Origin of the sequence: Prevotella vespertina, assembly GCF_009728485.1 — a bacterium.
Taxonomy (GTDB): domain Bacteria; phylum Bacteroidota; class Bacteroidia; order Bacteroidales; family Bacteroidaceae; genus Prevotella; species Prevotella vespertina.
On record NZ_VVIQ01000009.1, the window covers coordinates 57,530 to 115,200 of the forward strand.

At 42.2% G+C, this 57,671-nt stretch carries 52 protein-coding genes and 2 tRNA genes (1 of these 54 cut by a window edge); 30 read left to right on the forward strand and 24 right to left on the reverse strand.

What is annotated here, in order from left to right; genetic code table 11:
- Positions 1-154: 154 nt before the first annotated feature.
- Both F0475_RS08795 and F0475_RS11945 read right to left on the reverse strand, forming a co-directional pair.
- Positions 155-228, reverse strand: a tRNA-Met gene (locus F0475_RS08795).
- 109 nt (positions 229-337) lie between these two features.
- Positions 338-469, reverse strand: a complete 132-nt coding sequence (locus F0475_RS11945) for a hypothetical protein (RefSeq protein ID WP_262885091.1) — start codon at positions 467-469, stop codon at positions 338-340.
- 253 nt (positions 470-722) lie between these two features.
- Here F0475_RS11945 and F0475_RS08800 point away from each other — a divergent pair, with 253 nt between their 5' ends.
- On the forward strand, positions 723-2,657 hold the full coding sequence (locus tag F0475_RS08800; protein WP_155716328.1) for an LptF/LptG family permease: 1,935 nt from the start codon (positions 723-725) through the stop codon (positions 2,655-2,657).
- A 6-nt stretch (positions 2,658-2,663) separates the two neighbouring features.
- A complete protein-coding gene (locus F0475_RS08805; protein WP_155716329.1) occupies positions 2,664-3,869 on the forward strand; it encodes a bifunctional 3,4-dihydroxy-2-butanone-4-phosphate synthase/GTP cyclohydrolase II in 1,206 nt (401 codons plus the stop codon).
- An 84-nt stretch (positions 3,870-3,953) separates the two neighbouring features.
- On the opposite strand, the gene F0475_RS08810 is transcribed toward F0475_RS08805, so the two are convergent.
- The 4 genes from F0475_RS08810 to F0475_RS08825 are packed head-to-tail and all read right to left on the reverse strand — an operon-like array spanning position 3,954 to position 6,201.
- On the reverse strand, positions 3,954-4,820 hold the full coding sequence (locus tag F0475_RS08810; protein WP_234422982.1) for a hypothetical protein: 867 nt from the start codon (positions 4,818-4,820) through the stop codon (positions 3,954-3,956).
- Between the two features lie 11 nt (positions 4,821-4,831).
- On the reverse strand, positions 4,832-5,269 hold the full coding sequence (locus tag F0475_RS08815; protein ID WP_234422983.1) for a DUF6108 family protein: 438 nt from the start codon (positions 5,267-5,269) through the stop codon (positions 4,832-4,834).
- Between the two features lie 24 nt (positions 5,270-5,293).
- Complete coding sequence (locus F0475_RS08820) at positions 5,294-5,734, reverse strand: hypothetical protein (protein ID WP_155716330.1); 441 nt, start codon at positions 5,732-5,734, stop codon at positions 5,294-5,296.
- Positions 5,731-6,201, reverse strand: coding sequence for an RNA polymerase sigma factor (locus F0475_RS08825; RefSeq protein ID WP_155716331.1), 471 nt, complete (start codon positions 6,199-6,201; stop codon positions 5,731-5,733). The genes F0475_RS08820 and F0475_RS08825 overlap by 4 nt, the downstream gene beginning before the upstream one ends.
- 485 nt (positions 6,202-6,686) lie before the next feature.
- On the opposite strand from F0475_RS08825, the gene F0475_RS08830 reads away from it, so the two are divergent.
- From F0475_RS08830 to F0475_RS08865, 8 genes are all read left to right on the forward strand, one after another.
- Positions 6,687-7,880 (forward strand): pyridoxal phosphate-dependent aminotransferase, encoded by a 1,194-nt coding sequence (locus F0475_RS08830; protein ID WP_155716332.1) that lies wholly within the window; start codon positions 6,687-6,689, stop codon positions 7,878-7,880.
- A 222-nt stretch (positions 7,881-8,102) separates the two neighbouring features.
- A complete protein-coding gene (locus F0475_RS08835) occupies positions 8,103-8,942 on the forward strand; it encodes a MotA/TolQ/ExbB proton channel family protein (protein ID WP_009435177.1) in 840 nt (279 codons plus the stop codon).
- A gap of 30 nt (positions 8,943-8,972) precedes the next feature.
- Positions 8,973-9,623, forward strand: coding sequence for an ExbD/TolR family protein (locus F0475_RS08840; protein WP_009435212.1), 651 nt, complete (start codon positions 8,973-8,975; stop codon positions 9,621-9,623).
- 15 nt (positions 9,624-9,638) lie between these two features.
- Positions 9,639-10,328, forward strand: a complete 690-nt coding sequence (locus tag F0475_RS08845; protein ID WP_155716333.1) for an ExbD/TolR family protein — start codon at positions 9,639-9,641, stop codon at positions 10,326-10,328.
- 35 nt (positions 10,329-10,363) lie between these two features.
- Positions 10,364-11,248, forward strand: coding sequence for an energy transducer TonB (locus tag F0475_RS08850; RefSeq protein WP_155716334.1), 885 nt, complete (start codon positions 10,364-10,366; stop codon positions 11,246-11,248).
- 11 nt (positions 11,249-11,259) lie between these two features.
- On the forward strand, positions 11,260-12,225 hold the full coding sequence (locus F0475_RS08855; RefSeq protein ID WP_009435173.1) for a PstS family phosphate ABC transporter substrate-binding protein: 966 nt from the start codon (positions 11,260-11,262) through the stop codon (positions 12,223-12,225).
- Between the two features lie 239 nt (positions 12,226-12,464).
- Entirely contained in the window at positions 12,465-13,880 is a 1,416-nt protein-coding gene (locus tag F0475_RS08860) for a tetratricopeptide repeat protein (RefSeq protein ID WP_155716335.1), read from the forward strand.
- 814 nt (positions 13,881-14,694) lie between these two features.
- Positions 14,695-15,966 carry an MFS transporter gene (locus tag F0475_RS08865; protein ID WP_155716336.1) on the forward strand — a complete coding sequence of 424 codons (1,272 nt, stop codon included), beginning with the start codon at positions 14,695-14,697 and terminating at the stop codon, positions 15,964-15,966.
- Positions 15,967-16,504: 538 nt separating this feature from the next.
- On the opposite strand, the gene mutY is transcribed toward F0475_RS08865, so the two are convergent.
- Positions 16,505-17,536, reverse strand: a complete 1,032-nt coding sequence (gene mutY / locus F0475_RS08870) for an A/G-specific adenine glycosylase (protein WP_155716337.1) — start codon at positions 17,534-17,536, stop codon at positions 16,505-16,507.
- A 120-nt stretch (positions 17,537-17,656) separates the two neighbouring features.
- Here mutY and F0475_RS08875 point away from each other — a divergent pair, with 120 nt between their 5' ends.
- The 7 genes from F0475_RS08875 to rodA all read left to right on the forward strand — a co-directional run bounded on the left by F0475_RS08875 (position 17,657) and on the right by rodA (position 25,126).
- The gene (locus tag F0475_RS08875) at positions 17,657-18,022 is read left to right on the forward strand and encodes a hypothetical protein (protein ID WP_036895459.1); all 366 of its coding nucleotides are present in this window, start codon (positions 17,657-17,659) and stop codon (positions 18,020-18,022) included.
- Positions 18,023-18,163: 141 nt separating this feature from the next.
- On the forward strand, positions 18,164-18,760 hold the full coding sequence (locus F0475_RS08880; RefSeq protein ID WP_009435196.1) for an MGS-like domain protein: 597 nt from the start codon (positions 18,164-18,166) through the stop codon (positions 18,758-18,760).
- A gap of 87 nt (positions 18,761-18,847) precedes the next feature.
- Complete coding sequence (locus F0475_RS08885; protein WP_155716338.1) at positions 18,848-19,870, forward strand: rod shape-determining protein; 1,023 nt, start codon at positions 18,848-18,850, stop codon at positions 19,868-19,870.
- Positions 19,871-19,882: 12 nt separating this feature from the next.
- A complete protein-coding gene (gene mreC / locus F0475_RS08890; protein ID WP_155716339.1) occupies positions 19,883-20,764 on the forward strand; it encodes a rod shape-determining protein MreC in 882 nt (293 codons plus the stop codon).
- Between the two features lie 94 nt (positions 20,765-20,858).
- Positions 20,859-21,359 (forward strand): rod shape-determining protein MreD, encoded by a 501-nt coding sequence (gene mreD, locus F0475_RS08895; protein WP_009435178.1) that lies wholly within the window; start codon positions 20,859-20,861, stop codon positions 21,357-21,359.
- A 4-nt stretch (positions 21,360-21,363) separates the two neighbouring features.
- Complete coding sequence (gene mrdA / locus F0475_RS08900) at positions 21,364-23,661, forward strand: penicillin-binding protein 2 (protein ID WP_155716340.1); 2,298 nt, start codon at positions 21,364-21,366, stop codon at positions 23,659-23,661.
- Entirely contained in the window at positions 23,651-25,126 is a 1,476-nt protein-coding gene (rodA, locus tag F0475_RS08905) for a rod shape-determining protein RodA (protein ID WP_273539459.1), read from the forward strand. The genes mrdA and rodA overlap by 11 nt, the downstream gene beginning before the upstream one ends.
- A 276-nt stretch (positions 25,127-25,402) precedes the next feature.
- Here the strand turns inward: rodA and F0475_RS08910 are convergent, their stop codons facing one another.
- From F0475_RS08910 to metF, 4 genes are all read right to left on the reverse strand, one after another.
- Positions 25,403-25,897, reverse strand: coding sequence for a gliding motility lipoprotein GldH (locus F0475_RS08910; protein ID WP_155716341.1), 495 nt, complete (start codon positions 25,895-25,897; stop codon positions 25,403-25,405).
- Positions 25,894-27,228, reverse strand: a complete 1,335-nt coding sequence (gene ricT, locus F0475_RS08915) for a PSP1 domain-containing protein (protein WP_155716342.1) — start codon at positions 27,226-27,228, stop codon at positions 25,894-25,896. The genes F0475_RS08910 and ricT overlap by 4 nt, the downstream gene beginning before the upstream one ends.
- Positions 27,229-27,309: 81 nt before the next feature.
- A complete protein-coding gene (locus tag F0475_RS08920) occupies positions 27,310-28,449 on the reverse strand; it encodes a DNA polymerase III subunit (RefSeq protein WP_155716343.1) in 1,140 nt (379 codons plus the stop codon).
- A 47-nt stretch (positions 28,450-28,496) separates the two neighbouring features.
- Positions 28,497-29,471 (reverse strand): methylenetetrahydrofolate reductase [NAD(P)H], encoded by a 975-nt coding sequence (gene metF / locus F0475_RS08925; protein WP_155716344.1) that lies wholly within the window; start codon positions 29,469-29,471, stop codon positions 28,497-28,499.
- 293 nt (positions 29,472-29,764) lie between these two features.
- Between metF and F0475_RS08930 the strand changes: the two genes are divergently transcribed.
- The gene (locus F0475_RS08930) at positions 29,765-30,727 is read left to right on the forward strand and encodes a type I phosphomannose isomerase catalytic subunit (RefSeq protein ID WP_155716345.1); all 963 of its coding nucleotides are present in this window, start codon (positions 29,765-29,767) and stop codon (positions 30,725-30,727) included.
- 372 nt (positions 30,728-31,099) lie between these two features.
- The gene (locus F0475_RS08935) at positions 31,100-31,237 is read left to right on the forward strand and encodes a hypothetical protein (protein WP_155716346.1); all 138 of its coding nucleotides are present in this window, start codon (positions 31,100-31,102) and stop codon (positions 31,235-31,237) included.
- 224 nt (positions 31,238-31,461) lie between these two features.
- Here the strand turns inward: F0475_RS08935 and F0475_RS08940 are convergent, their stop codons facing one another.
- On the reverse strand, positions 31,462-32,589 hold the full coding sequence (locus F0475_RS08940) for an AI-2E family transporter (protein ID WP_009435668.1): 1,128 nt from the start codon (positions 32,587-32,589) through the stop codon (positions 31,462-31,464).
- Between the two features lies 1 nt (position 32,590).
- Complete coding sequence (locus F0475_RS08945) at positions 32,591-33,193, reverse strand: thymidine kinase (protein ID WP_155716347.1); 603 nt, start codon at positions 33,191-33,193, stop codon at positions 32,591-32,593.
- A 265-nt stretch (positions 33,194-33,458) separates the two neighbouring features.
- Here F0475_RS08945 and rsmI point away from each other — a divergent pair, with 265 nt between their 5' ends.
- Positions 33,459-34,175 (forward strand): 16S rRNA (cytidine(1402)-2'-O)-methyltransferase, encoded by a 717-nt coding sequence (rsmI, locus tag F0475_RS08950; RefSeq protein WP_155716348.1) that lies wholly within the window; start codon positions 33,459-33,461, stop codon positions 34,173-34,175.
- A 4-nt stretch (positions 34,176-34,179) separates the two neighbouring features.
- Positions 34,180-35,094, forward strand: coding sequence for a Cbp1 family collagen-binding glycoprotein adhesin (locus F0475_RS08955; RefSeq protein ID WP_155716349.1), 915 nt, complete (start codon positions 34,180-34,182; stop codon positions 35,092-35,094).
- Positions 35,095-35,171: 77 nt separating this feature from the next.
- On the opposite strand, the gene F0475_RS08960 is transcribed toward F0475_RS08955, so the two are convergent.
- The 4 genes from F0475_RS08960 to F0475_RS08975 all read right to left on the reverse strand — a co-directional run bounded on the left by F0475_RS08960 (position 35,172) and on the right by F0475_RS08975 (position 37,050).
- On the reverse strand, positions 35,172-35,546 hold the full coding sequence (locus tag F0475_RS08960; protein WP_155716350.1) for a PTS cellobiose transporter subunit IIC: 375 nt from the start codon (positions 35,544-35,546) through the stop codon (positions 35,172-35,174).
- Positions 35,533-36,024: an RNA polymerase sigma factor gene (locus F0475_RS08965; RefSeq protein WP_155716351.1), complete on the reverse strand. Its 492-nt coding sequence runs from the start codon at positions 36,022-36,024 to the stop codon at positions 35,533-35,535. The genes F0475_RS08960 and F0475_RS08965 overlap by 14 nt, the downstream gene beginning before the upstream one ends.
- A gap of 6 nt (positions 36,025-36,030) precedes the next feature.
- Positions 36,031-36,480, reverse strand: a complete 450-nt coding sequence (locus F0475_RS08970) for a DUF6249 domain-containing protein (RefSeq protein ID WP_155716352.1) — start codon at positions 36,478-36,480, stop codon at positions 36,031-36,033.
- A 117-nt stretch (positions 36,481-36,597) separates the two neighbouring features.
- Entirely contained in the window at positions 36,598-37,050 is a 453-nt protein-coding gene (locus F0475_RS08975) for a nucleoside deaminase (protein WP_155716353.1), read from the reverse strand.
- Between the two features lie 82 nt (positions 37,051-37,132).
- On the opposite strand from F0475_RS08975, the gene F0475_RS08980 reads away from it, so the two are divergent.
- The 4 genes from F0475_RS08980 to F0475_RS08995 all read left to right on the forward strand — a co-directional run bounded on the left by F0475_RS08980 (position 37,133) and on the right by F0475_RS08995 (position 41,316).
- Positions 37,133-37,498 (forward strand): YraN family protein, encoded by a 366-nt coding sequence (locus F0475_RS08980; protein ID WP_155716354.1) that lies wholly within the window; start codon positions 37,133-37,135, stop codon positions 37,496-37,498.
- Between the two features lie 16 nt (positions 37,499-37,514).
- The gene (locus tag F0475_RS08985; RefSeq protein WP_155716355.1) at positions 37,515-38,306 is read left to right on the forward strand and encodes a biotin--[acetyl-CoA-carboxylase] ligase; all 792 of its coding nucleotides are present in this window, start codon (positions 37,515-37,517) and stop codon (positions 38,304-38,306) included.
- Positions 38,307-38,318: 12 nt separating this feature from the next.
- On the forward strand, positions 38,319-39,029 hold the full coding sequence (gene pyrH / locus F0475_RS08990; RefSeq protein ID WP_004383793.1) for a UMP kinase: 711 nt from the start codon (positions 38,319-38,321) through the stop codon (positions 39,027-39,029).
- Positions 39,030-39,219: 190 nt separating this feature from the next.
- Entirely contained in the window at positions 39,220-41,316 is a 2,097-nt protein-coding gene (locus F0475_RS08995; protein ID WP_155716356.1) for a protein-disulfide reductase DsbD family protein, read from the forward strand.
- Positions 41,317-41,783: 467 nt separating this feature from the next.
- Here F0475_RS08995 and trxA read toward each other — a convergent pair whose 3' ends face one another.
- Together trxA and dnaE are read right to left on the reverse strand one after the other, a co-directional pair.
- A complete protein-coding gene (gene trxA / locus F0475_RS09000) occupies positions 41,784-42,098 on the reverse strand; it encodes a thioredoxin (protein ID WP_009435672.1) in 315 nt (104 codons plus the stop codon).
- 91 nt (positions 42,099-42,189) lie between these two features.
- Entirely contained in the window at positions 42,190-45,909 is a 3,720-nt protein-coding gene (gene dnaE, locus F0475_RS09005; RefSeq protein WP_155716357.1) for a DNA polymerase III subunit alpha, read from the reverse strand.
- Positions 45,910-46,040: 131 nt separating this feature from the next.
- On the opposite strand from dnaE, the gene F0475_RS09010 reads away from it, so the two are divergent.
- From F0475_RS09010 to F0475_RS09020, 3 genes are read left to right on the forward strand one after another with little or no spacing between them, the layout of a single operon-like run.
- On the forward strand, positions 46,041-46,742 hold the full coding sequence (locus tag F0475_RS09010; protein ID WP_009435658.1) for a phosphatidylserine decarboxylase family protein: 702 nt from the start codon (positions 46,041-46,043) through the stop codon (positions 46,740-46,742).
- Between the two features lie 10 nt (positions 46,743-46,752).
- On the forward strand, positions 46,753-47,457 hold the full coding sequence (gene pssA, locus F0475_RS09015) for a CDP-diacylglycerol--serine O-phosphatidyltransferase (protein WP_155716358.1): 705 nt from the start codon (positions 46,753-46,755) through the stop codon (positions 47,455-47,457).
- Positions 47,458-47,472: 15 nt separating this feature from the next.
- Positions 47,473-47,733 (forward strand): DUF4834 domain-containing protein, encoded by a 261-nt coding sequence (locus tag F0475_RS09020; protein WP_155716359.1) that lies wholly within the window; start codon positions 47,473-47,475, stop codon positions 47,731-47,733.
- Between the two features lie 237 nt (positions 47,734-47,970).
- On the opposite strand, the gene tsaE is transcribed toward F0475_RS09020, so the two are convergent.
- The 5 genes from tsaE to F0475_RS09045 are packed head-to-tail and all read right to left on the reverse strand — an operon-like array spanning position 47,971 to position 55,136.
- Positions 47,971-48,381: a tRNA (adenosine(37)-N6)-threonylcarbamoyltransferase complex ATPase subunit type 1 TsaE gene (gene tsaE / locus F0475_RS09025; RefSeq protein ID WP_155716360.1), complete on the reverse strand. Its 411-nt coding sequence runs from the start codon at positions 48,379-48,381 to the stop codon at positions 47,971-47,973.
- Positions 48,382-48,406: 25 nt separating this feature from the next.
- Positions 48,407-50,029: a T9SS response regulator signal transducer PorX gene (gene porX, locus F0475_RS09030; RefSeq protein WP_155716361.1), complete on the reverse strand. Its 1,623-nt coding sequence runs from the start codon at positions 50,027-50,029 to the stop codon at positions 48,407-48,409.
- A gap of 18 nt (positions 50,030-50,047) precedes the next feature.
- Entirely contained in the window at positions 50,048-53,386 is a 3,339-nt protein-coding gene (gene porW / locus F0475_RS09035; RefSeq protein ID WP_234422985.1) for a type IX secretion system periplasmic lipoprotein PorW/SprE, read from the reverse strand.
- 52 nt (positions 53,387-53,438) lie between these two features.
- Positions 53,439-53,837, reverse strand: coding sequence for a FeoB-associated Cys-rich membrane protein (locus F0475_RS09040; RefSeq protein WP_004383806.1), 399 nt, complete (start codon positions 53,835-53,837; stop codon positions 53,439-53,441).
- A 45-nt stretch (positions 53,838-53,882) separates the two neighbouring features.
- Complete coding sequence (locus tag F0475_RS09045; protein WP_155716363.1) at positions 53,883-55,136, reverse strand: 3-phosphoshikimate 1-carboxyvinyltransferase; 1,254 nt, start codon at positions 55,134-55,136, stop codon at positions 53,883-53,885.
- A 124-nt stretch (positions 55,137-55,260) separates the two neighbouring features.
- On the opposite strand from F0475_RS09045, the gene F0475_RS09050 reads away from it, so the two are divergent.
- A tRNA-Pro gene (locus F0475_RS09050) sits at positions 55,261-55,335 on the forward strand.
- A 341-nt stretch (positions 55,336-55,676) separates the two neighbouring features.
- Positions 55,677-57,671, forward strand: the 5' portion of a protein-coding gene (locus tag F0475_RS09055; RefSeq protein WP_155716364.1) for a family 20 glycosylhydrolase. The gene runs 234 nt beyond the window's last position; only the first 1,995 of its 2,229 coding nucleotides appear in the window; it begins with the start codon at positions 55,677-55,679; its stop codon lies beyond the right edge, outside the window.

Sequence of the window (57,671 nt, forward strand, 5' to 3'; positions counted from 1 at the left end):
CATAATTGTAGATGCTTCCTCGTGTACTTGTTGTTCGATAAGCTCTTCTATATAAAAAGGTGAATTTGATGCTCCCTAACCCGTAGCTACATTCGTACTCATCCTTACTTCAACAAAAAAAGAGTTACAGAACAATCTGTAACTCCCATCTTTGTAGCGGGGGTGGGACCCGAACCCACGACCTCCGGATTATGAATCCGACGCTCTAACCAGCTGAGCTATCCCGCCATCCAACGTGCCTTAGTGTTCTAAAGCGGTTGCAAAGGTATAGAAAAAAAATGATACTTACAAATGTTATTCAACTTTTTTATAATCCTGATAAGGTTTTTGTCTAATGCTAATGATCGATGAAGAAGAATGCTGATAGAGGTTGATAGAAGAAGTAAGTAGTAGCATTAGCAAGCCAAGGGAGCGTTCCCTTGATTTGAAGAGGGCGTTTCCTTGCATTGAAGAGAGCCTCTCTTGACATCGAAGGAAGCCTCTCTTTGAATTGAAGAAACGCCTAGTTCGATGTGAGAAGGGCATTTCCTTTCTGTAAGGAAAGGCTCTTTTAAATTGCGGTTAGTGACTGATAACAATGTTGATGGGTTATAACTCCGTTTTTAGAAGCCGTTATGATGGCTTTGAGAAAAGAATAAAAATACTAAAAAAGACCTTTACTCTGATATTTTTATGTACTTTTGCAAGGAAAATAAAAGCAGTAAACAATCCTAAGACAGTACATGTTTCGTATCAAGAAATTAGATATCTTCATCGCCAAACAGTTTGGTATGCTCTTCGCAGGAACGTTCTTTATCAGTTTGTTCGTGCTGATGATGCAGTTCTTATGGCGTTATGTGGATGACTTGATAGGTAAGGGACTGTCGATGGAGGTGCTCGGACAGTTCTTCTGGTATATGAGTTTGATGATGGTTCCACAGGCTCTTCCACTTGCAATCCTCCTCTCTTCACTGATAGCATACGGTAACCTTGGTGAGAGTTCGGAGCTTACTGCGATCAAATCGGCAGGTATTTCTCTGATTCAATCATTCCGTGGTCTGATCGTGATAAGCGTTATCATCGCCGGAGCTTCATTCTATTTCCAAAACAATATAGGTCCTATGGCACAGAAGAATATGGCTCAACTGCTTATTTCTATGCGGCATAAAAGTCCTGAATTAGAGATCCCTGAGGGTGTTTTCTACGATGGTATCCCACAGACGAATCTATATGTTGAGCGAAAAGACATGAAGAGTGGACACCTTTATAATATAATGGTGTATCGCATGACAGATAGTTATGAGGATCAAGCAATCATCCTTGCAGACTCTGGGATGTTGCAGTCTACGGCTGAAAAGAAGCATCTTGTCTTGAACTTATGGAGTGGTGAATGGTTTGAGAACATGCGTTCGCAAGAGATGGGAAATAGTGCGAGTGTACCTTACCGAAGGGAAACTTTCGCCCATAAACATATAGTCTTAGATTTCGACGGAGACTTTAATTTGACTGATGCTACAGGTATTTCGAGTGATGCGCGAACGAAGAGTCTGGAGAAGATAAGCCATGACAAGGACTCGTTAGTGCATGTATATGACAGTGTAGGAAAGGCTTATTACAAAGATGCACAATCGCTTTATTACCCTGTTCCCAAACTATCTTCTGCGGATAAGAAGCAGGCTATTAAGATAGCAGATAACAAGAAGTTCGATATCGATTCATTATATAAGAGGCTTCCAGCTGATCAACGACGACTGATCGTAGATCAGGCTTTGTCGACCGTTCAACAGGAGGTTAGCGACCTCGACTTCAAGTCTATGATCACCAGCGATGGCGATAAGATGATACGACAACATGAGATAGAATTTATCAACAAGTTTACTATTTCGCTTATTTGTATCGTCTTCTTCTTCATCGGCGCACCATTGGGTGCTATCATCCGAAAGGGTGGTTTGGGAATACCAATTATAGTGAGTGTGTTGGTATTCATCGTTTATTACATCCTTGATAACACTGGTTACCGCATGTCCCGACAGGGAGATTGGGCTATATGGTTCGGTCGCGGGCTATCAATGGCAGTGTTAGTTCCGATGGCAGCATTCTTTACTTATAAAGCAAATAATGATTCGGCAGTATTCAATGCTGACGCTTATAGGAATGTTTTGAGGCGTATGCTTGGCTTGCGTATCAAGCGTAGTATAGCAAGCAAAGAGGTTATTATCAATGATCCAGACTATATAAAGATAGCCGAGCAATTGAGGAGTATGAATGGAAAGATAGCCCGTTACTCTCAGTCGCGCAACCTTAAAGCATTGCCAAATGTGGTTAAAGTGTTCTTCCGTTACCATGCCGATCATACTATTGAGAATATTAATGCAGAGTTGGAGAGCATTATTGAGGAATTAGGAAATACTCGAAACAGAGTAATCCTCACCTCTTTAAATAAGTATCCGATCCTTGCAGTTAAAGCACATACACGTCCGTTTGATCGCAGATGGATGAACATAACTTCGGCAATCATCGTCCCCGCAGGTATATTCTTCTATATAAGAATGTGGCGTTTCAGGCTCCGTCTCTATAATGATTTACGTACAATTACGACCTGTAATAACGAGATTATAGCAGAGATTGAAGCGCATGGAGGATGGGTGTTGAGAATAGAAAACAATAATAATCAGTAACAAGATATGGAAGAGTTTAAACTTAATAGCATCGAAGATGCACTAAAGGATTTCCGTGAAGGAAAGTTTGTTATAGTCGTAGATGATGAAGATCGCGAGAATGAAGGTGATCTTATCATGGCGGCAGAGATGATAACACCAGAGAAAGTAAACTTTATGTTGAAGAATGCTCGTGGTGTCTTATGTGTGCCAGTAACTCTTTCTCGGGCTGATGAGTTGGACTTGCCACATCAAGTATCTGATAATACATCTATGTTAGGAACGCCTTTCACGGTGACAGTGGATAAGTTGGAAGGATGCTCAACTGGCGTTTCTGCACATGATCGTGCTGCAACCATTAAGGCGTTGGCAGACCCTAATTCAACTCCTCAAACCTTTGGTCGTCCAGGTCATATAAACCCTCTTTATGCTCAAGACAATGGTGTCTTACGCCGTTCTGGACATACCGAAGCAGCTGTAGATCTCTGTAAACTCGCAGGTTGTTTCCCTGCTGGTGTGTTGATGGAGATTATGAATGAAGATGGAACTATGGCTCGTATGCCTGATCTTCAGAAGCGTGCTAAGGAGTGGGGAATGAAGATTATCAGTATAAAAGATATCATTGCTTACCGATTGAAGAAGGAGTCTAGCATTGAAGTAGGCGATGAGGTGGCACTTCCGACACAGTATGGTACGTTCCGATTGATACCTTTCCGTCAGGCTAATGGGCTGGAAAACATGGCGCTGATAAAGGGCTCTTGGAAGGATGATGAGCCTATTCTTGTTCGTGTTCATTCGTCATGTGCGACAGGAGATATTCTTGGCAGTAAGCGTTGTGATTGTGGGGAACAACTCCATAAAGCAATGGAAATGATAGAAAAAGAGGGCAAGGGGGTTATCATCTATATGCAACAAGAGGGGCGCGGTATCGGTCTGATGAATAAGATAGCAGCGTATAAGTTGCAGGATGAAGGACTTGATACTGTTGAAGCTAATTTACATCTTGGCTTCCGACCAGATGAGCGTGATTATGGTTGTGGGGCTCAGATGCTACGCCATCTAGGTGTTCATAAGATGCGATTGATGACGAATAACCCCACAAAGCGTGTCGGTCTTGAGGCTTACGGACTTGAGATTACGGAGAACGTGCCCATCGAGATAGCTCCTAATAAGTTCGATTATCGTTATTTAAAGACAAAGCGTGATCGTATGGGGCATGACTTGCACCTATAAACCTTTATAATCGCTAAGAGATAAAAAAGCTTCGGAAGCCTATAGCTTTCGAAGCTTTTTGTTTGTCTGAGATTGTTCGTGGTGTTAACGAAGTAAGATACCGAATGAGAGAGTTTTGAACTTTGGTCCATATCCGTTACGCATTAAGTCGCATGGACTATACTTCACATAGAAGTCAGGACCGCCATTAATGTTGACAGAACACATAAAGTCAATGGTCACAGGCTTCACGCGAATACCACTGTTTTCGTCTTCTATCTTATGTTCATTGAGGTTATAACGAGTCTTCAAACTGCTATATGTGTTGAGATTTATAACTGGTCCAAGAGTGAAACCAAAGTATTTCCCATCATACTGATAGGTAATTGGGAAGTTAACACTAAAGACCTTAATGCGTGAGAACTTAGGACTACTATTTGTGGGATAGCTGGTAAGTGACACTGCGTTGTTATCTTTTACAAATCGTTGATTGCCCGTAATGCGATAGTTGCGCCAGTCAACACCTACTCCTACAGAAAATTTATGATTGCTACGCCATGGCTTATATACCCAATCAGCAATAATCCACCATATCTCCCATGACTTGAAAGGTTGTATATCTGCAGCATGAGGAATCCCAGGCGCACTGTTGAAACCGAAAGCTAATCGAGTAGCAAACTCTAGTGTGCGGCTGCTATCCTTAGGTTTATTAAACCCTGCAATAGAGAAATCCCATGATTTCTCATTGATTGACGAAGTGCTCACGTAGTTGCTATCCACCAATTGAATGGTGTTCACGTATCGGTAAGTGGGATTATTCTTACTCCCCAGCACCTCGATATGTTGTAGAGAATCGTTTGTGATAATCTTTACTTGTCGTGCTTCTTCAATCGTTAGTGTGTCATTGATACTTACGGATGCGAGAGCTGATGAGCTGTATGCTAGCAACATGCTAAGTAAGATAGTTTTCATAAGCTTTGATATTATTGTATTAATTTTTTAAGTTCTGTTATACTTGAAACCTTTCCTTCCATATAAACTAATGTGATGGTAAGTGTGCGCCCTCTTTGTTGTGTTAAATAACAGAGGTATTTGTGTAATGCTCCTTGCGCAGGTAAGGCGAGAATGAGAGTGAAGGTTCCCTTCTTCATAGTTTGTTCTGCTCCAATAGCATTCTTATGGTCTCGTTCAACCAGTTCGAATACTGTTGCACGTTGCTGTTCAGAAGCTTTGAAGCGAATGCTATGATAGTAATCAAGTTTATACTTACTGATAGCTCTTCCTTTTGCTCTCACATCAATTAAATCACCATGAGGCACTATCTTCCCTTGAAAGAGAGGAGTAACATTCAGACCTTGCTGTGCATGAATGCAAAGTGAGGTAAACATCAGTAGTAATATCAAGTATAATCGTTGTTTCATAACGTTTACTTTATTAGTTTCTATTTATTGATGAAAGATGTCGTGCAACTGATCATCTATGTCGGTAGCATCTTCTTGTTGCAAGTCTTGTAGCGTTCCAATAATCTCTTTTGTTACCTGTTGTGGATCAGTGATGTGTTTGCCATAGATGTATGCTTCGCAGTAATCTTGCCGTTGAGCATACCATACCATACTTCCAACTGCCAATAAAATGATTATTGAAGCAGCTATACCTATCAGTTTCCTATGAAGGAGGATAAACGTTGCTTGTTTCTTCTGATGCACTTCCTTCTGTTTGGATTCCATGAGTGTACTTATCGAACAAAACATTTCTTTCAGAGGAAGTAGATCTGCTGTCACTTTCTCGTATCTAAAATAATCGTAGAGTCGTCTTTCCTCGTCAAGTGAAGTCTCCCCTTCCATGAAGCGACTTACCAGTTGTTTTATATCTTCGTATTTGTTCATTCCCATTCAGTTTTTAGAAATTGATCCTTAATAGCATGGCGAGCGCGGCTTAGAGCTTTCCTTACCGCAGTTTCCTTACTGCCCGTGAGTTTGGCAATATCGTTAATCTCCATTCCCTCCATGTGCCGCAGTCGCATGATAGTTTGCTGCATTGTAGGTAATGTGTCAATGAGAGCAATTACCTTTTCGTATCGTTCGTCGGCTTTTTCCTCCTCATTAGGAATGGTTTCATTCACTTCAGTTGTGTAGTGATGTCGGCGAAGAATGTCAATGCAATGGTTCTTCAACAGTACCGAAGCGAGAGGAGACATCGGGAGATGTAGCGTGTCAATTAGTTGCCAAAGCTTCAGTAGTACGTCTTGCACAGCATCTTCTGCCTCATCATTGTCCTTTAGATAGTTACGGGCAATGGCGAGCATCTGTGGTCGTACCAGCTTCACCTCTTCTTTGTACTCGTTGATGGTCATGACTTCTTTTCGTCTTTGCTTATAATACGTAATAAGTAGGTTTTTGTGACATCAAAGGTTCAACTTTTTTCTCATTCTTACAAGTAAAGCATAAAGAAATTATTTGAGCTATATATATGATAAGGTGTGTTTCCTCTTTACGTCTATCTTTACAGTATGGCTTTCAACTTGTGTCTAGCTTTCAAGTAGACTTACAAAAAAGACAGTCTGCTTATTCTGCTAATATAACAAAAAGTTGTCTAGTTAAATTGGAAGAGTTCATCAGAAAGTTAATGTGTCATATTATACAGGTGTGTATAAAGAGTTCTACACGTTTGTATAACAAATTATACAAACGTGTATAATCATTGTCCCCAAGTATCTGATGATAATTATCAAAACGATAGTGAAAACGATAATTATATGAAATAAAGATGGAAAAATTACGTTATAAGAACAATAATGCGTAATTTTGTATTCGATATTCATTAGGCAAGATTATATATATGGCACAACTATCAGATCGTCTGAATCGACTAGCACCATCAGCAACGTTGGCAATGTCACAGCGTAGTAATGAGATGATGGCACAGGGTATTAACGTTATTAATATGAGTGTTGGTGAACCCGATTTTATGACTCCAGATCATGTGAAAGAGGCTGGTAAGAAAGCTATAGATGATAATTTTTCAAAGTATTCACCTATTCCTGGTTATCTCTCTTTGCGTAAGGCGATAGCAAATAAGCTCAAACGTGAAAATAACCTCAACTATTCTGCATCTGAAGTAATTGTTGGTACGGGTGGAAAACAAGGCGTTTGTAATACAATCTTAGCTCTTGTTAATCCTGGTGATGAAGTTATTATTCCTGCTCCTTATTGGGTAAGTTATCCACAGATGGTAAAGTTGGCGGGTGGAGAACCTGTCATTGTTCCTGCAGGGATAGAGCAAGATTTCAAGGTAACAGCTGATCAGTTGAAAGCTGCTATTACATCGAAAACGAAACTCATCATACTATGTTCCCCAAGTAACCCCACTGGTAGTGTTTATACAAAGGAAGAATTGGAGGCGTTGGCAAAGATAGTTTTAGAACATAATGACCTCTTTGTTCTCTCGGATGAGATATATGAACACATTAATTATATAGGTTGTCATGCAAGTATTGCCGCCTGTGAAGGGATGAAGGAACGCACGATTATTTGTAATGGTGTTAGCAAAGCGTATGCCATGACGGGCTGGAGGCTCGGGTGGGTAGCTGCTCCTGAGTGGATAATCAAAGGTTTGAATAAATTGCAAGGTCAGTATACTTCTGGTACAAGCAGTGTTAGTCAGATGGCAGCTCTAGCAGCTTATGAAGGTGATCAAGGATGTGTAGAAGATTTCCGCGAGGCTTTTCAGCGTCGTCGTGATTTAATAGTTTCTCTGGCAAAGGAGGTTTCAGGATTAGAGGTAAACGTTCCAGAAGGGGCTTTCTATTTATTTCCTAAGTGCTCAAGTTACTTTGGTAAGACTGACGGAAAGCATGTAATTAATAATTCAACGGATTTTGCTTTGTATCTTCTCGAAGAAGGTCATGTCGCAACAGTAGCTGGTGATGCATTTGGTTCGCCTGATTACTTTCGAATGAGTTATGCGACCAGTGACGACAATATCATTGAAGCTCTTTCACGCATAAAGGAGGTCTTGTTGAAACTGAAATAGTAATTGATTAAATCGTAAGAAAGCAAGGTTAGAAACTATATAACTATAATTGTTAAATGTTATTAATCGTAGTTTTAGTTCCTCATTAATTGTTATCTTTGCGGAAATAAGATGATGCTGTGACACGTATCTAATGGCATTGTCTCACACAAACAATTAAAAATCAGAAAGATATTAACAATTTAATTCATTAATAACTAAAAATTAAAATTTCATCAAATTATGGCAACTACACAACAAAAAGCAGCCCCAAAGAAGAAATCTGAGGGCTTCACAGGAGTTAGAGGTGCATTCTGGGTTATCGTCGTTTGCGCTATCGTTGCATTCACATTGTTCTTTACTTGGTTCGGTAATGATATGCACTTCCAAGATGGAGCAGCACGTGAAAACCCAGCAGACGTTTGGGGTACTATCTTTAAGGGTGGTGTCGTCGTTCCTGTAATCCACACTCTCTTACTCTCAGTACTTGCTATGTCTATTGAGCGTTGGATGGCTTTGAAGACAGCATTTGGTAAGGGTTCTCTTCCAAAGTTCGTAGCAAACATTAAGGCTGCTCTTAATGCTAATGATCTTGCAAAGGCTAATCAGCTTTGCGATCAGCAGAAGGGTTCTGTTGCAAACGTCGTTAAGGCATCTTTGAATGCTTATAAGGACATGGAAACAGGTGCTAATGCTAATCTTAAGAAGGCACAGAAGGTTGCAAAGATTCAGCAGGCTCATGAGGAAGCAACTCAGCTTGAGATGCCAGTTCTTACAATGAACCTCCCAATCCTCGCAACGATGGTTACACTTGGTACTCTTACTGGTCTTCTCGGTACTGTAACTGGTATGATCAAGTCTTTCTCTGCTTTGTCTGCAGGTGGTGGCGCTGACTCTGCTGCTCTTTCTGCTGGTATTTCTGAGGCGTTGATCAATACTGCATTCGGTATTGGTACATCATGGTGTGCAGTAGTTTCTTACAACTTCTTCTCTAATAAGGTTGATAAGTTGACTTATGCCCTCGACGAGGTTGGTTATTCTATCGCTCAGACATACGAAGCAAACCACACAGACGAGGCTTAATTTTTGCTAACCCTTTAAATATTTATCACTATGGGTAAAGTAAAAATTAAGAAGAGCGACGTTTGGATTGATATGACGCCTATGTCAGACGTTATGACCCTGTTGCTTACCTTCTTTATGTTGACTTCTACATTCGTTAAGAATGAGCCAGTGAAGGTAAATACTCCAGGTTCTGTGTCTGAGATGAAGGTGCCAGAGAACGGCGTCCTAACCATTCTCGTTAGTCCTCAAAAAGGACCTAATGGAACACCAACTGGCGAAGGTCAGGTGTTTATGAGCTACGATAATACAAATGAGCTTGGTCAGATTATAGACCAGATGGCACCAGATTTGACTCCTAAAATGAAGAAAACATTCATGGCAGAGTCTACATTTGGTACTCCACTTGATAAGTTGGCTGCATATCTTTCTAAGCCTGCAGCTGAGCGTAGCAAAGAACTCCCGAAGATGGGAATCCCTCTCGATAGTATCCAGGGACAGGAGATGACAGAATTTCAGCAGTGGGTTAACGCAGCCCGCCAGGTGAATCCCAAAGTTAGACTTGCTATCAAGTCTGATGGAAACTCTCCTTATGGAACGGTTAAGAAGGTAATGAGCGAACTCCAAGATATGGATGAGAGCCATTACTACATGATCACACAGTTGGACGCTAAAAAGGCTGCTCAGGCAGCTGGTAAGTAAAAGGAGGTCTAAGACATGGATATGATGGAAACAGGAAAAAGCGGAGGCGGTAAGCAGAAGAAGATGACTGTACGCGTAGACTTTACGCCTATGGTGGATATGCTTATGTTGCTTATAACCTTCTTCATGCTTTGTACCTCACTTAGCAAGCCTTCAACTATGGAGTTGACTATGCCAAGTAATGATAAGATTCAGGATGATACCAAGAAGAATGAGGCCAAAGAGTCACACTCTATTACGATTTACATTGCCGATGGGGACAAGATTTTCTATGGTAATGGTAAACCAGAGTATGATAACGCAAATTGGCTGCATGCTGCTGATTGGAGCAATACTTCTAAGGGTATCCGATACGTTCTCCAGCATAAGCAAGTAGGTGATCCTTCAACAGGTGAGGCTATTTCACTCCCATATCAAGATATGGAGATTGCTGTGAAAGAATTGGATCGTAAGAAAGCTGAGAACCCAGCTGCTTATCCAGATAGTGTTTATCAGTCTGAGATTGCTCAAATAAAGGGTGGTATGATTAATGGCAAGAAGGTATCTACAATGACTGTTATTATCAAACCGACTGATAAAGCTTCTTATCGTCATTTGGTTGACATCCTCGATGAAATGCAGATTTCATACATTGGAACTTACGTCATTGACAAGCTGACAGACCAAGACAAGGCTCTCTTAGCCAAGAAGGGTATTAAGGCTTAATCACTGATTCGTAAACAATTAAAGAAAGAAGAACAATGGCAAAAATAGATCTATACGATCCTAAATGGGTCGAGATGGTGTTCGCTGAAAAGAATAAGGAATACGGTGCATATAAGCTTCGTAAGTCTGTTTCGCAGCGTAATATCAAAGCATTAGCTATTCTGCTTATTGCTGCATTCCTCGGTGGTGGTTACTTAGCATACCAGATCAAGAAGCACAATGATGACTTAGAAGCTCAACGTGCATATGCAGCTAAGATGGAATTAGCTGCTCTTGAGGCAGCAAAGAAGGAGCAAGCTGAACGTAAGAAACAGCAGAAGCAGCCAGATCCAAAGAAAATCGAACCTGAAAAGGTTGTTCCTGAGACTCGTGCTACTGTTAAGTTTACAGCCCCTGTCATCAAGGATGATAAGGATGTAAAGGAAGAGATGCCACCTATGGTCAAGATGAATAAGGAGACCAAAGCTGTCGGTGTTGAGACGAAGGAAGGTACGGATAATCGTACTGAAACTGCAGCTCGTACAACCGTAGCTACTCCTGAGCAGATTGTGCCAAAGATTGAGAAACCTGTTGTTGAGGCTCCAAAACCAGAGCCAAAAGAAGAGGTTGAAAACAAGATCTTTACAGTGGCAGAGCAGATGCCTTCATTTAAGGGTAATGTTAACGCATGGTTGAGCTCTCACCTTCAGTACCCTGCAGTTGCTGCAGAGAATGGTATTCAAGGTCGTGTTATCGTTAAGTTCGTTGTAGGACGTGATGGTGGTGTTAGTCAAGCTCAAGTTGTTCGTGGCGTAGACCCATCACTCGATCGTGAAGCTCTTCGTGTTGTGAACAGCATGCCGAAGTGGAATCCAGGTATGAATAACGGTCAAGCTGCAAACGTTTGGTTCACTCTACCTATTACGTTCAAATTGCAGTAAAAGCAAATTATATGAAAAGATCCAGATTCTACATCATAGTAGGATTGATGCTTAGTCTTAGTTTTCTTCTGTCCTCTTGTGGACAGAAGAGAGCTAAAGATGGCAGAACAGATACACCGACGTCAGGGACGATTAAGTTCGCCTCTGACGAAAGTTTTAGTCCTATTATTGAGGAGCTGTTGCAGACGTATCAGTTCCGTTACCCACAAACCCACTTATTGCCTATATATACAGACGATAATACGGGTATGAAACTGATCCTCGATCAGAAGGTTAATCTCTTCTTTACCTCACATGCTTTGACAAAAGGAGAAGATGCTATATTACGAGGGAAAGGTCCTATTCCAGAAGTTTTTCCAATAGGATATGATGGAATTGCTTTCATTGTTAATCGTGCAAATAATGATTCATGTATGACGGTTAATGATGTGAAGAAGATTCTCAGCGGACAGATTGCAAATTGGAAGCAGTTGAATCCTAAGAACAATCAAGGTAATATTGAAGTTGTTTTTGACAATAAGGCTTCAGCTACTTTACATTATGTAGTCGACTCCATTTTAGGTGGAAAAAATATCAAGAGTGCGAACATTGTTGCAGCAAGCAATAGTAAGTCTGTTGTTGATTATGTTCATAAGACTCCCAATGCTATAGGTGTTATTGGTTCCAATTGGTTAAATGATCATCGAGACTCAACCAACACCACATTTAATAAGAATATAACTGTGGTTGGACTCTCAAAGGCGACCATAGCACAGCCAGGCAATAGTTGGCAACCCTATCAGGCTTATCTTTTAGATGGTAGATATCCGTTTGTTCGAACAATTTATGCTATTGTAGCTGATCCTCATAAGGCCTTGCCTTGGGCATTTGCAAACTTTGTGACTAATCCTATTGGTCAAAAGATTATTTTTAAAGCTGGTTTGCTTCCTTACCGTGGTCAGATAAACATCAGAGAAGTCGAAGTTAAGACTCAATAAATGGCTAAATTTTGATAGGAACTAAGCGATTGTTAGAAGTTAGGTGAATAATAAAAATTGCAGTTTGATTAGTTTAATGTTATTATTAGGATGATTATCTTTTATTAGTTGTATAAATGTTATCATCTTTTATAAATGGTTATATTAATTTCTTATAAGCAATTTCACTTAAACCATATCGTTTAACATACATCTTAAGGATAGATTTCATTCGTATTAAACATTTAAAAGAGAGAATTATGAAAACAAAGAAATATTTGGTAGCTGGAGCTTTGATGTTGGTTATGTCATCTCCAGCAATGGCACAGGAGGTTAATTATGCCGAGGCTTTAAAGCCTATTGTTGCTGCTCTTGAAGCAGCACCTAATGATCCAAAGGCTGCTAAGGATCTCATCAAGGAGTATCAGAAGAGTTTCAAAAAGAATGAGGAAGCTATGGTTGCCTTGGGTAATGTTTACCTTTTACAGCACAATTATGATCAGGCTTCAGCGATAGCACAGAGCGTGATTGATAATAAGAAGTTTAATGGCGCTTTGGCTTATATTCTTCGTGGTGATATTGCAGCCTTGAAGGATTCTGTTGGTAATGCAGGTGCAGCAGCAGCAGAATATCAGACTGCAATCAGCCTTGATCCACAGAATGTAACGGCTTACGAGCGTTATGCTAAGGTATATCGTCATGTGAATGCAAAGGTTGCTGTTGCAAAGTTGGAGGAACTTCGTAAAATAAAGCCAGATTATCCTGTTGAAGCTACCGCCGCAGAGATTATGCTTAATGATGGTAAGTATGCAGAGGCTTTGAAATGGTATAATATGGCTAATCCTGCCAACATGTCAGAAGATAACTTCTATAACTATGGTTTTGCTGCTTATATCACCAAAGATTATAGCAAAGCCTTGGATGTAGCAAAGCAAGGTCTAACAAAGTTCCCTGGTAGCGAGTATCTCAGTCGTATTGCTATGATGGCTGCAGTTGAGTTAAAGGACTATCCACAAGCAGTTAACTTCGCAAATGCTGTGTTTGCAGGTAAGGGTAAGAAGGTTTCAAATGATTATGACATATATGCGAAGGCTCTCTGTGGTAATAAGCAGTATGATGAAGCAATTGCAGCTGTTAATAAAGCTCTCGAACTTGATGCTAATAACCTAGAGCCAATGAAGACTCTTGCTGCAATCTATGTAGCTCAGGGCAATGATGATAAGGCTCTTGAAGTACAGCAGGATTATCTTTCAAAGAGTAAGAAAGCAACCAATAATGATTGGGCATCACTTGCCAATACTTATGTAACAAAGGCTGAAGGTATTACAGATCGTGCTGCGAAGAATGCTGTGTTAGCGAAGGCTTTTGATGTATATGAGCAGATGGTAACAAAGTTCCCATCAATCTCTGACTGGGTATGGTTGAATCAAGCAAATGTAGCCCAACTGATGAATGACCCTGATAAAGTGGCTGCTATCTACCAAAAAGTTGCTGCTTTCGAGGAAGCTAAGCCAAATCTTGATGAAGATAGTAAAGCTTATTTAGAGGGTGCTTACTATGGTCTTGGTTTCTACAACTCAAAGAAAGGAAATAAGGCAGCAGCTGACGAGTACTTCCAGAAGGTATTAAAGGTTAATCCAAACAATGAGAATGCAAAGAAGGCTTTAGGTATGTAATATCTGAAACAATCAATATCTATGAGGGCGATAGTCATTATGACTATTGCCCTTTTTCGATTTACTCTCTTTCAGAATAGTCTGTTTTATGTGTGAATCAACTTGTTGGGCAGGGCTTCATATACATTACTTATGTCAGAGTATGAGTTTAAGTATTTTATATAAAACCCCTAATTTAATTTTAATACCATTTGCAATCACTTTTAAAATTTAAATTAATAATCCCTTTATCAGCTGGTTGTAAATAATAAAAGAATGATAGTAGTGAAGGCAAAATTACTTCTTTGCATATTACCTAACTCTTGTTTTTGTATAAGCCTTTGCTGGATTTTGCACTTTACCCAATATTTCTTTTAACCATATCGTTCTATGAAATATTTATTATTTTTACCTTTCTTTTGTGTTAAACATGACTTTTGTAACTTCTTGATAATCAGTACTTATAATTGAAGATAAATTCTCTTATAAGCGAATTTGAATTGTCTTATAAGCGAATTAGAACTTTCTCAGCAGAGAATTGGATAATCTTACTATGTGTACGGAAATATTACCTAGGAATGAACGATTAGTATTCTTTCCTCCTAACGAACATCTAATGTAAGACAGTTGTAGCTATTGTATGAATAGTCTTGCGCTGTTTTCGTTTTTAAAACGCCTATTGCTAATCAAAATGTAAGGGATAATCTATTACCAATCTATCATGATTATTGGTTTTTGCAATGTAATTACAAAAGCCTATCACTATGTATTCTCATTAATTTTGTGTATCTTTGTGCTCGTTAGCAGATATTTACATTAAAAGAGAATAAGCACATTGAAAGCTGAAAGAAAGATTATTCCATGGGCATGGATACCTTCGGTCTATTTTGCGGAAGGGCTCCCTTACATAGCTGTGACCGTTTTATCAATCCAAGTCTATATGCAGTTAGGCTTGTCAGATGCCGAAGTAACATTCTATACTTCATGGCTATATCTTCCCTGGGTCATCAAACCTTTGTGGAGTCCTTTCCTCGATTTGATTAAGACGAAACGTTGGTGGATAGTCGTTATGCAGCTCCTTATTGGCGCTGCCTTTGCTGGAGTTGCCTTCACCGTGAATACATCTTTATGGTTACAAGGCTCTATCTGCTTTTTTTGGTTACTGGCTTTCAGTAGTGCAACACACGATGTTGCAGCTGATGGGTTTTATATGATGGGACTTAATCAGCACGATCAAGCCTTCTTTGTGGGTATTCGTTCAACTTTCTATCGCATATCTATGCTTGCTGGGAAGGGTGGGTTGATAGCCTTAGCAGGCCTTTTACATAAGATGATGGGCATTCAACTTTCATGGGCATTAGTCTTTTATGGTCTTACAGCATTGTTTATTGGTCTTTCTTTGTACCATCGTTTTATTCTTCCAAACCCATCAGAAGATACAGATAAGGTCAGCGTCTCAAAGTCCCAACTCCTTTTAGATTTTGGTCGCACGTTTATTTCCTTCATTCGAAAAGACCAATCGTTAATAACGATAGCCTTTCTTCTTCTCTTTCGCTTGCCAGAAGCCTTAATTACTCCCATCTCTCAGATATTCTTGCAAGCCCCAGTTGCTAAAGGAGGATTAGCATTATCAGAGATAGAATTTGGTGCAGTGAATGGTTTTGTAGGTGTTTTTGGACTTCTATTAGGTGGTATTATTGGCGGAATGATGATTAGTCGTGATGGCTTGAAACGCTGGTTGTGGCCAATGACAGCAGCAATCACTTTACCTAATATTGCTTATGTTTATTTGGCTTACATGCTCCCAGATAGCATTGTTGCCATCAGTATTGCTGTATTTATTGAGAACTTCGGTTATGGCTTTGGCTTTAGTGCCTACATGCTATTCATGATTTATTTCAGTCAAGGTGAGCATAAGACTAGTCATTACGCTTTGTGTACAGGCTTCATGGCGCTTTCCATGATGCTACCAGGACTATTTGCTGGAGCCTTAGCAGAGGCTGTTGGCTATCGTTGGTTCTTTGTTATAGTGATGGTTGTCTGCGTTTTTCCATTCCTTGTAGCCCATCAACTGCGCATCGAAGGGAACTTTGGAAAGAAAGAGTAAGGGGTAATTAAATGTGTTAGCATAAGGCAAATTCTCGAGGAAATACTAAGTCCTATGTTATGTTGTCAATACTTAATTCCTGAAGAATTCGGCTCATGAAAAGGAGTGTTATCCACTCCTATCACTTTTAATAGGCTGTTGGTAGTATAATACTTAAGTAATGTTTTAATATGCCACTAATGCTCTTAAAATCAGCTTTCTATCATCAGTAATTTGGGTTCAAACAATCTTCTGTTTTTGATTTATGTATTTAAACAAAACAAGTAGACGCCCTTCTTGAGATGAGGAGAGCCTCTTTTCACATCAAAGAAACGCTCTTTTCAAATTGAAGAAAGGCTTTCCTCTTTTTTATTTCTTGGTACATTGTTAACGAGATATTGCTTTGTTACACATGAACTCATCCCTTGCTTCTTTATATTTTGGCTATTATTAGAAACTTCTTCTCCTTAGTATAAATCTCATTTGTTGTTCTTTGGGTTTCTATAAGATGGTATCTTTTCTTACTTATGTGCATTGTTTTGAGGGTTACTAATTGATATTAAAGCATACAATCTGGTGTTAAGTTGCTGTTACTTAACTTACTCAATAGAATCTCCATCAATCTTGGAAGTGCATATTCTACAATCTTTTCTATAGGAACCCATATAAAGTCTGCAGGCAGAGTGGGGCGTTCTTGTGGTGCCCAATAATATAGATTTGTAAAAAGAACTTGGTGGGTAAGAACGTGTTTCACGTCTTTACAAACTTCTATAGCATTCTTTTTCCAATCCTTCTCAGTCTGTTTTGTGAGATGACATGCCTGTGGTAGTTCCCAAAGTCCTTGCCATATATCTCCCGCGCCACGCTGATGCAAAGCAATCTCATTATTGTATTGGATGTAAAGATAGGTCAATTTACGCTCTTTTTGTTTAATCGTCTTACTTTTAACAGGTAATAATTGAATACGCTGTTCACGATAAGCAACACAAGATTCGCATAAGGGACAAACTGCGCAATGAGGGGAAGTTGGCGTACACTGAATGGCTCCAAAGTCCATGATGGCTTGGTTATATCTTGCTGAATTCTGTGTTGGCAAGAGTGATTGTGCTAGCTCTTGAAACTCCTTCTTGCCCGATGTCGTGTCAATAGGAGTGTCAATACCTTTAAATCGAGCAAGTACCCGATAAACATTCCCATCCACTACTGCTACCTCTTCATCAAAGGCGAAGGAGGCAATGGCAGCAGCGGTATATTCTCCCACACCCTTTAGTTCCTTTAGTTCTTTGGAAGTTTTAGGAAACCCCTTTCTATCGACCACTTGTTGGGCTGCTTTATGTAGATTTCTTGCACGTGAGTAGTAACCTAATCCTTGCCAAGCCTTTAGGATCTCGTCCTCAGAAGCATTAGCTAAGTCGTAGACAGTAGGCCATTGTTGTATGAAACGATACCAATATGCCATACCCTGTGCTATGCGAGTCTGTTGTAAGATGACCTCACTAAGCCATATTGCATAGGCATCTTTTGTCTCGCGCCATGGTAATGGGCGCTCGTTATTATCGAACCAAAGTAATAGAGATGATGCAAAATTCATGAAGCAAAGGTAGTTAAAAAGTAGAAAAAGAATGAAAACAAATAAGATCATTTGTTGTTATCTTCATTATTATTTTCTACTTTTGTCCCATTAAGTAGTGATAAATTAGAAGTTATAAAGATGAAGCGAAATATTAAAACTATGCTTATGGGCGTAGCAATAGTTGCTGCAACGATGTCCGTTAGTTCCTGTTCTACACGTGAGTCAGCTATTAATGACTTACAGAACTTCTCGTATGAATTGCGTGATAACAGCCAATACTATACAGCAAAGAAATGGAAGAAAGCTGTTAACAAATTTGGTAAGATTCGTCGTAGAATAGCCCGTCATGACTATACTGTGGCTGAACGTCAGCGTATAGGAAAGCTCGAAGGCGATTGCGCTCGTTATATGGCAAAGGGTGCAAAAGATGGCGTCTTGGATCAGATACTAGGGATTGGAAGTGAGATCCAAGGTATTTTAGATGCTATTGGAATCAAACGTTAGAGGTAGTTAAAAGCGGTAGACTAGTAGCTAATTTGATATTACACAATTAGTTGATAGGTTTTAGTTTTTTTTGAGATAAAATGTTGCTTAGTCGCTTATAACTTAGTAACTTTGCAATTCAAATCCATAAAATGTTTTACAATGGCTGGTACAAAACAAATCAAGACTGCGCTTATCTCGGTCTTTCATAAGGATGGGCTTGAGGATTTACTCAAGAAGTTAAATGCCGAAGGGGTTAAGTTTCTTAGTACTGGAGGTACACAAGAATTTATAGAGTCACTAGGTTATGAATGTGAGAAGGTAGAAGATGTTACTTCTTATCCATCCATCCTTGGTGGTCGTGTAAAGACGTTACATCCGAAAGTCTTTGGTGGTATTTTGGCACGTCGTGATAATGAAGGTGACCAGAAGCAGATGGCAGAATATGATATTCCTGCAATCGATTTAGTTATTGTAGACTTGTATCCTTTTGAACAGACAGTTGCTAGTGGAGCTAGTCCAGAGGATATTATTGAGAAGATAGACATTGGCGGAATCTCTTTAATTCGTGCTGGTGCAAAGAACTTCAAAGATGTAGTCATCATTCCAAGTAAGGCTGAATATCCTGTGTTGTTACAGGTACTCAATACGAAAGGAGCACAAACAGATGTGGAAGACAGAAAGATGTTTGCAGAGCGTGCCTTTGGTGTTAGTAGTCATTACGATACGGCTATTCACTCTTGGTTCGTTGCTGAGTAAACATATAAGAGTCGCTTTTTAAGAGAGGAACTTCTTGACAAGAAGGAATACTCTAAATAGAAATATACACTTACAAAACATATATTAATGGGATTATTTTCATTTATCCAGGAGATTGCTATGGACCTGGGAACGGCCAACACAATCATTATCAGTGATGACAAGATTGTGGTAGATGAGCCGTCAGTCGTAGCTTTGGATCGTCGTACAGATAAGATGATTGCGGTTGGTGGAGACGCAAAGATGATGTACGAGAAAGAGCACCCTAACATTCGTACTATTCGACCTCTACGTGATGGAGTTATCGCTGATTTTACTGCTTGTGAGCAAATGATGCGTGGCTTAATAAAGATGGTTCATAGTGGTAACCGATTCTTCTCTCCATCATTAAGGATGGTAATTGGCGTTCCTTCTGGATCCACAGAAGTTGAGTTGCGCGCTGTTCGTGACTCTGCAGAACATGCAGATGGACGTGATGTTTATCTAATCTTTGAACCAATGGCTGCCGCTCTTGGTATGGGATTAGATGTAGAAGCTCCAGAGGGAAACATGATTGTTGATATTGGTGGTGGTAGTACAGAGATTGCCGTTATATCATTAGGTGGTATCGTTTGCAATAACTCTATTCGTGTTGCAGGCGATGACCTCACAGCTGATATACAGGAATATATGAGTCGTCAACATAATGTGAAGGTCAGTGAACGTATGGCAGAACGTATCAAACTTCATGTTGGCTCAGCCCTTACAGAACTAGGAGATGAGGCGCCAGAAGACTACATTGTGCATGGTCCTAATCGTATTACAGCTCTCCCAATGGAGGTTCCTGTATGCTATCAAGAGATTGCACATTGTCTTGATAAGACTGTTGCTAAGATAGAGAATGCAGTTCTTTCAGCATTGGAGAATACACCACCAGAGCTTTATGCAGATATTGTTAAGAACGGTATTTACCTTAGTGGTGGTGGTGCATTACTACGTGGTATCGATAAGCGACTTACTGATAAGATTAACATTCCATTCCATATTGCCGAAGACCCATTGCACAGTGTGGCTAAGGGAGCAGGCATTGCATTGAAGAACGTAGATCGTTTCTCGTTCTTAATGAGATAACAATCATCGTTCATGCACAATCTGACAGAGTTCCTTGCTAGGTACAAGCATTGGTTCTTGTTCGTTGCCCTGGAAGTCTTGAGTATGGTTCTTTTGTTCCGATTCAATGACTATCAGGGCAGTGTGTGGTTCACATCTGCTAACTATGTTGCTGGTTTGGCGTATGAGGCGAGTTCGAAGGTTACGTCCTATCTCACTATGGGTGAGGTGAATGAAAGACTGACTAAACGCAACTTGGAGTTAGAACATCAAGTACGTGAACTATCCTCTCAACTTTATGATAAGACGAGAGATTCAACCTTCTTACGTGGTCAGTATCGTTTCCTTTCAAAGTTCCGTCTGATACAAGCAAAGGTCGTTTCCAATAGTCTGGATAGACCAGATAACTTTATTACAATAAATAAAGGAACGTGGGATGGCGTTAGAAAGGATATGGGAGTAGCCTGTGGTAATGGTGTTGTGGGGATTGTCTATATGGCTGGTATTCATTATGCTGTAGTAATTCCTGTGCTTAACTCCAAGTCGAATATTAGCTGTTCTATTCAGGGAAGAGACTACTTTGGGTATCTCCATTGGAATGGTGGCGCAACAGATATGGCTTATCTTGATGATGTCCCACGTCATGCTAAATTTAAGTTAGGCGATCGTATTGTAACGAGTGGTTACTCTTCTGTGTTCCCCGCAGGTGTGTTAGTCGGTAAGATAAAGCATGTCTATAATTCTGAGGATGGACTTTCTTATCGTCTAGCCATAGAGTTGTCAACCGATTTCGGAAACCTTCGTGATGTTTGTGTCATCGATGATGCATCCATTAGAGAGCAGCGACAGGTTATCAAGGCAGCACAAGATTCTATCAAGCCAATAGAAGAGCAGAATGCGAACCAAGGTGAGTAAGGTATAGAAACGAGTTTTTATTTGATGTAAAGTAGGACTTCCGTGTGGGAAAGAAACCATCTGGCAGTTCTTTTATATAATAAGGTAAGAGAGAATGAATGTAGATTTCTTAAAACGATTACTATGGTTTTTGGTGCTAATAGTAGCACAGGTGTTTGTTCTTAACCACATCCATCTGTTTGCTGTTGCCACACCATTACTATATGTATATTTCGTTCTCTTATTCCCACGTAACTATCCCCAGTGGGCTATATTGTTGTGGGGCTTTTTGATGGGAGTTATCATAGATACATTCTCCAATACGCCAGGTGTAGCCTCTGGTGCGCTTACCTTCATTGCAGCTTTACAACCTTTTATACTTCAACCATTCATTCCTAGGGATAGTAGTGATGACTTTCAGCCAGGAATGGATACATTAGGAGTGCCCCAATATACGTGGTATGCGGCTATCCTAACGCTTATCTATAATGTTGTGTTCTTCTCTTTAGAGATGTTCAGCTTCTTTAATGTGTTAGAGTGGTTAGAATGTATTGGGGGTAGTTCATTGCTTACATTGATTCTAATCCTTGTTATTGAGAACGTAAGGAGGCGTTAGAAGGATGAAGAATTATGATCTTGAGAAACGTCGCTTAGTGCTTAGTGCAGTTGCAATAGGCATCGTTGTGATTTATGTTCTCCGACTTTTTGCTCTTCAGATAGCAAGTGACGACTATAGAAAGAGTGCCGACTCAAATGCTTTCCTAAAGAAGATTGAGTTCCCATCACGTGGTACTATCACAGATAGGAATGGTAAGCTGTTGGTGTATAACCAGCCAGCTTATGACATCATGGTGGTTACTAATGAGATGGCTGGTCATCTTGATACACTCGACTTCTGTAATGCTTTAGGTATAACGAAGGCCGACTTCCTAAAGCGCCTACACGATATTAAGGATAGAAACAAGAACCCTGGTTACTCAAGATTCACCCAGCAACTCTTCATGAGCCAGCTGAGTGATAAGGAATTTAGTGCTTTCCAAGAGAAGCTCTATCGCTTTCCTGGCTTCTATATACAGAAGAGAAGTGTCAGACAATATCAACGTCCTATAGCAGCACATGTGCTTGGTGACGTGGCAGAAGTTAGTCAGAGTGATATTGAAGAAGACGATTATTACCAGCCTGGAGACTATATAGGTAAGATGGGTATAGAGCGTGAGTACGAACAAGATCTACGTGGTCGAAAGGGGGTACAGATACTCTTGCGAGATGCTCATGGTCAGATACAAGGACGTTATAAGAATGGTGAGTATGACCAAAGACCACAGCCAGGTCGCGACCTTCAACTAGGACTTGATGCCGACTTACAGGCCTTAGGTGAACGCTTAATGGAAGGTAAACTTGGTGCTATAGTAGCGATTGAACCCAAGACTGGTCAAGTGCTCGCAATGGTTTCCTCACCAACCTTTAATCCCAGTATGATGATTGGTAAGTTACGTGGTAAGTATCAACGCGATTTGACGCTAGACCCTGCTAAACCCTTACTTAACCGTGCTATCATGGGTCAATATCCACCAGGTTCTACTTTTAAGACTAGCCAGGCGGTTACTTACTACACCGAGGGAATCATCAATGATTCGACTCGTTATGTTTGTAACCATGGTTTTAACTTTAAGGGCTTACATGTAGGTTGTCACTCACATGCATCACCTTTAGCTCTTGTACCAGCCATCAGTACATCCTGTAATGGCTACTTCTGTTGGGGACTTTACCACATGCTGTCCAATAGAAAGAAGTATAAAACGCTTGATGATGCTATGACTGTATGGCGAAACTACATGGTATCTATGGGATTCGGGTATAAGTTAGGCATTGATCTTCCCGGTGAGAAGCGTGGTATGATACCGAATGCGCAGTTCTATGATCATGCCTTCAAAACATGGAATCCATTATCAGTTATCTCTATCTCTATCGGTCAAGGAGAGGTCAACTTGACCCCATTACAGATAGCAAACCTTGGTGCAACGATAGCTAATCGAGGCTATTATGTTACGCCACACATTGTCCGTCATATTGAAGGAAAGAAACTTGATAAGAAGTATTTGGAGCACCATCGCACGAAGGGAAGCGTCAGATCTTATCAAGAGGTCATAGCTGGTATGATGTCATCAGTACGTGGTGGTACCTGTGCGCATGCTGTTCACCCTGGCTACTCACTTGCAGGTAAGACGGGTACTGCGCAGAACCGAGGTCGAGACCACTCTGTCTTCATGGGCTTTGCACCTGTTGATACACCTAAAATTGCCATTGCAGTCTATGTAGAAAATGGTGGTTTTGGTGCCGACTATGGTGTTCCTATTGGTTCTTTGATGATTGAGCAATATATCAATGGTAAGTTAACTCCAGGTGACGCAGCTAGAGCTGACGCCCTTCAGAAGCGTCATATCTCTTATCCTTTCAAGCGTCCTTTGTCTCGAGCAGACTCTCTTCGTCTTGATTCTATCAAACGCGTTAATCAGATAAAGGACTCTTTAAAGATGGTAAACCAGAAGTTAGAGGCGGCAGAAGCTGCTAAACTCAAGGAAGCCCAACAGCAAAAAGAGGCTGAGGAGAAGGAGAAGAAGAAGCAACCACAGAACGAGCCTGCTATAAAGGTGGAGCCTGAAGAGTTGATAAAGACTGAGAAGAAGGGGAAAGACAAGGATAAAGATAAGTCTGATAAGGGCAAGGAGAAGCTGCGTGAAAAGGAACGGGACAAAGCTAAGGAGCCTAAAGAAGCACGCAAAGAGAGTAAGGATAATAACAAAGATAAGCAACAGAAGAGTAAAGATAATAAAGCGAAAGACAAGCCAAAGATAAAGTCCAATGACCAAGATAAGGCTAAGTCGAATCGTAAGGAGAATGTAAATCGTGGCAAGTAATTATTCAACAGATAAGCAACCGGGCGTTCTTCGTTCACTAGACTGGTGGACAATCGCTATCTATATAGCATTACTTAGCTTCGGCTGGGTGAGTGTTTGCGGTGCCAGTTATACTTATGGCGACACCGAGATATTCTCTCTTGCCAGTCGTTCGGGTATGCAAATAGTATGGATAGGGACTTCCATCTGTTTAGGCTTTATACTCCTTATGATGGACGACCGCTTCTATGATACCTTTGCCTACGTCATTTATGGGCTCTTGGTATTGCTACTCTTTGCCACAATCTTCAATCCACACTCCATTAAAGGATCACGGTCATGGATCGTTATGGGACCTTTGCGATTGCAACCAGCCGAGTTTGCTAAGTTTGCCACAGCCTTAGCAATAGCCAAGTTTATGTCTGCTTACGGCTTTACTATCCATAACTGGAAACACTTTGCAGGTGCTTGTGGCATTATCTTCTTACCCATGTTATGTATTGTTGGGCAGCGTGAGACAGGTTCTGCACTTGTTTATCTGTCTTTCTTCCTCATGTTGTATCGTGAAGGAATGCCTGGCTCTTTCCTCTTCATGGGCTTAGCAATGGTCATATACTTCGTTGTTGGAATTAAATATGAGGAGGTTTTGCTATGGGATACACCAACGTCTGTAGGTAAATTTGTCGTATTGTTGCTGGTTCAAATATTCTCTTCGGTGATGGTATGGGTATATGTTAATGATAAGCGGAAGACTCGCTTATTACTTACATACATCTTCGGTATGACAGGTTTGGCTCTCCTTTTCTCTGAGTTTGTTATTCCTTTCGATATTGTTTGGGTACAGCTGGTTCTGTCGGCATGTGTGATTGGGTATTTGATATACAATGCAATGAATACACGCTTTGCCCATTACTTCTATATAGCTTTGTTTGCTCTAGGCTCTATAGCCTTTTTCTATTCGGCGGATTACGTGCTGAATGATGTTATGCAGCCACACCAACGTGTGCGTATCAATGTTCTTTTAGGGCTAGATGAGGACTTGGCGGGTGCTGGATACAATGTGCATCAAAGTGAGATAGCCATTGGTTCGGGTGGATTACAGGGCAAAGGCTTTCTAAATGGTACTCAAACGAAGTTGAAGTTCGTACCAGAACAAGACACAGACTTCATCTTCTGCACCGTAGGAGAGGAGGAGGGCTTCCTCGGTTCAGCGTCTGTTCTGGTGTTATTCCTATGTCTTATCCTTCGACTAATGTACTTAGCCGACCGCCAACCATTCAAGTTTGGACGTGTATATGGCTATTGTGTCGCAGGAATCTTCCTATTCCACTTGTTCATTAACATAGGAATGGTGCTTGGATTAACGCCTGTTATTGGTATTCCACTGCCTTTCTTCAGTTATGGTGGTTCGTCACTATGGGGCTTTACATTACTTCTTTTCATCTTCCTTCGTATAGATGCTGGACGTAATTTGATACGTCAGTAAGTGGGAGAAGAAGTCTCAGTAGCCCTTTTTAAAGCCTCACCCCCGCCCCCTCTCCGAATGGAGAGGGGAGTAGATAGTGCTCTTTTCCATAGAACAAACAACTCGTTTACTTATCGCCTAGTCAACTCGTCAACTCGAAATAATCATAATTTTGAATTATAAGAAGGCGTTTCTTTGATGCAAGGAAAGCCTCTCTTCGATACGAAGGAACGCCCCTCTCGATTGGAAAAGGGCGTTCCTTTAATCAATGATATTGCCACAAGGTAAGGACGGAGGCTACCTTCTCTGCAATCTCAAGCCTATGTCACTGATACCAGGAATACTATTTCTGCTCATGACATGGTGTATGGTAATGTGTAGAGAATCGTTCCTATTTAGTTGGAAAGACGCTATGTGCTGGCGAATCTCCGTATTACTGATACCATCTTGACCTGCTAGCATACCCTTATCGGTGATAATCTCACAATGAACAGTGTCTCTTATCACCTTTTCCTGCTTCTTCTTATGCTTGTAATTGATGATAGTCGATTCCACGATTAGGCTCACACTGCGATAAGGATAAGTTTGCGAAGCGCGAAGCCCAAGGCTTAGCTTATAATTACCTTCCCACTGCCTTGGTAAGTTGAAGGTAAGAGTATCATTACGTTCCCAGCCCTTTACCGATACACTTTCATAGTGGTCATAGGTGCGTGGATCGTTACATGAAGTGGTACTCATACCCCATAGCACGAGTACCACTATATATATAAAGGTGAAAACCTTCATCCTCATTCCTGTGTTCTTTGCGTTTGTTGAGGCTTCTTGTCCTCTTGTTTCTTGTTTTGTGTTACGCCATCTTCCTGCTTTTGGGGCTGTTTCCGCACGTTATTCTGCTTGCGATTACCATTCTGTTGATAGCGGTTTTTGTCGTTATTCTGGCGTTGGTTGTCCTGTGGGTTACGCTGGTTGCGATTGTTATCACGCTGTTGGCGTCCTCCTTGTTGCGGGTTGTTATTGCGTTGTTGATTCCCCTTTTTGCGCTTCTTTGCCTTGTCGAAACGACTGAGGTCGGCTCCAGCAAGCAAGTCAGCAGACTTCTTTGCAGGCTTAGCTTTACCATCTTCAAGCAACGAGAGAGGTTTTTCTCCACGCTTATTCATCTCTATGATCTCCTTAGCACGAGCCGCACTGATTATCTCAAGGTTTGCTCCTAGATTCTTATCAGTCGAGTAAGTGCATTGACCACTTAGTATATCCGTCTTGAAGAGGTGGTACTCACCATCCATAGTCTCCAACAATACCTCCTTACTTGGTAGCTTTCTGCTAGCTTCCATATACTGGTCAACCTCGTAGTTGAGGCAGCACTTGAGCTTAGCACACATTCCGGCGAGCTTAGTTGGGTTCGGAGAGATGTCTTGAATACGTGCTGCTGTGGTGGAGACACTCGAGAAGTTCTTCATCCAAGTAGCACAGCAAAGCTCTCTTCCACATGGACCTGTACCGCCAATGCGCCCTGCTTCCTGTCGAGCACCAATCTGTTTCATCTCAATGCGGACGTGGAAAGCAGCTGCAAGATCCTTTATGAGCTGTCTAAAGTCAACTCGTTCGTCTGCAATGTAATAGAAGATTGCCTTGTTGCCATCGCCTTGGTACTCCACATCACCAATCTTCATCTTCAGTCCCAAGCCCTTAGCTATCTGCCTACTCTCTATCATTGTTCTGTGCTCACGGGCTTTTGCCTCATGATACTTCTGCATGTCAACTTCTTTAGCCAATCGATATACTCGCTTGATATCATCGGGTGACTTGACTGCTGTCGACTTCTTTATCTGTAGCTTAACGAGCCTACCTGTCAATGTAACGACGCCTATGTCGTGTCCAGGATTTGCTTCGACAGCAACTACATCACCTTTCTTTAGGTCTAAGTTGTTGACGTTATGATAGTAACCCTTGCGTGTGTTCTTGAATTGAACCTCAACAAGATCGGTCGTCTGGTTGTTCCCTGGAACATCAGCTAACCAATCGTATGTGTTAAGTTGACGATCTTGTCTGCCACAACCTTTATGACATAAGCCTCGATCGCAGCCGTGCCAGACCTTGAATTTCATATCTTTATAGTCCATTGAAATCTATCTATTTGTTTTCTTTTTGGCATTTCTGCCTATATATATTGTTGATTGTATCTCTTTTGTTGGTGGGTTTTCTCACTTCTTGAGCAGCAATACAATGAGCTTTAGAGCAACATCATAAAAGACTACCTTAGCGTTTGCGTTCTGACCAATATCACGATTGGCACGTTCGAAGAGTTCGTTAATTTCTATCACATTTGCCTCATTGATGAAACGAGCAAAGTTCTTGGCGAAGTTCTCCTCTTCGATTGTCATATAGTTAAGTTCAGCGTTTCTGAAGTTGAAGATGAAGTTTTCTCGCACTTGCTGTTGGAAGTAAACGAGCATACGACGCTCCTTCTCACGACCATAACCAGCACCTACTTCACTCCAGCGCTTGAGGTCTTTGACGTTACGAAGGTAACATAAGCGCATAAGCATTTGGAACATATTGAGGAACTCACGGTTCTCGTTGCTCGTATCGAGGGTCTCTAAGGCTTTGAGCCAACTGCCATGTGCGATATGTGCAATGCGTTGTGCAGCATCAGGTTCTATCCCCCTTTTATGGATAAGAGCCTGTTCTATGGCATTGTCATCAATGCGCTTCACATCAATTCGCTGTGTTCTACTGATAATAGTCTCTAGTAACTTCTCTGGTTCCTCGCATACTATGAGGAAGATAGTGCCCTGCGGTGGCTCCTCCAAGAGCTTTAGTAGTTTGTTGGCAGATGTGAGATTCATACGTTCCGGACGCCAGATGATGGACACCTTATAGCCTCCTTGACTTGATTTTAAGGCTAGAACACGTGATAACTCATCGCTCTCAGCACCTGTAATAATCGCCTGCTGCGTTGTAGCACCCATCTGTTTCATCCATTGAGCCATAGTGAAATAGGCTCCACGCATGATGAGTTCGTGCCATTCCTTTGCGAAGTCAGCGCTTACGGGTTGGTGGTCTCCACTCATACTGGGCAACTTTATGGTTGGAAAAGAGAAGTGTAAATCAGGATGTTCCCACTTCCGAAGCATGGCAATAGCGTTTGAGATGAGTGGAGAGGCAGTGTTATCGACCTCTTCGCCAGCAAGGAGATAGTTGGCAAAAGCCATTGCGAGCGCCATTTTCCCTACTCCTTTTGGACCACAGAAGAGCATTGCATGGGGCACTCGATCCTCTTTTATCATCTGTAGGAGGCGTTGTTTCGTAGCCTCTTGACCTATTACATCAGAAAAGTTCATCCTCTCTTTATCTTTAGTTGCTTGATGTTCTGTTATTGAGATAAGCTTTATTTCAAGAGTCGGCTGACCACTTCATGCACACTCTTTACGGCTGATACCGTATAGAAGTGTACGTTATTGAAACCATGCGCATAGAGTTCCTTCACCTGTTGAGTAGCCCATTCTATACCGAGCTGACGTGCCTCTTCGTCCGTCTTACATTCTTTTGCAAGACTAGCAAGCTCTTCTGGGATATCACAATGGAACGTCTTTGGAACCATTGTAAGCTGTGATAGCTTTGCAAAAGGCTTGATTCCTGGCACGATGGGGATGGTAATACCAATGCTTCTAGCGCGCTCTACGAAATCAAAGAACTTCTTGTTATCATAGAATAATTGCGTGACAGCAAACGTAGCACCTAACTCCTGTTTCTGTTTCAAGTATCTTAAATCCTCTTCAATATTAGGTGCCTCCTCATGTTTCTCAGGGTAGCAAGCTACGCCGTAAGTAAAAGGTGCACCTGGATTCTTCATCTCTGAACCATCAATGAATACTCCTTTGTTGAATAGGTTGACCTGTTCTATCAGCTCCGTTGTGTGACTATGCCCGTTTTCCGTTGGTGTGAACATTCGGTCCTCACGTGCTTTATCACCTCGCAAGAGCAATAAGTGGTTGACACCTAAGAACTGCAAGTCGAGCAACTCATACTCAATATCCTCCTTGGTAGCCCCCGAACAGATGACATGAGGTATCACTGGGATTTCGTATCGTTGCTGAATAGCAGCAGCAATAGCCACTGTTCCTGGTCTTCGACGTATGCGTTGACGTTCTATTAAGCCATCTTCACGCTCGTGATATACGTATTCACTATGGTGAGTCGTTATGTTTATAAAGCTCGGATTGAACTCTTTTAGCTTCGCAATATTACTGAATAAGGATTCTGTACCATTCCCCTTCAATGGGGGAAGAACCTCAAATGAGAAATGCTTCTCACCCGATTGATCCCTAAGTAGTTGTTCTATATCTATGAATTGATTGTGCATTTGGCTACAAAGTTAGCAAATAAAAGTGAGAAAAGAGTGTTATTAAGAGTACATGTTCATGTTGGTTATATAATTAGTCATAATGCAGATGACATAGAAAAGGCAGTGAAAAGGGGTTGTAAGTAGGCTTCTTCAAACCTAAATCATCATGTGTGCAGTGCAATAGATATCGTCTCTTCACTTTGATTCTTTGGTCATGTAGAGAATAAAGTGTACCTTTGCAGGCATAAGCAAATACATGACTTTGCCTCATAAGCATATAACAAAACAACTAAAATAAGCAATAATAACGTATGGAAATGTTTAAGTTTAATCCCCTCCTAAAGTCTACCATCTGGGGAGGAGAGAAGATTATCCCTTTCAAGCACCTATCTTCTGATGAGCAACAAGTGGGTGAGAGCTGGGAAGTATCAGGCGTGAAAGACAACGAGAGTATCGTCTCTAATGGTAAATACAAGGGTTGGAAGTTAAACGACTTGGTTGATACTCTGAAAGAGAAGCTCGTCGGTAAAGATAATTATGCACGTTTCGGTAATGAGTTCCCATTGCTTGTGAAATTTATTGATGCACGTGCGCAACTCTCCATTCAGGTTCATCCTACTGACGAACAAGCGCAGGCTAAGGGTTTAGGTCGTGGTAAGACGGAGATGTGGTACGTAATGGAAAGTGATGAGAATGCCTCTTTACGCAGTGGATTAAAGCAACAGATAACACCTGAGGAGTACAAAGCAATGGTGGAAGATGACACCATTACCAATGCTTTGGCAGAATATCCAGTGAAAGAGGGCGACGTATTCTTCCTCCCTGCAGGGCGTATCCACTCTATCGGAACAGGCTGTTTCTTAGCAGAGATACAGGAGACTAGCGATGTAACTTACCGCATTTACGACTTTAAACGCCAAGACAAGAACGGCAATTATCGCCAGTTACACACTAAGGAGGCTGCTGAGTGTATTGATTATACGGTCTATCCTGACTATAAGACACAATACGAACCACGCCAGAATGAGCCAGTGGAACTCGTTAGTTGTCCTTATTTCACCACCTCGGTATATGATCTTACAGAGCCTATGACGATGGATTATAGCGAATTAGACTCTTTTGTGATCTTTGTCGGACTGAAGGGTGAGGGCGAGATAACAGATGCGGAAGGCAATAGCTTGTCGTTCCGTGCTGGCGAGAGTGTGCTTATTCCTGCAACAGCAACTACTGTTAAAGTGTCTGGAACCATCAAGTTCTTGGAGTCTTACGTGTAACTTTTGCGCTCCAATAGGACTTGTTTTACAAGAGTAACGACGCCTAATATCACTTGTACGCATGACGTGCATGAGTGATATTAGGCGTTTTTTTTGATCAGAAGTTACCAGTTCTTATCATTAGATTAGGGGTATAATGAAGGGAAAGACAGCCTAGTTTTTCCATTATCTCACCCTATGTGCTTTCTCAACTAGTAGTATTCCCATTCTTTAGATAGGCTTATTCCCATCTTTTAGATACGTTTGAGCGCATTCCGTGTAGCGTGTTGCGCATCCTTTACACACGCTTGTAACGTTAGTTTCATCGTGATGAGACACAAGTTTCATCATGAAGAGACACTGGTTTCATCATGATGAGACACTCGTTTCACCATGGTGAAACTAAGAAAAGATACGGGTCACAAAGACGCAAGACGCATGGGAAAGGAAGAGGTAACGTATGAGAACGGATGCGGAGAGCTATTAGTCAGTATAACGAACCATACGACATGGAGTGAAGTGGACGGCTAGGGTAAGGCTTCGTTATAGCGTTTCTCGTGAAGAGCTATCCATTAGGTGGAAATAAGGAAAGCCTCTCTTGCAAGTGAAGAGAGGCTTTCTTTCATGCGACAAGACGCCCTCTTTGAATGAAAGAGAGCGTCTTGTTTAAATCAGTAGGTTGTATGCTAATTGACTTCCGTTGCCCACTCCTATTCTTTGTGGAGGCGGGGTGGGGGTGTAGGGAAACCTATATCTTATGATTCTTTGGGCTTATTTCCCTTCTCAATAACGTCCATCACTTCCTTTAACTCCTCATCTTGATGCTCCTTCGTGACGTATCTTTGCCAATAAGCAATGATGAGTGTGGTGAGTGGAAGAGCGATTATAAGACCGATAAAGCCTAACAAGGCACCCCAAACAGAGAGTGATAGGAGGAGGATGGCAGGGTTAAGTCCCATGGCTTTACCCATTATCTTCGGTGTAATCACCATATCCATAAGTGCTTGAACGATGGCGAATACTGCCAAAGCCGAGCCAAAGATGATCCAGAAATTCTGCCCCGTATCAGCCGCTTTAAGCAATGCTAGGAAGGCAGTTGGGATGAGAGCGAAGGTGTGGAGATACGGAATAAGGTTGAGAATACCTATCAGGATGCCCAAACCAATAGCCATAGGGAAGTCGATGATGGTAAATCCTATGCAGAAGAGAACCGCCATGCAGAGTGATACAAGTCCCTGCCCACGCACGTAGTTATTGAGTTCTCGTTCCACATCTTGCTCTAGTCCACGCCAGAAAGGGCGCGCTTTCTTGGGGAAGATTCTTATCCAATTGGAGGTGAGCGTCTCGTAATCCAGCAAGATAAAGAACATATAGAGTAAGGTGATACATGACGCTATGATGGATAGCACGATGCTAGCTGTCTGTCCTATAACAGAGAACAGTTTAGGCATGATATTCTTAATCGCATTAGTGAAATCGGGGCTCTTTAAGAATCGTTCTATCTCATGTTGGTTCTCCGTAACCCATTGCTGTATCATAGCCGAGATGTTGTTCGTATGGGCGGTCTCATGTAAGTATCTATTAGAGATAGTCATAAGTCTGTCTATCTGACCAATCATTGGTGGGACGATGAAGTAGAACACTCCTGCGATAATGGCAGTAACAAATGTCATTGCAACGATGATACTGAGTGCACGCCCTGGAACGTGTAACTTGTATTGTACGAACTTCACAATCGGATAGAGGAGATAAGCTAATAACCATGCAATGAAGAATGGTAGCAATACACTCGAAAGCCCTTTTATGATTAAGAAAACTGCGACCACGGCAAGAGCCGTTAGTGACCAGCGTATGAATTTATCAAATGTTATCGTCTGAGGCATATTATTTATCTTTTAAAGAAAGCTCGTCTTTTATACTTTTCTGGTAACAATCGCGGCATAAGGGTTCGTACTCTTGTTGTTCGCCAAGCATAACCCTACGTGTATCTGCAGTGAGTCGGTGACTGACATAGGCCAAGGCTCCACACTTAACACAGATGGCGTGTACCTTTGTTACATCATCAGCTATGGCACAGAGGGCTGGCATTGGGCCGAAAGGAATGCCTTTATAATCCATGTCAAGACCAGCTATGATGACTCTAATACCATTATTAGCTAGTTGGTTGCAAACGTCAACGAGCCCTTCATCTAAGAACTGCGCTTCATCAATTCCCACGACATCTATATCTGAAGCTAACAATAAGATGTTACCCGAGGAGTCGATAGCTGTGGAATGGATAGAGTTCTGGTCGTGGCTGACAACATCCTCTTCAGAGTAGCGAGTATCTATCGATGGCTTGAAGATCTCTACCCTCTGCTTAGCGAACTGAGCACGTCTCATACGGCGGATAAGCTCTTCTGTCTTACCAGAGAACATACTTCCGCATATTACCTCTATGCGTCCTTTACGACACCTTTCACCATTAAGATTATTAATTGTTACCATAATTGCTGCAAAGATAAGTATTTTCTTGGAGTTAGAGGATACTTTCCTTAGAGTTAAAGGAGGTGAGGGAGTTAAAGAAGTTAAAGACTATAGTGCTGGTTGGGGTGCTTCTTTAACTCCCACCAGCAACCTCCTTTTAACTCTTATGCTCCTTTCCTTTAACTCATCTATAGTCTAACAGGCTCCTTAACTCCTCTATTCGTTATGTAAAAAAAGCTAATTTATTTTGCCCTTCAGTGCTTTTGCTTTACATTTGCAAGCAACAATGGGAACATTATACCTCGTACCTACACCAGTTGGAAACATGGAGGATATGACGCTCCGTGCAATCCGAATATTGAAGGAAGCCGACTTAGTCTTATGTGAAGATACCCGAACTTCGGGCATCTTATTGAAGCATTTCGAGATAAAGAACCGTCTTCTATCACATCATAAGTTTAATGAACATAGTACATCAGCAGGTATCGTCAATCGATTGAAGGCTGGTGAAACCATCGCACTCATATCTGATGCAGGCACTCCTGGTATAAGTGATCCAGGATTCTTCTTAGCTCGTGAGGCTGCAGCAAGTGGTATTACAGTACAGACCTTACCGGGTGCAACGGCTTTTGTACCAGCCCTCGTCTCTAGCGGACTGCCCTGTGATCGATTCTGTTTCGAAGGCTTCTTACCACAAAAGAAAGGTCGTAAAACACATTTGGAGAGCTTAGCTGATGAGACGCGAACAATGATTTTCTATGAATCACCTTATAGGGTAGTGAAGACATTGAGCCAGTTTGCGGAGGTGTTCGGTGCTGATCGACAAGTAAGTTGTTGTCGTGAAATATCGAAGGTACATGAGGAAAGTGTTCGTGGAACGCTTGCCGAGGTCATCAACCACTTTGAGAAAACAGAGCCAAGAGGCGAGTTTGTGATAGTGGTTGCCGGTAAAGAGAAGGTTAAGTCTTCGACTAAGAAGGCGCGAAATAATATTAAAGAGTAATGTTATGAAGAAACTTTTAGTAGTGGCAGTATGTGGAGTTCTTGCACTGGCATCCTGCAATCAAGACAAGAAAACAGCATTTAATCCAGCACAGATACAGAACGATTCCTTACGTGCAATTATTGATGCTCGTGACAACGAGATTAATGACATGATGGGGACACTCAATGATATTCAACAAGGATTTGCCGATATCAATGAGGCAGAGAATCGTGTGACTATTACTAAGGATAGCGAGAGTGAAGATAAAAACGAGCAGGTGAAAGAGAACGTACAGTTCATTGCTCAACGTATGAAAGAGAATCGTGAACTTATAAAGAAACTGCAACAACAGTTGCGCGAGACAGGTTTCAAGGGTGATGCAATGAAGAAGACTCTTACGCAGCTAACCAATCAGTTGGTTCGTAAAGAGGGTGAATTGAAACGCTTGCGCAGTGAGTTAGAATCAAAGAATATCCATATTAAGGAGCTTGATGAGACGATCACGGGTTTGAATACAGATGTAGAAAACCTCAAGACAGACAAGGAGAACCTTACAACAGAGAAGGAGAACCTAACGACGGAGAAAGAGAATCTGCAGAACGAAAGCAATCAGAAGACTGAAACTATCAATACGCAAGATAAGCAGTTGAATACTGGTTGGTATGTATTCGGTACTAAGAGCGAATTGAAGGGACAGCGCATTCTTGATGGAGACAGGGTCTTGCAGGGCGCTTTCAACAAGAGCTACTTCACGAAGATAGATATCCGCATTACCAAGGAAATCAAACTTTATAGTAAGAGCGCACGACTGTTAACAGCGCACCCAAGCAGTAGCTACAGCTTATCAGCTGACACAAATGGTCAGTATGTACTTCGTATTACGGACCCACAGACTTTCTGGAGTACAAGTAAATACTTGGTTATTCAGGTTAAGTAACCTTATATATATAATAAGGAAGAGGCATTCTCGTGATGAGAGTGCCTCTTCTTTGTATGCGTTAGATGGTTTTAGGGTCAATTATTGAAGTCTGCCAGCTTTGAAGTAAGTAGCAGACTCAACATGATAAAGGTGGAACCAATGGCTAAACTAATGTATTTAATGTTGTTGAGATGGACTATGATAAACTCCGAATTAGAACCTTGCTTAAGTGATTCTGTTAGGTCGGGTAGGGTGAAGCTCGCAATAGTGACAAAACTTCCTAATAGGATTCCAATAGCCAGCATGATGATGGAGAACCTTTTGTTCTTATGTTTCTCCTCACGTTGATAAGCCTTTACCTCATCAATAAGAGCCATCTGGCGGTGTAGTCTTTGCATGAAGGCTGCATCGTCGGTGAGCTTTGGCTGATAATCAGTCAGCAGGTCTTTTAAGTATTTATCTTCGTCCATCTTTCAATAAGCGTTTTAGTTGTTCCCGTCCTCGGGATAGTTGTTTCTTAATCGCATCCTCACTGTTATCGGTTATCTCTGCAATCTCTTTGATTTGATATCCTTGCATATAATAAAGGAGAATACTGGTTCTTATCGTTTCAGAGAGTGTGGCTAATGCCGCATGAAGCGCTTGATAACGGAAGCAATCATCTGCGTTTGCTGTCCCTTGAAGCGCAAACACTTTCTCTAAAGATAGTTTACTTTGCTCTTTCTGTTTACGTTTAGCATCAATAAAGATATGGTATGCAATCTTTAATAACCATGCCGAGAACTGTCCACGTTCATCATATTGCTCACTGCGGAGGTAAGCCTTGATAAGAGTCTCTTGTGCAATATCGTCAGCTTCAGTGCTGTTTCCGCAGCACAAAGCCATCAGGAACCGACGTAGATGAGCCTGTTCCTGATTGACTTGATTGACGAATTGATTCCTGGTCATACGCTCTTATTCGCTCTCTGAAACCTGATTAAGTGACTTCTTACCGCTTTTGTAAGCTACTAACAGACCAATCCCAGTTGCTAAAGGAACTATTCCAAAGATCGCAAGGAAACCGATATCCATTCCTTGATACCCGTTGATGAAGCTCGTTGTGACTGTTGCTATAATACAGACAGCCCCTCCGATTAAACAAATGGTACCCCATAAGATTTCTTGATGTAGCTTATCAAGCATCCTCTCTTTGTATGTCTTCTGTGGAGGATTAAGTTTGCTTAGGAACTCTTGTACGTCAATATCGCTGTTCTTCTCTATTGCAGCCATGATAATCTCAGTTCTTTTGTTTGTATCATGCTGCTTCTTTTTATAGGCAATGTAGGCGATAACAATAGGAAGAACTACTACAACTCCTAAAGGAACGATGATTGATGTGAGTGCGCCAAGTGTTATTGGATTCATAACTTTATACTTTTTAATTTGTTATACATTGGTTGTGAATATTGAACCGATTCGTATGTATAACGAGAGTTAGGTGTAAAAGGTGACGTTGATTATTAAGTTTTTTATCATGAAAGGCTATCTTCTCTCTTGGAAGAAACGTTGCATAAGAGCCTTACACTCCTCTTCCATGACGCCAGAGGTTACATTTGCCTTGGGGTGGAACGCCTTAGGAGCGTATTCATGATAGCCTCGCTTTATGTCAGGGCACCCATATACAATGCGTTGAAGTTGCGCCCATCCGATTGCTCCTGCACACATGATGCAGGGCTCAACAGTAACATATAGCGTGCAATCTTGTAAGTACTTACCTCCTAACTCGCTCTCCGCAATCGTGATGGCTTGCATTTCTGCATGGGCGGTAACGTCATTTAAGGTTTCAGTGAGATTGTGGGCACGAGCTATGATACGATCTCGACATACTACGACAGCCCCTATTGGAATCTCACCTTCACGGTATGCAGCCTTCGCTTCATCGATTGCGCGCTGCATAAAATACATGTCTTTCTTTATTTGCTCATCGGTACTCATGCCACAAAAATACGTGTTTTATTTTGATTATACAAAACTTTGTCCTATCTTTGTGGTGCAAATAATAATGTGAGAAAGGCGCATGGCATACCATAATGATCTAGGTAAATGGGGCGAAGAAGTTGCTGCTAACTATCTTCAACAGCAAGGTTATACCATCTTACATCGTAATTGGATGTATCAACACCGTGACTTAGATATTGTTGCAATGGACGCTGGAGCGTTGGTGATAGTGGAGGTGAAGACACGAAAGGACGAACGCTTTACCAATGCCGATGCAGCTGTAACACCACAGAAGGTGCGCTCCTTGTCTCTTGCAGCTAATGCTTACGTCAAGAGATATAATATAAGTTTGGAGATACGATTCGATATTATCACCATCGTTGGATGCCCTGATGATAAGCACGAAGTACGCCATGTGAAGGATGCCTTTCTACCTTTTATATAATAGATAGCTATCATTCATGAAAATTATAGATGCAGTATTAGGTCTTTTCAAGTCTTCAGTCGTAGAAAAGAAGCAAGAAGTAAAGGTCATTCGATTACCAGAAGTGGATAGTACAAACAAGTTCTTACGTAACTATACACCTGCGGAAGACGAGCCAATGACTGTTGTGGTGGCAGAACATCAGACCACTGGGCGGGGGCAAGGAACTAATACTTGGGAGAGCGAAAGCGGTAAGAACCTATTATTCTCCATCCTTGTGCATCCTACAATGCTGCCTGTCCGCAGTCAATTCTTGCTCTCTGAGGCAGGAGCTTTAGCTTTGAAAGAAGCCTTATCAAGCTATGTTGCGGATGACATACGCCTCAAGTGGCCGAATGACATCTATTGGAAGGATAAGAAACTGAGTGGAACTCTGATTGAGACCAAACTTAGTGGCGGACATATAAAGGATTGCATCTTTGGTGTAGGGCTCAATGTTAACCAATCCACATTCGTTAGTAATGCTCCTAATCCCGTCTCTCTCTGCCAGGTCTTAGGGCATGAAGTAGATAAGGAAGAACTCCTCAAGCAGATAATTGCTAAGTTCCAAGAGTGTTATCACCTGTTAGAACTAGGCGGATACAATGATATTAGTGCAATGTATCACGAAGCTCTGTACCGTAAGGGAGGCTTTCATCGTTACCGCGACATAGATGGCGAGTTTGAGGGAGCCATCGTTGAGGTAGAAGACGATGGACATCTCATCCTAAGAGACCGCAGTGGAATGATTCGTGAATACCAGTTTAAAGAAGTAGAATTTATTGTTTAATAAGATACATAAATGGCAAGATTCAAACGTATACTATTGAAGCTCTCTGGTGAGAGCCTTATGGGTAAGCAGGGATTCGGCATAGATCCAGAACGCTTAAGTGACTATGCGAAGCAGATAAAGGAGGTGCATGACATGGGCGTGCAGATAGGTATCGTCATCGGTGGAGGTAATATCTTCCGTGGATTAAGCGGTAGTCAGAAAGGTTTCGACCGTGTGAAAGGCGACCAGATGGGTATGTGTGCCACTGTAATTAACTCCCTTGCGCTCTCTTCTGCACTTGAGGCAATCGGTGCAAAAGCCAAAGTTTTGACAGCAATCCGTATGGAACCAATAGGTGAGTTCTATAGTAAGTGGAAGGCTATTGAGGCTATGGAGGCAGGCTATGTATGTATTTTCTCTGCTGGAACAGGCTGCCCTTACTTCACAACGGATACAGGTTCTAGCCTCCGTGGTATCGAGATAGAAGCCGACGTAATGCTAAAGGGTACACGTGTAGATGGCGTTTACACAGCTGATCCAGAGAAAGACCCAACAGCGCAGAAGTACTCTGAAATTACCTATGATGAGATTTACAACAAGGGCTTGAAGGTTATGGATCTTACAGCAACGACGATGTGTAAGGAGAATGACCTACCTATCTACGTCTTCAACATGGATGTTGTTGGCAACCTCAAGAAGGTGATGGACGGCGAAGATATAGGTACATTGGTTCACAATTAAGCTATATCTTGAAGGTAATTAAAGTGATAAAATAAAGACAGCTATGGAGTGTCTATGCTTCGATAAGTTGCTTATGGCACTCTTGCTGCTTAGTGATTTTGGGCTTATGAACCTATAATCTGTAAATAATTCAACGATATATAGAATTTATTGTTTACCTTTGCAAGCGAATTTTTAATCGTACAAATCAATGAACAAGAGAAATACATTACTGTTTATCTTCATGCTGTTCGTTAGCATTACAGCTTTCGCACAACAGAAGCCAGCACACTTTACTGTGCAACAGAAACAAGTGTCTCCAACAGAGGTAGACCTCATCTTCTCTGCAAAGATAGATGCGGGCTGGCATGTCTATTCGACTAACTTACCTGCAGATGGGCCTACGTCTACTACTTTGCATATAGAGAAAGCTGAGGGTGTGACACCCGTTGGTAAGCTCACTGCACGTGGTAAGGAATTGAATGTCTTTGACAAGGCTTTCGAAATGAAGCTCCGCTATTTTGAGAATAGTGTTAGCTTTATTCAACGTTATAAGATCACGGCAAAGACATACACGATCAAAGGTTACTTAGAGTATGGTACTTGTAACGATGAGATGTGTATGCCTCCAATGCAAGTGGAGTTCAATTATAAGGGGAACGGCCCTGCTGAAGCTCCCGCTGCGACGCCAGCAAGTACATCAACTACCACCGATAATACTGCGTCAGCTGCTACTCCAGTAGCAGCTGATGGTTTATCTGCACTAGCTGCAATGACTGCTGATACGGCAAAAGAGGCTACCACGGCTAAGATGGACTCAACTACTGCAACGGCTCAAACGGCTGTTCAGAGTACGCCAGACGCTGATTTGTGGACGCCTGTAGTAAAGGAGTTGGCGGCATTCAATAATGCGCAAAATAACAAGAGCAACTCTCTTTGGTACATCTTCTTCATGGGTATCATAGGAGGACTCGTCGCTCTGCTCACCCCTTGCGTGTGGCCAATCATACCAATGACCGTTAGTTTCTTCCTAAAGCGTGCGAAGGACGACCGCAAGAAGGGTATTCGTGATGCCATAACATACGGTATCTCAATTATAGTAATCTATCTTGGCTTAGCGTCAATAGTAACAGCTGCATTCGGACCACAGAAGTTGAATGAGCTAGCAACCAATGCTCCGTTCAATATCTTCTTCTTCCTTCTGCTGTTAGTATTCGCCTTTAGTTTCTTTGGTTGGTTCGAACTCCGATTGCCATCATCGTGGGGCAATGCAGTAGATAACAAAGCGGCAGCAACCACGGGCTTGCTTTCAATCTTCCTTATGGCGTTCACCTTGTCACTGGTAAGTTTCTCTTGTACAGCACCTGTTGTGGGACTTTTGCTTGTTCAGGCAGCCACAAGTGGTGACTGGGTAGCTCCAGCAGTGGGAATGTTTGGTTTCGCTTTGGCGTTAGCCTTGCCTTTCACGCTCTTCGCCCTCTTCCCCTCTTGGTTGAAGCAAGCACCTAAATCAGGTTCATGGATGAATATGATTAAGGTTGTGTTAGGCTTCATTGAATTGGCATTCTCGCTGAAGTTCCTATCAGTAGCCGACCTCGCATACGGATGGCATATCCTAGATCGTGAGACATTCCTATCTATTTGGATTGCGCTCTTCGGGTTGCTCGGTCTCTATCTCATAGGAAAACTCAAGTTCCCACACGATGATTCTGATCAGAAGGCAATGCCCGTACCAGCCATTATGCTAGGTCTTTGCTCATTAGCATTCTCCATTTATATGGTTCCAGGGCTTTGGGGCGCACCTTGTAAGGCGGTTAGTGCTTTTGCACCACCTATCAATACGCAGGATTTCAATCTAGCTCCACAAACCGTACATGCACAATATACCGATTATGAAGAAGGCATGCGCGCAGCTGCAGCAGCTGGGAAACCAGTCTTGATAGACTTTACTGGCTTCGGATGTGTTAACTGTCGTAAGATGGAGGCATCGGTATGGACAGACTCCCGTGTAGCTGATAAGCTCATGAAGGATTATGTGCTCATCTCGCTCTATGTAGATGATAAGACTCCGTTGAAACAGCCTGTAGAGGTGAAACGTCCTGATGGTACTACCCGCACTCTGCGCACTGTGGGCGACAAGTGGAGCTATCTTGAGGAAACGAAGTTCGGTTATCTCGCACAGCCCTTCTATGTGCCATTGGATAATGCTGGTAAGCCTCTCAATGGTAGCTTCAGCTTCAAAGAGGACGTGAAAGCCTATCTTGACTTCCTGGATAAGGGGCTTGAAAACTACAAGGCTGGTAAGTAATCAGCTTAATAAGACTTACGCTTAATCCCTACCAATTAGTTTCAATCGTACTGGTAGGTGAGATAAGATAATAATAATGGTGTGATGGCAATTTGCCGTCACACCATTATCGTTTCTAATAGCATCTGCGTATGCCTCAAAATGACACGTATGTGTCAGCGAAATAACACGTATGTGTCAATCCACGTGACACATACGAGTCAAGTGCGTAGCACATACGAGTCAAGTGCGTAATACGTATGTGTCATTTTACGGCGCATATATGTGTCACAAAAGTCCTCTATTATCATTGCTTGTTGTTCGCTAGGTGATATAGCCCCTCGCTTATCCATCGTCTAGCTGTGGGAACTTCCGTTTCTTGAAGAAGAGAGCAACGGAAGAGGAAAGTACGAAAGAAGCCATATTAAGGAGTCTTTGTGCGACCACCTAATATGGCTTACTTTTATGATTGCTGTATCGTTAGACGTTTATAGCAATGCTTTGAATTTCTCGTCAAGCACAGCCTTTGACGCAGCACCCACGAACTTATCTACTAACTCACCATTCTTGAAGAAGAGGATTGTAGGAATGTTGCGCACACCGAAATCGATAGCTACATCATCGTTTTCCTCAACATCACACTTACCAACAACGATCTTTCCATCATATTCCTCAGCGAGTTCAGAGATGATAGGACCGACCATCTTGCAAGGGCCACACCATGTTGCCCACAGGTCAACTACTAATGGTAAGTCACCATTCTTATAAGTCTCTAAGTTCTCGGTAGTGATTTTTACTTCCATGTCTTTTTGTTTTTTATAATTATACTGTTTGTTATTAAACTAATATCTCACGCTTATGTTATATCAAAGTGTATGCCACCTTTATATATAGCTAATTGATGTGGAACTCCATCTTATTGCTGGCAGTGATAAAGTCTATCAACTTTCGGTCTACATTGACTCCCTTGTTGCGACTCTGTAGAGTGACAATCGTGTTCTCTAAGGTGCGTAGCTGAATAAACAGCTGTGTTTTGCCTTGGTGCTCATCTATCACCGTTGATAATTCCGATACGAGTTCATCATCTAAAGATGAGGCATCCATTGAGATTGTAAACCGCTGTAACTTATGCTCTTTTACATCATAGAGTTGTTCCACATTCTGCACTTTCAGTTCCAATAACGATGGGTTATTGCGGTAACGTGGCTGACATTTAGCCGTTATATAAATGCTGTAATTAGGTTTTAGAACGTTATTCCATCTTGCCCAATCATCACCGAAGAGAGCTAACTCGCCCGTTCCCTCGAAGTCTTCTATCGTCACAAAGCCAAAGGGTTTACCCGTTTTCTGTGAGAAACGCTCGCTTACTGCCGTGACGATACCCCCGAATGTCACCTCGTCAGTCTGGGATAGTTTGGTCATGTCAGCGTTGCGTCCAATCATGGAACAGCGTGTGTTACACATATTGTTGAGTACGACGCTATACTCATCCAATGGGTGAGCTGACAAATAGACACCTACTAACTCGCGCTCCTTATTGAGCTTCTCTATCGTCGGCCACTTCTCCGTTTTGGGGGCAACAGGATGTATGACATCAACAGCGTTCATGTCGCCGAAGAGAGAGTTTTGTTGCTGTGCTTTCTCCAGCTGGAATAGCTGTCCGTAGCGCACAATCGTATCAAGGAATATGCTATCTCGCCCTGATGGGGCAAAGAACTGCTCCCTCAGCAAGCCGAAACTATCGAATCCTCCGCTGTAAGCTAGGCTCTCAAACGCCTTACGATTCACATTGCTAAGATCGACACGTTCCGCAAAGTCGTATATATCCTTATAGGGTCCGTTCTTCTCTCGTTCACGTACTATACTCTCGGCAGCACTAGTTCCCATACCCTTGATAGCAGCTAGACCAAATCGAATCTCACCTTTCTTATTAACACCAAAGCCGATTTGACTCTCGTTGATATCAGGGCCGAGCGTCGCAATCTTCAATGCTTTGCACTCCTCCATCAGCTTGGTTATCTCCGTGATCTGGCTGAATCGACGCGTCATTAACGCAGCCATATATTCGGCTGGATAATGTGCCTTCAGGTAAGCAGTCTGGTAAGCCACCCACGAATAGCACGTGGCGTGCGACTTGTTGAAGGCGTAACTAGCAAACTTCTCCCAGTCACTCCATATCTTCTCTAATATCTGTGGATCATGCCCATTAGCCTGTCCTTGCTTGATGAACTTCGGCTTCATCTGGTCAACGATAGCCTTCTTCTTCTTACCCATCGCCTTACGTAAGGCATCGCTCTCACCACGAGTGAAACTTGCTAACTGGCGACTTAGGAGCATCACTTGCTCTTGATAAACCGTGATTCCGTATGTATCCTTGAGATACTTCTCCATACATGGGATGTCATACTTCACCAGCGAAGGATCGTGCTTACGCTTAATAAAGTCGGGGATATAGTCCATTGGACCTGGACGATACAGCGCATTCATGGCTATCAGATCTTCAAAGACTGTTGGATGAAGCTCACGGAGATACTTTTGCATACCAGCTGATTCGAACTGGAAAGTACCTATCGTCTGACCCTTCTGATATAATTGATAGGTCAGTTCATCATCTATAGGAATGTTGTCGAGATCAATAATATCACCCGTGGTCTGTCGGATAACTCGACAGGCTTCTTTCAGCTCTGACAATGTTTTCAGACCTAGGAAGTCCATCTTGATTAAACCTGTTGACTCAATGACATGACCATCGTACTGCGTTACTGGAACCTTCTTCTCGGGGAAGTCAGGGTCGGTTGCTGTGGATACAGGAACCCAATCATCAATAGGATTACGACAGATGATGAAACCGCAAGCATGTATACCCGTATTGCGCACAGTGCCCTCAAGCATCCTCGCATACTTTATGGTGTTTCGTTCTCGAATATCCTCACTAACCTCTGCATCCTGTAGCTGTGGGGTACACTTGATAGCATTGGCTAGATTCATCTTCATGCCATCTGGTAAACGATCAGGTATCGCCTTGCACAGCTCGTTGGCAATCGCTATAGGTAATTTCTCTACACGGGCAACATCCTTGATAGAGTTCTTTGTCGCCATTGTACCATAGGTGATGATATGCGCACAATTCTCATGTCCATACTTATCCATCACCCATTGCAGCACACGCCCACGCCCATCATCATCGAAGTCTGTATCGATATCAGGGAGATTCACACGATCGGGATTAAGGAAGCGTTCGAACAGTAAGTCGTACTTCAGTGGGTCGATTTTCGTTATTCCTAAACAATAGGCAACAACCGAACCTGCAGCTGAACCACGACCCGGTCCTACCATAACCCCTAACTCTTGCCGTGCAGCATTGATAAAGTCCTGTACTATGAGGAAGTAGCCAGGGAAGCCCATGGTCTTCATGACGTGTAGCTCGAACTTTATATGACTCGTCACTTCTTCTGAAAGAGGATCGCCATATAACTTCTTTGCACCATCATAAGCTAGTTTCGCTAGATAATCGGCTTCAAACTTGATACGATATATCTTCTCATAACCGCCTAATCGCTCTATAACCTTTTGTCCTTCTTCGGGTGAGAGAGGATTCTCGCCATTCTCATCGGTGGTGAACTCCTTGTATAAGTCTTCCTCTGTGAATTTCTTTTCCCACTCTTCTTCTGTTCCAAACGACTCAGGGATAGGGAAGAAAGGCATGATAGGACCATGGTCAATACTATAAGGCTCAACCTTGTCTAGCACCTCCAGTGTGTTTGTCAATGCCTCTGGTATATCCGAGAAGATGTCATTCATCTCCTGACGAGTCTTAAACCACTCCTGCTTGGAATAGCGCATACGCTTAGGATCGTCCAAATCCTCACTCGTTGATAAGCATAGTAAATGGTCGTGAGCCTCAGCTGTTTCCTTATCTTCAAAGTGACAGTCATTCGTACAAACTACCTTTATTCCATATTCCTTAGCGAACTGCAACAATACTTTATTAGCCTTTTGCTGCAAGGGAAAAGCCTCTCGATTGGCAAGGATTGTTGGGTCTTTCACCTCATGACGTTGCAACTCTAGATAGAAGTCATCGCCGAATACACGATGATACCACTGGCATGCTTCGCGCGCACCATCGATATCTCCGTGGATAATCTTATTAGGAATCTCACCAGCAATACATGCCGAACATACGATCAAGCCCTCATGATACTTCTCCAACTCGGCTCTGTCAGTTCTTGGACGATAGTAATAACCATCCACCCAAGCATGGGATACGAGTTTTATAAGGTTCTTGTAGCCCTTATAGTTCTTTGCTAACACGATAAGATGGTATCCAGAATTATCATGCATGGATTTATCTTTATCATGCATAGTGCGTCGTGCAACATACATCTCACATCCGAAGATAGGCTTGAAAGGCTCTTCACCATTCTTCTTACGCCCCTTGTTGACCTTAGCACAATAGTCCGAGAACTCTTTTATACCGAACATCACGCCATGATCTGTTATCGCCATACCCTTCATTCCATCAGCGATAGCCTTATCAACAAGCCTTGTCACCTTCGATTGACCATCGAGGATGGAGTAATTAGTATGTACATGTAAATGTATGAAATCTTCCATTAAGCTACGAGTTTTGAGCTGTAAAGTTACGATGAAAAGCCCATATAGCCAAAAGAATGATTATGAAAATTTGTAGAAACGAGCAAAAAGAACTACCTTTGCAACCGATACAAAACGTCGATTTAACGTCCATGGGGAAAATTAAAAAGAAGCTCAAGAAGATAAGAATACATAGAGAAGGAACAAATACGCTGCTTTATGGCGGTATATGTTTAGCCCTTATTGCGTTGGTTCTATGGTTTGCAGTTCCGTCAAAGATACCTTTCTGGATCTTTGCTGTAGTGTTTGGTACAGTCTATGGTATCGTTTTAAACTTCTATAGGTGCCCTATTCGCTATTTTGGTAGTGAGGAGACCGAAGGGATTGTGGTGGCTCCTGCGGATGGTCACATCGTAGTTATAGAAGAAGTAGACGAGAATACATACTTCCATGAACGCCGTTTAATGATTTCAATATTCATGAGTTTATGGAATGTACACGCTAACTGGTTCCCTGTTGATGGCGTAGTTAAATCGGTACAACACTTTGATGGTAACTTCCATAAGGCTTGGCTTCCCAAGGCAAGTGAGGAGAATGAGCATGCCGATACCATTATCACTACTCCTGATGGTACTGATGTGTTATGTAGGCAGATTGCTGGTGCTATGGCACGACGCATTGTGACCTATGCTAAGGAGGGCGAGGAATGTTACATTGATGAGCATCTTGGATTCATCAAGTTGGGTAGTCGTGTTGATATCTTCCTCCCTGTAGGCTCTGAAGTATGCGTTAAGATGGGGCAGGCAACAACTGGCGACCAGACGATTATCGCTAAGTTGAAGCCGAAAAAATAAACGGATAATAATGAAGAAACATATTCCTAACAGCATAACATGCTGTAACTTGATTTCAGGTTGCATTGCAACGGCATTCGCCTTCACTGGTGATATAAAGGTAGCATTGCTGTGGATTATTATAGGAGCAGTCTTCGACTTCTTCGATGGCATGACAGCTCGACTCTTACATGTTAGTTCTCCTATTGGTAAGGAACTTGATTCTCTTGCGGATGACATCACCTTTGGCGTAGCTCCTTCTACTATTATCTTTAGTCAACTACAGTTGATGAGCTATCCAGAGTTCCTCGAGCCGCTACGTCCCTACCTCCCTTTCGTGGCTTACATCATGGCTGCTTTCTCTGCATTGCGCCTCGCGAAGTTCAATTTGGATGAGCGACAAGCACTCGGATTCATAGGTTTGCCGACTCCTGCCAACGCTCTCTTTTGGGGTTCGTTATTGGTTGGTATTGGAGAACAGATGTATTATCGCCCTTGGACACTATACCTAATTCTGATTGGAATATTGGTTAGTTCGTGGCTACTTGTATCCGAGATACCTATGTTCGCACTGAAGTTTAAGCATTGGGGAGTGAAGGGTAATGAGGTGAAATACCTCTTCTTAGTTACTTGTGTTCCGCTTGTTGCTATCTTTGGTATCACGTCTTTTGCTATTATAGTTGCTTGGTACGTTGTGTTATCAATGATAGTTAAACAGCAGGCAAGTAAGTCATAATACAAAGGAGACATTATGGTACATGATTTCTTAAGGTTTGCTTTCAGTTTGCTCATCTTCTTTCTCATCATGATGGGATGGGTTGCTTATGCTTTCTATAAGCGAGTAACACGTATTCGGGAGCAGTTTGATCCATACAGACAACAGAGAGGGGCACAGTCAAATGAGCCAACAATTACAGATAACAGACCTTTAGAGGAACGTAATAAACAGGTTATCCCAGATAGTGAAGGGGAATATGTCGATTTCACGGAAGTAGATGATAACAAGTCATAAGACTTCACTTACACTATTGATAATCACAAGAAAGAGAGTATATCAAGGTTTTCTTAAATCAAAGATATGCTCTCTTTCCTTTTAAGAGAGCCTCTCCTTCATACGAAGAAACGCCCTCTTTCTATCAAGGAGGGCGTTTCTTTTCATTCATTCTTTATTGTTTATGCTTCTAATGAATGATTAGTAGAACTTGTTTTTATGCCTAATCACATTGTTAGTATGCCTAGTTTCGTTAGCTTAACACGTCAAGAGCCTACTGCCATCAGGCTGTTCTTCAATCGTAACTTTGATGACGTTCCCCGGAAGAACATCCTCAACGAGTTCCGGCCATTCGAGTAGACAGAGGTTACCACTATAGAAGTAATCCTCATAACCCATGTCATAAACCTCCTCCAACTTCTTTATTCGATAGAAATCAAAGTGATAGATAGGGTTGTCATTGCCGTCTGTATACTCGTTGATGATGGCGAATGTAGGGGAAGTTATGACGTCTTTAACCCCTAGAACTTCGCAAAGTGCTTTGATAAAGGTGGTTTTTCCTGCTCCCATCTTACCATAGAAAGCGAACACCTTGCCATCTCCCATTCCTTTAATAAACTCCTTTGCAGCCTCGTGAATGGTATCGAGACTATTGATTCTAATTTCCATATTGCTTTTATTTATCTGTTCTTAATTATCGTTTACGTGGTGTGAGTGTAACCAACGGGACGATCATTTCTTCCAAAGAGATACCTCCGTGTTGGAAAGTATCCTTATAGTAAGACACGTAATAGTTGTAGTTATTGGGATAAGCAAAGAAGGAGTCGCCTGTAGCGAATACGTAACTTGTACTGAGGTTAGGGGCTGGCAGCTGTGCTTGATGCGGATTCTTGATAGTGAAAACCTCCTTAGAATCATAGTTAAGACTCTTCCCCAGTTTATAACGGAGGTTCGTATTCGTATTGCGATCACCGATAATCTTCACTGGATTAATCGTCCGAATGGATCCGTGATCAGTTGTGATTATTACCTTATAGTTCGATTGTGCCAACTCTTTGATGACGTCAGCAAGGACGCTGTGTTGGAACCAGCTAAGTGTAATGGAGCGATAGGCACTCTCATCACTGGCTAGTTCACGTATCATCTTCATCTCTGTTCGGGCATGAGAAAGCATATCAATGAAGTTAACCACAAGTACATTAAGATCGTTTTGAGCTAAGTTCTTGTATTGTTGCATGAACTTCTCTGCACCTGTTGAGTCGTTAATCTTATGATAAGAGAACCTGTCATGACGGCGATAACGCTCTATCTGCGTCCGAATAAGCGGCTCTTCGTTGAGGTTCTTGCCCTCTTCTTCGTCCTCATCGACCCACAATTCGGGGTACATCTTTGCTATCTGTTGAGGCATAAGACCACTGAATATAGCATTGCGAGCGTATTGTGTCGCTGTTGGAAGTATGCTCATGTAAAGGTCCTCTTCGATCTCGAACATGTCACCAATCTCTTTCGACAGGATGCGCCATTGGTCAAGTCGGAAGTTATCAATGACGATGAGGAATACTTTCTCGCCTTTGTCAATGAGTGGAAACACCTTTTTCTTGAAGACCTCTGGGCTTAGTAAGGGCTTATCGTTGGTTTCGTTGTTGGTATCAGACTTCTTATTGCGTCCTGCCAAACGTGCGAAACTATTGTTTTTCTTTGTTTCCTGTGGTGCTACCCAGTCGAGATAATGCTTTGAAATATACTTAGCAAAGCCATTATTAGCCTCTTCTTTCTGCATTTTCAGCATTTCCACCATGTTGCTGTCGGTACTGCTTAGCTCTAATTCCCAGTGTACTAACTTGCGATAAACCTCTTTCCAATCATCGAACGAACGGCAGTCGGCAATCTCCATAGCAATCTGTTGATAGCTTTGTTGGTATCCGCTCTGCGTTACTTCAGTGACAATTTCCTTCTGATGGATATTCTTTTTCAGTGAAAGAAGTATCTGATTCGGGTTGACGGGCTTGATGAGATAGTCTGCAATCTTTGCTCCAATCGCCTGGTTCATGATGTCTTCTTCCTCACTCTTCGTCACCATGACAATCGGTGTAGCAGGTTGAATCTCCTTGATCCGTTGTAAGGTCTCGAGCCCAGAAAGCCCTGGCATCTGCTCATCAAGTAGCACAAGGTCAAAAGTCTGCATGCCACATTGCTCAATAGCATCAGCCCCGTTGCTAGCCATGACAACCTTATATCCTTTGTTCTCAAGGAATAGGATGTGCGCTTTCAACAGCTCGATCTCATCATCTACCCATAGTAACAATCCGTTGTTCATATATCTTCTTGCTTATAGTTAGAACCCCTCCAAGTCATAATACTCATCTTCGATGTTGTTTTGAATGGGTTGATTCTTCTTGTTAGTCTTGTTGTTATTCTTCTTACCAGACGTTGGTTCGTCATCTCCGAAGTAAATGATCGGACCATCGTCTACCGTCTTTAGCTTCTTTGCCGGAGCCTGTTGAGGCTGCTTAACAGGTGTTTTCTGCGGTACAGTAGATGGTGTCTTCTGTACTTTTAGTTCTGTCTTTTGCTGTGTTGGAGTGGGCTTTGTTTCAGCCTTCTTCGTCTCTTTTGCTGTGTTGGCAGGAGCCTTCGGGAGAGCAGGTGTAGGCTTTTCGGCAGGCTTCTCATCAGGAATAACGAACGTGTTAGTGTCCTCTAACGTTGGTTTCTTTACCTCCGTAGGCATCTCGAAAGTGTTTTCATTCTTTGGAGATGTCGTCGGCTCCACCTTCTTTGATGTCGGTGTGTCCAACGGAATATCCATCGTGTTGTTTGCAGGAACATCCATATCATCAGGGAAGAGATCCTTATCATTGGCGTACTTCTCCTCTATCTTCTGTAGAAGATCAGGCTCGCGCGGTGTCGCCACTTCGGCTGGTTCACTCAAGAGATAGCGTTTGGTGACTTCAAGCGGTGAGAAGTTCTTTTTATAGAAAGCCTCATAATCCTTATAACTATAGGTTGTTCCAATCAGTTTCAGGTTCTTGTCACTAATAATGACAGCCTTAGTAGTCTTGCTCATCTGCATCACTACGTCCTTAGCAGCAAATAGTTGACGGGCATATTGATACGCTTCATCATAACTGCGGAAGCCCGATACCATCATTTGATGTAATCCGCTGAGGTCTTCTATTTGTATTTCAAAGTTGCGAACGAGGAAGTTTGTGAAGTTGAAACGTGCTAACTCGAATAGTAACTTGTTCTCCTTCAATGAGTCGGGGTTGTATATTAGCAAGAACTTAAAGTCTATGTTGCGTTCAGGAGAGAGCTTCGCTTGTCGGATACTGTCGCTATCACTAAGGATGGAAGTGCGATATGACCATACAGCATTTAGGTCGAACTTACCGCTGCGGAGCTTCTTTCCAGCCTGAACACCATTCACTATCATTCCAGCCATCTCACTGATGCGACTGTTAGGGTACTTCTTTACCACCTCCTTCATGTCGGTTAAGCACCCATTAGCGTCTCCCGTGTTTAGCTTACTCAATCCCCCAATGAACAAGAACTTATCTCGGTTGGCTCCCATTGGGAATCGTCTCTCGGAGATTTGAGCGTTACTAGCAACCTCATTATAGCGTCCTTGCTTGAAAGCATCGTAAGTTGAGGCATATAGAGAGTCTTCTATCTGCACGCCGAAACGTAAGTTTTGTTTGTAATAAGGGTCAGTTAAGAGGGTAGTCCACTTACTCTTAGGATATTGCCGACTTAACTTTGTAAGGTAAGTCTCGGCTATTTCGGGTTCGTTCTTACGCATATAAAGCAAGTAGAGATGGTAATAAACATCGTCCATAGCCTCATAGTCAGGATAATTATCACTCACTCTGCGTAGTGCCCGCTCTGATAGACGAAGGTTGTTAAGCCTATCCTTGAATATTACTCCTGAATGATGTAGACCATCCTCAAGTATCTTGTTACTTGCAGCAAGCTGTTCCGCAGAGAATGGGATTTGTGCTAGATAATACTCCCGCTTATGTGGGTCGTTCTTTAAAGAGTCTCTTGTTTGTTCGAGAGAATCCCTCTTTGCTTCGGCTTTATATATGGAGTCGCGTTGAGCATCCGTCATTTCATAAGGGGTGTTAGTGTTTCCAATATTCCTAACAACCGTCTGATTCATGCGTTGCCAGTTGTCGATATTCTCTCTCTTGCCCCATAGTTGTTGGAATGTAACCTTTCCTTGTTGTACAGCCGTTGGATTATAGAAGTACCAAGTACTCCCTTGTTGATGATTGGAGTTGACTCTTTGAATATTATTCGATGTGTTGTTACGTCCGAAATTACCATCCATACCTTGCTGCTGGGCGTTGTTATTTTGCAAGCCCAGTGCATTTTGCTCCTCTTTCTCCTTCTTCTTCAATGCTGTGATGACCCTATCTATTGCGGCGTTACGCTCTTTCTCGGAGCATTTAGCAAGTTGTTGGAGAGAGTCCTGCAGCTGAACAGCATCTGTATAAGGTGCTAATTCGTCTAATATCTTCGAACGATCAGACAACTGTTCATAGTCTTTACGATCTCTGTCAAGTAATCCCAAGGCTTCATCATAGCATTTCTTTGCATTGCCGAAACGCTCTTTAGCCCAATACAAATCGCCAAGATGTAATAACAAAACGCCTTTCTCAATGCCACTACGCGTCGCCTTCTTACGTCCCTGTTCGTAAGCATTGATTGCCGCAAGCGTATCTTTGTTCGCAAGATGTATGTTGCCCATTGCGTAATAGACCTGATCCAGATATTCCTTATTGTTATCTGAAGCCGCCATGTGCCTTAGTTTGCTTATCATCTGCTTGCTTTGTCCTTCTGCCATGACCTCTGTTTGGGCAATGCGAGCGTTGAATTCCAGTTCATAAGGGGGATTAGTACGAATGACGCGTTGGAAGGCTTCATAGGCATCTTGCCTCTTTCCCAGTGCAGCATACACCTGTCCAAGTAGATAAAGTTCACGTGCTTTCTGTTTCTGACGCATCTCGTGCTTGATAACCTTTTGTAAGTAAGGCACAGCCTTAGCCAGTTCTCCCGTGTGAAGATAGTAGTCTGCGTAAGTATAATCCCACTCCTTCACCGCACGCCAGTCCATTGAGTCACGTTGCATATTGCGAATAACATCCTCTGCATCGTATAGCCAGCCCTGTTCTATGTAACATTTAGCCAACCAAGCACGTGCTTTTCCATAGATGGCGGGCTGCCCCTTGTACATACGACTCATGTAGGCGAAGGTTGCAGCAGCCTCTTCAAAGGCTCCTTGATGGAACTGTGAGCGTCCCATTAACATCCATGCCTTCCACAAGAAAGGGTTATATTCACGTCGTGAGAGCCACTCTATGTCCTTATCAGTCTTTCTTCTGTTCTTAGTCCACTCTGGTCTCTTCTTGATACTATGCTTAGCTATTGCCTTCTCTGCCTTTTCTATGGCACGATTAAAGTTACTTTTCCCTAAGTCCCGACTATTCTTATTGCCGACAGTATATAGTGGAATAAGTTCGGTAAAGTTATCCTTGTTCCCCTTTTCTTTCTCTAGAGAACCATCGATATAAGCCTGTGCTCCATTAAAATATACGTTATATCGGGTATTAAAAGCCTGCCACCAGCGAGATTGAGCGGTGTTATTCTTCGTAGAGCAACCCACAATCACCATTGTAATGATTGCTAATAAAGAGAAGGTTATATGTCTGTTTGCTTTCTTCACGTTAGCCTTCAATCATTGTTATTAGTTCATCCTTAATCTGATTAGGGACATTTATCTCACGGAGGATGAGGCTTCTATTCCAGCCTTTTGCCTCTTGTGGCTGCATGGTATAGAGTATATTGGCAAACTCTTCGGCTTCTTCATCGGTGTATTGATTCGACTGTCGCCCACGGAAACGATCGAGTTCTTCGTCATCATAGTACTCTATTTCCCTTGTAGCAGCTTCCATCATGCACACTTGTTCACACTTATCATCAGTGCCATCACACGATGAGCAATCACCAGAAGTCGGCATAACAACATCGGGTTCACCCTCTTTCTTCTTGGTGAATAAGGTTGTTATGGCAGCAAAAAGAGCCAGTACTATAAGTGCGCCAATGCCAATATAAAATATACTCATTTGTTCTTTTCTTCTTTTGGAAACATGAGAAGTAGGACAGATAGGCTATTCTACCTCCGTAATGTGAAAGCCCGCAGAGCGTAAGTCAGCCCAGAATTGAGGGTAAGACTTCGTTACAACTTCTGGATGATCTATGCGTATTTCCCCCAGTTTGATAGCTAATGGAGCGAAAGACATTGCCATTCTATGGTCTTCGTATGTGTTGATGACAGGAAGAGAAACAGGTTCGCAACGTTCACCCTCCCATGACAACTCCCCTTCGTTACGGCTTTGAAGGACGTACCCCAGCTTTGCCATCTCTGTTTTCATTGCTTCTATGCGGTCTGTCTCTTTGATTCTTAGACTGTTCAAGCCCGTAAAATGGAAGGGAATACCCAACACTGGACATGCTGCTATCAGTGTTTGTGCCAAGTCTGGATGGTTAATAAAGTCGTAATCCATCCTATTCAGCATACGGGTATGGCGTGTTAGTGTTGCGTCAGTCAGCCCTTCTGCATCCTTGCGAGCGAAGTTTGTCTTTATACCCAGCAATGAGAAGATGTATCGGACAGCTGCATCTCCTTGTCGTGAACCATCTTTTAAACCAGAGATAACCACCTCTGCGTCTAAATCATCTTGTAATGCAAGTATCTCATACCAATAGCTTGATGCCGTCCAATCATTCTCTATCGTGTAAGTTCGGCGTGTGTATTGCTGTGGTTTGACGCTAATTGTGTCGAAGTTAGTCCATTCTGCAGCAACTCCAAACTCATGCATAATATGCAAAGTGAGGTCGATGTATGGTCTAGACACAATCTCCCCCGTGAGCTTCAAGTCCAATCCTTTGGTCAAAATGGGTGCAATCATGAGTAAAGCCGAAACGTATTGCGAACTTACATTGCCAGGTATTACCAGTTGTCCGCCCTCTAATTCACGTCCACGAATGCGCAGGGGAGGATAGCCCTCATTACCGATATAATCAATATCTGCACCTAAGTAACGCAAAGCATCAACGAGAATCTTTATCGGTCGATGCTTCATTCGCTCTGTTCCCGTGATAATATGCTCTCCTTGTGATAGGCATAAATAGGCTGTCAGAAAGCGCATTGCAGTGCCAGACGCCTTTATGTCAATCACATCTGATGGTTGGGAGAAAGCCTGCAAAATAACTTTTGTGTCATCACAACCCGATAAGTTCTCTGGTAGAATCCCCTCTTTTGTAAGTGCCTGCACGATAAGTGCACGATTACTAACGCTTTTTGAGGCTGGAAGTGTGATGCGAGTATCAATATGTTGGGGTGGAGTTATGATGTATTGCATGCTTCTTCAGTGCATAATTATTACATCACAAAATTACAAAATAAACTTGGGATGTGAGAAAAAGAACTTCAAAAGTTTGCTAATATCATGGAAAGTAAGTAATTTTGCAGGGCTTTTAAAGGAACGGGATGTAGTTCAGTAGGTTTAGAATGCTGGTCTGGGGGACCAGTGGTCGCCAGTTCGAGTCTGGTCATCCCGACTTAATTGAAGAGAAAGAAACCATTCTTTGGTTTCTTTTTTTTTGTTTTTTAAGCTGTTAAAAACGTTGTCTTCAAGTCGACTTAAAGCCTTTCTGTAATGTTACAAAAGGCTTGGAGAAGTATTACAGAAGCCTTGGAGAGGTATTACAGAAGGCTTGTAATAATTCTGAAGGTTATTAAGTGCCATCGAGTGTTCTATTTTTTTGATAGGAATTAATTACATTTTCTATCATCAAAGTACGCTTTGTGCATAAAAAGGTATGGTTAGTAATAGCTTTTCCAATTCTTATTTGTATCTTTGTTACCCATAGTGAAAACCAAAGTCTATTAATTTCTACAAATGAAGATGAACATGAGAAAGACGATAATGGAGGGAATCTTTGGGGGTAATCTCACCTGTTATCATGTGCAACTTAGGGCTGGAACATCCGCTTCCTCTTGTCTGGTGTATGCGAGTTATGCTATTAATAAGATACTGATAAGCATGTTTATACTATTAGCTGCAGTGCCAATGAAGGCTCAAAACTTTCGAACTCTGCGCGATGTAAAGGTGAATGAAACCATACTTGACCTTTCTCAAACAGCCTGCAAAGTGATTCCACGTAATGCAATGCACTCTCGGCATAGATTACAAAAGCTTATTCTCCCTGCGACTTTGGACTCTATTGGTAGTCAGGCGTTCTTTGCCTGTGATGGTTTAAAGGGGCAATTACTCATCCCCGTATCAACCCGTGTGATAGAGGCATCGGCTTTTAATGGTTGTAGTGGTTTGGATGAACTCGTGTTTGAAGGTTCTCCTCGTTTGGAGTCTTTCGCGTTTGCTAATTGTAAGGATTTGCGTGTGATACGTCTTTCAGCACTTGTTCCACCCGTTTGTGCTGCTAATACCTTTGTAGGAATTGATTTTAAGAGAGTCAAACTCATTGTTCCTTCAAAGGCAAAAGCGGCTTATCGGAACGCTGTGGGTTGGCGTTCTTTCTTTTCGAAGACCGAAGAGAAGAATGTTTGTGAGCCTGAAGAGTTACTCGTTCCACGTCCTCTTCACATGGAAGTGTTCTCTAAAGCAAATCCGAAAGGCGTTTATAAAAAGGCGTTGAATTGGTCGGATGTTATCGGCATTGAGGCTTCGAACTGTTTAGATAATGAAAAGAAACAAGCGGAACGCATACTTCGTGAACGTACAACAAGTGTGCTCCGTCCGCAAGCTAATAATATAAAAGGTGGGAAGAGTAGGGGAGTAATGGTGCGTTTATCTCTTGATTCAACTCTAAACAATGCTGAGGCTTATACGTTAGACATATCAAATAAAGGTGTAGAGATAAAGGGAAAGACTGCAGCGGGAGTGTTTTATGGACTGATGACACTCGAACAATTATGTATAGGGAATGGTGTTGCTGCCCCCTCAACAACGATTCCTCCTCTTTATATAGTAGACCAACCACGAACGGAAGTGCGTGAGTTAATGGTGGATCCAGTGCGTCATTTCATCCCATTCAACGATTTAAAGCACTTCATTGTAGAGATGGCTCGCTTCAAATTCAATGCTCTTCACCTCCATTTAGTTGATGATCAAGCATGGAGAATAGAGATTAAGAAGTATCCAGAACTTACTGAGAAGGCCTCCGACAGAGTAGGAATGGATGATATGCCAGAGCGTATTAGTGGCTTTTACACGCAAGAGCAGATGCGTGAGTTGGTACGTTTTGCAGCTCAATATCATGTTATGGTGATTCCAGAGATAGAACTTCCCGGTCATGAAGTGGCTGCTATTCATTGTTTCCCACAACTCTCTTGTGCTAAAAAAGAAGTCCCCATTCGTTTGACCTGTGGCGTTAGTAATGACTTACTCTGCCCTGCCGAACCCTTTGTTTACGAGTTTCTTGATAACGTTCTAAAGGAGTTAGCCGAGGTGTTCCCTGCTCCATACGTTCATCTGGGCGGTGATGAGGCGGGTCAACCACCATTAGGAGCATGGACAAACTGCCCTGCTTGTAAGGAACTAAAGCGGAAGGAAGGGTTTACAGAGAACTGGCAATTACAGCAATACCTCTTTGATCGAGTTATAAAACAGCTTCATCAGTTGGGGAAGACGCCGATGTATTGGTATGAGAAGGAGTTTAAGACGATCCAACCGGGGTGCGTTGTTTATGCTTGGCGGAATGGGTTAACGCAGGTGGCGATAGATGCAGCCGTGCGTAACAAAGCAAAGATTATGATGTGCCCAGGCGAGCATTGCTATCTTGACTACCCACAAGGGCGAGGCGATATGCCAGAGGTTAATTGGGGAATGCCCGTTACTTCGCATGAACAAACTTATCGTCTTGATCCGGCATGG

Excerpts from the sequence above, each read along its gene's own strand:
- F0475_RS08880 (WP_009435196.1), top strand. The coding sequence starts at position 18,164 with ATGGCTGGTACAAAACAAATCAAGACTGCGCTTATCTCGGTCTTTCAT.
- F0475_RS08860 (WP_155716335.1), top strand. The coding sequence starts at position 12,465 with ATGAAAACAAAGAAATATTTGGTAGCTGGAGCTTTGATGTTGGTTATG.
- tsaE (WP_155716360.1), bottom strand. The coding sequence starts at position 48,381 with ATGGAAATTAGAATCAATAGTCTCGATACCATTCACGAGGCTGCAAAG.
- porX (WP_155716361.1), bottom strand. The coding sequence starts at position 50,029 with ATGAACAACGGATTGTTACTATGGGTAGATGATGAGATCGAGCTGTTG.
- F0475_RS09045 (WP_155716363.1), bottom strand. The coding sequence starts at position 55,136 with ATGCAATACATCATAACTCCACCCCAACATATTGATACTCGCATCACA.
- F0475_RS08820 (WP_155716330.1), bottom strand. The coding sequence starts at position 5,734 with ATGAACAAATACGAAGATATAAAACAACTGGTAAGTCGCTTCATGGAA.
- mutY (WP_155716337.1), bottom strand. The coding sequence starts at position 17,536 with ATGAATTTTGCATCATCTCTATTACTTTGGTTCGATAATAACGAGCGC.
- F0475_RS08830 (WP_155716332.1), top strand. The coding sequence starts at position 6,687 with ATGGCACAACTATCAGATCGTCTGAATCGACTAGCACCATCAGCAACG.
- F0475_RS08960 (WP_155716350.1), bottom strand. The coding sequence starts at position 35,546 with ATGGACGAAGATAAATACTTAAAAGACCTGCTGACTGATTATCAGCCA.
- rsmI (WP_155716348.1), top strand. The coding sequence starts at position 33,459 with ATGGGAACATTATACCTCGTACCTACACCAGTTGGAAACATGGAGGAT.
- F0475_RS08910 (WP_155716341.1), bottom strand. The coding sequence starts at position 25,897 with ATGAGGATGAAGGTTTTCACCTTTATATATATAGTGGTACTCGTGCTA.
- F0475_RS08815 (WP_234422983.1), bottom strand. The coding sequence starts at position 5,269 with ATGAAACAACGATTATACTTGATATTACTACTGATGTTTACCTCACTT.
- trxA (WP_009435672.1), bottom strand. The coding sequence starts at position 42,098 with ATGGAAGTAAAAATCACTACCGAGAACTTAGAGACTTATAAGAATGGT.
- F0475_RS08945 (WP_155716347.1), bottom strand. The coding sequence starts at position 33,193 with ATGGTAACAATTAATAATCTTAATGGTGAAAGGTGTCGTAAAGGACGC.
- F0475_RS08995 (WP_155716356.1), top strand. The coding sequence starts at position 39,220 with ATGAACAAGAGAAATACATTACTGTTTATCTTCATGCTGTTCGTTAGC.
- mreD (WP_009435178.1), top strand. The coding sequence starts at position 20,859 with ATGAATGTAGATTTCTTAAAACGATTACTATGGTTTTTGGTGCTAATA.
- F0475_RS08935 (WP_155716346.1), top strand. The coding sequence starts at position 31,100 with ATGGTGAAACTAAGAAAAGATACGGGTCACAAAGACGCAAGACGCATG.
- F0475_RS08965 (WP_155716351.1), bottom strand. The coding sequence starts at position 36,024 with ATGACCAGGAATCAATTCGTCAATCAAGTCAATCAGGAACAGGCTCAT.
- F0475_RS08805 (WP_155716329.1), top strand. The coding sequence starts at position 2,664 with ATGGAAGAGTTTAAACTTAATAGCATCGAAGATGCACTAAAGGATTTC.
- F0475_RS08930 (WP_155716345.1), top strand. The coding sequence starts at position 29,765 with ATGGAAATGTTTAAGTTTAATCCCCTCCTAAAGTCTACCATCTGGGGA.
- F0475_RS08825 (WP_155716331.1), bottom strand. The coding sequence starts at position 6,201 with ATGACCATCAACGAGTACAAAGAAGAGGTGAAGCTGGTACGACCACAG.
- F0475_RS08920 (WP_155716343.1), bottom strand. The coding sequence starts at position 28,449 with ATGAACTTTTCTGATGTAATAGGTCAAGAGGCTACGAAACAACGCCTC.
- F0475_RS08850 (WP_155716334.1), top strand. The coding sequence starts at position 10,364 with ATGGCAAAAATAGATCTATACGATCCTAAATGGGTCGAGATGGTGTTC.
- F0475_RS08845 (WP_155716333.1), top strand. The coding sequence starts at position 9,639 with ATGGATATGATGGAAACAGGAAAAAGCGGAGGCGGTAAGCAGAAGAAG.
- F0475_RS09010 (WP_009435658.1), top strand. The coding sequence starts at position 46,041 with ATGGGGAAAATTAAAAAGAAGCTCAAGAAGATAAGAATACATAGAGAA.
- F0475_RS08835 (WP_009435177.1), top strand. The coding sequence starts at position 8,103 with ATGGCAACTACACAACAAAAAGCAGCCCCAAAGAAGAAATCTGAGGGC.
- F0475_RS08975 (WP_155716353.1), bottom strand. The coding sequence starts at position 37,050 with ATGAGTACCGATGAGCAAATAAAGAAAGACATGTATTTTATGCAGCGC.
- metF (WP_155716344.1), bottom strand. The coding sequence starts at position 29,471 with ATGCACAATCAATTCATAGATATAGAACAACTACTTAGGGATCAATCG.
- ricT (WP_155716342.1), bottom strand. The coding sequence starts at position 27,228 with ATGGACTATAAAGATATGAAATTCAAGGTCTGGCACGGCTGCGATCGA.
- F0475_RS08955 (WP_155716349.1), top strand. The coding sequence starts at position 34,180 with ATGAAGAAACTTTTAGTAGTGGCAGTATGTGGAGTTCTTGCACTGGCA.
- pyrH (WP_004383793.1), top strand. The coding sequence starts at position 38,319 with ATGGCAAGATTCAAACGTATACTATTGAAGCTCTCTGGTGAGAGCCTT.
- F0475_RS08980 (WP_155716354.1), top strand. The coding sequence starts at position 37,133 with ATGGCATACCATAATGATCTAGGTAAATGGGGCGAAGAAGTTGCTGCT.
- porW (WP_234422985.1), bottom strand. The coding sequence starts at position 53,386 with ATGGTGATTGTGGGTTGCTCTACGAAGAATAACACCGCTCAATCTCGC.
- dnaE (WP_155716357.1), bottom strand. The coding sequence starts at position 45,909 with ATGGAAGATTTCATACATTTACATGTACATACTAATTACTCCATCCTC.
- F0475_RS08940 (WP_009435668.1), bottom strand. The coding sequence starts at position 32,589 with ATGCCTCAGACGATAACATTTGATAAATTCATACGCTGGTCACTAACG.
- mreC (WP_155716339.1), top strand. The coding sequence starts at position 19,883 with ATGCACAATCTGACAGAGTTCCTTGCTAGGTACAAGCATTGGTTCTTG.
- F0475_RS08810 (WP_234422982.1), bottom strand. The coding sequence starts at position 4,820 with ATGAAAACTATCTTACTTAGCATGTTGCTAGCATACAGCTCATCAGCT.
- F0475_RS11945 (WP_262885091.1), bottom strand. The coding sequence starts at position 469 with ATGTCAAGAGAGGCTCTCTTCAATGCAAGGAAACGCCCTCTTCAAATC.
- F0475_RS08855 (WP_009435173.1), top strand. The coding sequence starts at position 11,260 with ATGAAAAGATCCAGATTCTACATCATAGTAGGATTGATGCTTAGTCTT.
- F0475_RS08970 (WP_155716352.1), bottom strand. The coding sequence starts at position 36,480 with ATGAATCCAATAACACTTGGCGCACTCACATCAATCATCGTTCCTTTA.
- F0475_RS09020 (WP_155716359.1), top strand. The coding sequence starts at position 47,473 with ATGGTACATGATTTCTTAAGGTTTGCTTTCAGTTTGCTCATCTTCTTT.
- pssA (WP_155716358.1), top strand. The coding sequence starts at position 46,753 with ATGAAGAAACATATTCCTAACAGCATAACATGCTGTAACTTGATTTCA.
- F0475_RS08885 (WP_155716338.1), top strand. The coding sequence starts at position 18,848 with ATGGGATTATTTTCATTTATCCAGGAGATTGCTATGGACCTGGGAACG.
- F0475_RS08840 (WP_009435212.1), top strand. The coding sequence starts at position 8,973 with ATGGGTAAAGTAAAAATTAAGAAGAGCGACGTTTGGATTGATATGACG.
- mrdA (WP_155716340.1), top strand. The coding sequence starts at position 21,364 with ATGAAGAATTATGATCTTGAGAAACGTCGCTTAGTGCTTAGTGCAGTT.
- F0475_RS08875 (WP_036895459.1), top strand. The coding sequence starts at position 17,657 with ATGAAGCGAAATATTAAAACTATGCTTATGGGCGTAGCAATAGTTGCT.
- F0475_RS08985 (WP_155716355.1), top strand. The coding sequence starts at position 37,515 with ATGAAAATTATAGATGCAGTATTAGGTCTTTTCAAGTCTTCAGTCGTA.
- F0475_RS09040 (WP_004383806.1), bottom strand. The coding sequence starts at position 53,837 with ATGAGTATATTTTATATTGGCATTGGCGCACTTATAGTACTGGCTCTT.
- F0475_RS08800 (WP_155716328.1), top strand. The coding sequence starts at position 723 with ATGTTTCGTATCAAGAAATTAGATATCTTCATCGCCAAACAGTTTGGT.